Source organism: Sphingomonas sp. 28-62-11, assembly GCF_002278865.1.
Classification (GTDB): Bacteria; Pseudomonadota; Alphaproteobacteria; order Sphingomonadales; family Sphingomonadaceae; genus Sphingomonas.
The window spans coordinates 1-48,914 of sequence record NZ_NCGB01000016.1; the positions used below are offsets into that span (position 1 = coordinate 1).

Annotated in this window: 43 protein-coding genes and 3 tRNA genes; 32 read left to right on the forward strand and 14 right to left on the reverse strand. The window is 62.0% G+C overall.

Annotated features, from left to right (window positions below; genetic code table 11):
• The first annotated feature begins 236 nt into the window (after positions 1 to 236).
• Positions 237 to 313, forward strand: a tRNA-Met gene (locus tag B7Y49_RS06765).
• Positions 314 to 405: 92 nt separating this feature from the next.
• Here the strand turns inward: B7Y49_RS06765 and B7Y49_RS06770 are convergent.
• Together B7Y49_RS06770 and B7Y49_RS06775 are read right to left on the reverse strand one after the other, a co-directional pair.
• Entirely contained in the window at positions 406 to 1,464 is a 1,059-nt protein-coding gene (locus B7Y49_RS06770; RefSeq protein WP_374126820.1) for a glycosyltransferase family 2 protein, read from the reverse strand.
• Complete coding sequence (locus B7Y49_RS06775) at positions 1,461 to 3,947, reverse strand: DegT/DnrJ/EryC1/StrS family aminotransferase (protein ID WP_374126821.1); 2,487 nt, start codon at positions 3,945 to 3,947, stop codon at positions 1,461 to 1,463. The genes B7Y49_RS06770 and B7Y49_RS06775 overlap by 4 nt, the downstream gene beginning before the upstream one ends.
• A 98-nt stretch (positions 3,948 to 4,045) precedes the next feature.
• Here B7Y49_RS06775 and B7Y49_RS06780 point away from each other — a divergent pair, with 98 nt between their 5' ends.
• The gene (locus B7Y49_RS06780; protein WP_374126822.1) at positions 4,046 to 4,951 is read left to right on the forward strand and encodes a crotonase/enoyl-CoA hydratase family protein; all 906 of its coding nucleotides are present in this window, start codon (positions 4,046 to 4,048) and stop codon (positions 4,949 to 4,951) included.
• 3 nt (positions 4,952 to 4,954) lie between these two features.
• Here the strand turns inward: B7Y49_RS06780 and B7Y49_RS06785 are convergent, their stop codons facing one another.
• Positions 4,955 to 6,055: a DUF2332 domain-containing protein gene (locus B7Y49_RS06785; RefSeq protein WP_374126823.1), complete on the reverse strand. Its 1,101-nt coding sequence runs from the start codon at positions 6,053 to 6,055 to the stop codon at positions 4,955 to 4,957.
• A 67-nt stretch (positions 6,056 to 6,122) separates the two neighbouring features.
• On the opposite strand from B7Y49_RS06785, the gene hisG reads away from it, so the two are divergent.
• The 17 genes from hisG (at position 6,123) to B7Y49_RS06870 (ending at position 21,293) form a co-directional block, all read left to right on the forward strand.
• A complete protein-coding gene (hisG, locus tag B7Y49_RS06790) occupies positions 6,123 to 6,773 on the forward strand; it encodes an ATP phosphoribosyltransferase (RefSeq protein WP_374126824.1) in 651 nt (216 codons plus the stop codon).
• 103 nt (positions 6,774 to 6,876) lie between these two features.
• Positions 6,877 to 8,175, forward strand: a complete 1,299-nt coding sequence (hisD, locus tag B7Y49_RS06795) for a histidinol dehydrogenase (RefSeq protein WP_374126825.1) — start codon at positions 6,877 to 6,879, stop codon at positions 8,173 to 8,175.
• Between the two features lie 98 nt (positions 8,176 to 8,273).
• Positions 8,274 to 8,756, forward strand: coding sequence for a transcription antitermination protein NusB (gene nusB / locus B7Y49_RS06800; protein ID WP_374126826.1), 483 nt, complete (start codon positions 8,274 to 8,276; stop codon positions 8,754 to 8,756).
• A gap of 10 nt (positions 8,757 to 8,766) precedes the next feature.
• Positions 8,767 to 8,940, forward strand: a complete 174-nt coding sequence (locus tag B7Y49_RS06805; protein ID WP_374126827.1) for a DUF4169 family protein — start codon at positions 8,767 to 8,769, stop codon at positions 8,938 to 8,940.
• Positions 8,941 to 9,142: 202 nt separating this feature from the next.
• Positions 9,143 to 10,039: a thiamine-monophosphate kinase gene (thiL, locus tag B7Y49_RS06810; protein WP_374126828.1), complete on the forward strand. Its 897-nt coding sequence runs from the start codon at positions 9,143 to 9,145 to the stop codon at positions 10,037 to 10,039.
• A gap of 126 nt (positions 10,040 to 10,165) precedes the next feature.
• Positions 10,166 to 12,322, forward strand: coding sequence for a sodium/proton-translocating pyrophosphatase (locus tag B7Y49_RS06815; protein ID WP_374126829.1), 2,157 nt, complete (start codon positions 10,166 to 10,168; stop codon positions 12,320 to 12,322).
• Positions 12,323 to 12,434: 112 nt separating this feature from the next.
• Complete coding sequence (locus B7Y49_RS06820) at positions 12,435 to 14,426, forward strand: S9 family peptidase (RefSeq protein ID WP_374126830.1); 1,992 nt, start codon at positions 12,435 to 12,437, stop codon at positions 14,424 to 14,426.
• Positions 14,427 to 14,633: 207 nt separating this feature from the next.
• A complete protein-coding gene (locus tag B7Y49_RS06825) occupies positions 14,634 to 17,606 on the forward strand; it encodes a type ISP restriction/modification enzyme (protein WP_374126831.1) in 2,973 nt (990 codons plus the stop codon).
• A 50-nt stretch (positions 17,607 to 17,656) separates the two neighbouring features.
• The gene (locus B7Y49_RS06830; protein ID WP_374126832.1) at positions 17,657 to 17,845 is read left to right on the forward strand and encodes a type II toxin-antitoxin system HicA family toxin; all 189 of its coding nucleotides are present in this window, start codon (positions 17,657 to 17,659) and stop codon (positions 17,843 to 17,845) included.
• Positions 17,846 to 17,856: 11 nt separating this feature from the next.
• Complete coding sequence (locus B7Y49_RS06835) at positions 17,857 to 18,243, forward strand: type II toxin-antitoxin system HicB family antitoxin (RefSeq protein ID WP_374126833.1); 387 nt, start codon at positions 17,857 to 17,859, stop codon at positions 18,241 to 18,243.
• Positions 18,244 to 18,533: 290 nt separating this feature from the next.
• The gene (locus B7Y49_RS06840) at positions 18,534 to 18,707 is read left to right on the forward strand and encodes a hypothetical protein (protein WP_374126834.1); all 174 of its coding nucleotides are present in this window, start codon (positions 18,534 to 18,536) and stop codon (positions 18,705 to 18,707) included.
• Positions 18,704 to 18,916 carry a DUF2283 domain-containing protein gene (locus B7Y49_RS06845; protein WP_374126835.1) on the forward strand — a complete coding sequence of 71 codons (213 nt, stop codon included), beginning with the start codon at positions 18,704 to 18,706 and terminating at the stop codon, positions 18,914 to 18,916. The genes B7Y49_RS06840 and B7Y49_RS06845 overlap by 4 nt, the downstream gene beginning before the upstream one ends.
• 176 nt (positions 18,917 to 19,092) lie before the next feature.
• The gene (gene infA, locus B7Y49_RS06850; RefSeq protein WP_374126860.1) at positions 19,093 to 19,311 is read left to right on the forward strand and encodes a translation initiation factor IF-1; all 219 of its coding nucleotides are present in this window, start codon (positions 19,093 to 19,095) and stop codon (positions 19,309 to 19,311) included.
• A gap of 126 nt (positions 19,312 to 19,437) precedes the next feature.
• Positions 19,438 to 20,025: a nucleoside triphosphate pyrophosphatase gene (locus B7Y49_RS06855; protein WP_374126836.1), complete on the forward strand. Its 588-nt coding sequence runs from the start codon at positions 19,438 to 19,440 to the stop codon at positions 20,023 to 20,025.
• Positions 20,018 to 20,968 carry a ribonuclease gene (locus B7Y49_RS06860; RefSeq protein ID WP_374126837.1) on the forward strand — a complete coding sequence of 317 codons (951 nt, stop codon included), beginning with the start codon at positions 20,018 to 20,020 and terminating at the stop codon, positions 20,966 to 20,968. The genes B7Y49_RS06855 and B7Y49_RS06860 overlap by 8 nt, the downstream gene beginning before the upstream one ends.
• 3 nt (positions 20,969 to 20,971) lie before the next feature.
• Complete coding sequence (locus B7Y49_RS06865) at positions 20,972 to 21,184, forward strand: DNA gyrase inhibitor YacG (RefSeq protein ID WP_374126838.1); 213 nt, start codon at positions 20,972 to 20,974, stop codon at positions 21,182 to 21,184.
• Positions 21,185 to 21,217: 33 nt separating this feature from the next.
• A tRNA-Phe gene (locus tag B7Y49_RS06870) sits at positions 21,218 to 21,293 on the forward strand.
• Positions 21,294 to 21,306: 13 nt separating this feature from the next.
• On the opposite strand, the gene B7Y49_RS06875 is transcribed toward B7Y49_RS06870, so the two are convergent.
• The 4 genes from B7Y49_RS06875 to B7Y49_RS06890 are packed head-to-tail and all read right to left on the reverse strand — an operon-like array spanning position 21,307 to position 23,817.
• Positions 21,307 to 22,191, reverse strand: a complete 885-nt coding sequence (locus B7Y49_RS06875; RefSeq protein ID WP_374126839.1) for an alpha/beta fold hydrolase — start codon at positions 22,189 to 22,191, stop codon at positions 21,307 to 21,309.
• A complete protein-coding gene (locus B7Y49_RS06880; protein WP_374126840.1) occupies positions 22,188 to 23,087 on the reverse strand; it encodes a pirin family protein in 900 nt (299 codons plus the stop codon). The genes B7Y49_RS06875 and B7Y49_RS06880 overlap by 4 nt, the downstream gene beginning before the upstream one ends.
• Complete coding sequence (locus B7Y49_RS06885) at positions 23,084 to 23,533, reverse strand: NUDIX hydrolase (RefSeq protein WP_374126841.1); 450 nt, start codon at positions 23,531 to 23,533, stop codon at positions 23,084 to 23,086. The genes B7Y49_RS06880 and B7Y49_RS06885 overlap by 4 nt, the downstream gene beginning before the upstream one ends.
• Positions 23,530 to 23,817, reverse strand: coding sequence for a BolA family transcriptional regulator (locus B7Y49_RS06890; RefSeq protein ID WP_374126842.1), 288 nt, complete (start codon positions 23,815 to 23,817; stop codon positions 23,530 to 23,532). The genes B7Y49_RS06885 and B7Y49_RS06890 overlap by 4 nt, the downstream gene beginning before the upstream one ends.
• 132 nt (positions 23,818 to 23,949) lie before the next feature.
• Here B7Y49_RS06890 and B7Y49_RS06895 point away from each other — a divergent pair, with 132 nt between their 5' ends.
• Entirely contained in the window at positions 23,950 to 24,477 is a 528-nt protein-coding gene (locus B7Y49_RS06895) for a J domain-containing protein (RefSeq protein WP_374126861.1), read from the forward strand.
• A gap of 30 nt (positions 24,478 to 24,507) precedes the next feature.
• On the opposite strand, the gene B7Y49_RS06900 is transcribed toward B7Y49_RS06895, so the two are convergent.
• The 3 genes from B7Y49_RS06900 to B7Y49_RS06910 all read right to left on the reverse strand — a co-directional run bounded on the left by B7Y49_RS06900 (position 24,508) and on the right by B7Y49_RS06910 (position 26,015).
• Positions 24,508 to 25,356, reverse strand: a complete 849-nt coding sequence (locus B7Y49_RS06900) for a hypothetical protein (protein ID WP_374126843.1) — start codon at positions 25,354 to 25,356, stop codon at positions 24,508 to 24,510.
• 189 nt (positions 25,357 to 25,545) lie between these two features.
• Positions 25,546 to 25,926: an SRPBCC domain-containing protein gene (locus tag B7Y49_RS06905; RefSeq protein WP_374126862.1), complete on the reverse strand. Its 381-nt coding sequence runs from the start codon at positions 25,924 to 25,926 to the stop codon at positions 25,546 to 25,548.
• Positions 25,875 to 26,015: a hypothetical protein gene (locus B7Y49_RS06910; RefSeq protein WP_374126844.1), complete on the reverse strand. Its 141-nt coding sequence runs from the start codon at positions 26,013 to 26,015 to the stop codon at positions 25,875 to 25,877. Before B7Y49_RS06910 ends, B7Y49_RS06905 begins: the two co-directional genes overlap by 52 nt.
• Before the next feature lie 194 nt (positions 26,016 to 26,209).
• On the opposite strand from B7Y49_RS06910, the gene cobS reads away from it, so the two are divergent.
• The 5 genes from cobS to B7Y49_RS06935 all read left to right on the forward strand — a co-directional run bounded on the left by cobS (position 26,210) and on the right by B7Y49_RS06935 (position 32,420).
• The gene (gene cobS / locus B7Y49_RS06915) at positions 26,210 to 27,214 is read left to right on the forward strand and encodes a cobaltochelatase subunit CobS (protein ID WP_374126845.1); all 1,005 of its coding nucleotides are present in this window, start codon (positions 26,210 to 26,212) and stop codon (positions 27,212 to 27,214) included.
• A gap of 176 nt (positions 27,215 to 27,390) precedes the next feature.
• The gene (locus B7Y49_RS06920; protein ID WP_374126846.1) at positions 27,391 to 27,705 is read left to right on the forward strand and encodes a hypothetical protein; all 315 of its coding nucleotides are present in this window, start codon (positions 27,391 to 27,393) and stop codon (positions 27,703 to 27,705) included.
• Positions 27,706 to 28,097: 392 nt separating this feature from the next.
• A complete protein-coding gene (gene cobT, locus B7Y49_RS06925) occupies positions 28,098 to 29,927 on the forward strand; it encodes a cobaltochelatase subunit CobT (RefSeq protein WP_374126847.1) in 1,830 nt (609 codons plus the stop codon).
• A gap of 7 nt (positions 29,928 to 29,934) precedes the next feature.
• Positions 29,935 to 30,216: a ribbon-helix-helix domain-containing protein gene (locus B7Y49_RS06930; RefSeq protein ID WP_374126848.1), complete on the forward strand. Its 282-nt coding sequence runs from the start codon at positions 29,935 to 29,937 to the stop codon at positions 30,214 to 30,216.
• A gap of 65 nt (positions 30,217 to 30,281) precedes the next feature.
• Positions 30,282 to 32,420, forward strand: coding sequence for a TonB-dependent siderophore receptor (locus tag B7Y49_RS06935; RefSeq protein WP_374126849.1), 2,139 nt, complete (start codon positions 30,282 to 30,284; stop codon positions 32,418 to 32,420).
• A 27-nt stretch (positions 32,421 to 32,447) separates the two neighbouring features.
• Here the strand turns inward: B7Y49_RS06935 and B7Y49_RS06940 are convergent, their stop codons facing one another.
• Positions 32,448 to 37,073 carry an NAD-glutamate dehydrogenase gene (locus tag B7Y49_RS06940; RefSeq protein WP_374126850.1) on the reverse strand — a complete coding sequence of 1,542 codons (4,626 nt, stop codon included), beginning with the start codon at positions 37,071 to 37,073 and terminating at the stop codon, positions 32,448 to 32,450.
• Between the two features lie 92 nt (positions 37,074 to 37,165).
• Entirely contained in the window at positions 37,166 to 38,512 is a 1,347-nt protein-coding gene (locus B7Y49_RS06945) for a hypothetical protein (RefSeq protein WP_374126851.1), read from the reverse strand.
• A gap of 196 nt (positions 38,513 to 38,708) precedes the next feature.
• On the opposite strand from B7Y49_RS06945, the gene B7Y49_RS06950 reads away from it, so the two are divergent.
• From B7Y49_RS06950 to B7Y49_RS06975, 6 genes are all read left to right on the forward strand, one after another.
• Positions 38,709 to 38,784: transfer RNA gene (locus tag B7Y49_RS06950), tRNA-Thr, on the forward strand.
• Between the two features lie 760 nt (positions 38,785 to 39,544).
• Positions 39,545 to 39,946, forward strand: a complete 402-nt coding sequence (locus B7Y49_RS06955; RefSeq protein ID WP_374126852.1) for a hypothetical protein — start codon at positions 39,545 to 39,547, stop codon at positions 39,944 to 39,946.
• Positions 39,947 to 40,085: 139 nt separating this feature from the next.
• Positions 40,086 to 40,706 carry a hypothetical protein gene (locus tag B7Y49_RS06960; protein ID WP_374126853.1) on the forward strand — a complete coding sequence of 207 codons (621 nt, stop codon included), beginning with the start codon at positions 40,086 to 40,088 and terminating at the stop codon, positions 40,704 to 40,706.
• Positions 40,707 to 41,005: 299 nt separating this feature from the next.
• The gene (locus B7Y49_RS06965) at positions 41,006 to 41,599 is read left to right on the forward strand and encodes a hypothetical protein (RefSeq protein ID WP_374126854.1); all 594 of its coding nucleotides are present in this window, start codon (positions 41,006 to 41,008) and stop codon (positions 41,597 to 41,599) included.
• Positions 41,577 to 45,746, forward strand: coding sequence for a hypothetical protein (locus B7Y49_RS06970; RefSeq protein WP_374126855.1), 4,170 nt, complete (start codon positions 41,577 to 41,579; stop codon positions 45,744 to 45,746). Before B7Y49_RS06965 ends, B7Y49_RS06970 begins: the two co-directional genes overlap by 23 nt.
• A 98-nt stretch (positions 45,747 to 45,844) precedes the next feature.
• Positions 45,845 to 46,672 carry a hypothetical protein gene (locus B7Y49_RS06975; protein ID WP_374126856.1) on the forward strand — a complete coding sequence of 276 codons (828 nt, stop codon included), beginning with the start codon at positions 45,845 to 45,847 and terminating at the stop codon, positions 46,670 to 46,672.
• Between the two features lie 5 nt (positions 46,673 to 46,677).
• On the opposite strand, the gene B7Y49_RS06980 is transcribed toward B7Y49_RS06975, so the two are convergent.
• Together B7Y49_RS06980 and B7Y49_RS06985 are read right to left on the reverse strand one after the other, a co-directional pair.
• Entirely contained in the window at positions 46,678 to 47,076 is a 399-nt protein-coding gene (locus B7Y49_RS06980; protein ID WP_374126857.1) for a hypothetical protein, read from the reverse strand.
• A gap of 115 nt (positions 47,077 to 47,191) precedes the next feature.
• Positions 47,192 to 47,887, reverse strand: a complete 696-nt coding sequence (locus tag B7Y49_RS06985) for a helix-turn-helix transcriptional regulator (RefSeq protein ID WP_374126858.1) — start codon at positions 47,885 to 47,887, stop codon at positions 47,192 to 47,194.
• A gap of 321 nt (positions 47,888 to 48,208) precedes the next feature.
• On the opposite strand from B7Y49_RS06985, the gene B7Y49_RS06990 reads away from it, so the two are divergent.
• Positions 48,209 to 48,820: a TetR family transcriptional regulator gene (locus B7Y49_RS06990; protein WP_374126859.1), complete on the forward strand. Its 612-nt coding sequence runs from the start codon at positions 48,209 to 48,211 to the stop codon at positions 48,818 to 48,820.
• Positions 48,821 to 48,914 lie beyond the last annotated feature (94 nt).

A 48,914-nucleotide genomic window follows, 5' to 3' on the forward strand; every position in this document is an offset into this window, starting at 1 on the left:
CCGAACTCGGCCGTGAAACCTGACAGCGCCGATGGTACTACTGCCTAAGCAGTGGAAGAGTAGGTCGTCGCCAGGCATTGTAGCTGGTGCTGTACGGAAGAACGTTTCTACACGAACCCATTCACATGTTTCTGCCCGCGAGGGCGCGCGCGCCTCCGCAATGCGGAGGCGTTTGCGTCTCTGGCGGGTGAGATTTGGACCGGTTTGGCGTTAGCCAGATGGTGTCCAATGGTTGGCGCGGGGTGGAGCAGCCCGGTAGCTCGTCAGGCTCATAACCTGAAGGTCACAGGTTCAAATCCTGTCCCCGCAACCAACGTACATTCGCACCAAGCGTTTTGAAAAGCCCGCCAGACCGTCCGGTCGGCGGGCTTTTTCGCGTTCACTCTATCTAGGCCTGCTTTGCAGTCACGCTCGGCTAGCGCGCTGCGCTGCCCTGCGCACGCCACCCACGATGCGTGAACTGATCAGCCCGTCCAGCCGCGCATAGCCCAGGCCGAGGTGATCGGGGCGGACGGCAATCGTATCGGCCAGGCTGATTGCGCCCGACCGTAATGCGCGCCGCCCAATCCTGCCCCATAGTTGCGCGGTTTCCCATCGGATCAGCCGGATGTCCGCCTCGGTCGGCTGATCTGCGGCGATAAACGCGTTCTGCAACGTCATGATCGTGTTCGCCAGCAACGCCAACGTCTCACGATCGGGCACGGGGCGGTGGCCCATGACATAATGCACCAATAAAGTTGCCCGCTCGCCGGCTACTGCGCCGAAGATCCCGGCATGCCGCTCAGCGAGCACTTTGGTGGCGCTTGCCTCCATCGCTGTAATGAATCGCTGCGACGCACCGCCGACATGGCTGCGGTAATCGACGAGTTGGGTATCGAGCCGCGCGATCCGCCCAGAATGGGAAAGCCGATGATAGAGATCAAAATCCTCGGCATAAAGGCGATCGGGCCGCGTAAATGCACTAAATTGCTGCGCAGCATTTCGGCGCAGCATGACGGATGACCAGACGAGCGGATTGCAGATCCATAACATCCATTCAACCAGCGCCGGGCTGGTGATGGCCGGCAACGCCGATGGCCGGATCGCGCCGTTGCACAACTGGCGGGTGGCGGTGGCGAGCAGCACGGTATCGGCATGGGCATCGAGATAGGCAATCTGAGCGCCCAGTCGATCGGGATGGCACAGATCGTCTTGGTCCAATGCGGCGACATATCGCCCACGAGCCTCCTCGAAAGCGCGATTGCGGGCGAGGACCGGGCCCTGATTAGCCGATGCTTCAATAATCCGAAATCGGGGGTCTATAATGCTGTGCAGCATTTCGCGCGTGCTGTCCGTCGAACAATCATCGACGATGACCACCTCAAAATCGGTAAAGGTTTGCGCCATCAGCGTGGCGATGGTCTCGCGGATCACGCTGGCCCCGTTATAGGCAGCCATGATGACGCTGACGGCAGGCGTTGTCATGCGACCGCTCGCGCCCGTTCACCAAGCAGTTGATCGACAATCATCAACCCGACATCGTTCTGCCATTGCCACAGGCCATTGGCCTGGCCGCGAAAGCTCGGCTCACCGCCCATCGGACCCCAGGGGACAAAACCTGCCGCAAGGCCGATGCCATAAGCCCCGGCAAGGGCCTCGCCCTCGGCATCAGTGATCCGGCAATAGCGATCGACCATCGGCGCACCATGATCGGCCGCCAGCGCGATGCGGGTGCCGTCGGCGCGGAAAAGCGGCAGGGCATGCGGACGATAGCCAAGGGCGGCAATCACCAGATCGGCATTGGTGATGATGTCACGGGCGATATGGTCATTCTCACCATCAAGCTGGTGGAGCATAACGCGCGGTTCTGGCGCGCGTCCATCGATGCCGAGCATCCGCAACACCAGGTCACGCGCTTCCAGCCGGAAACCCGCGAGCCGATAAACGAAGCCGCTGACCGGGCAGATATCCTCTGGCCCAAAATCGGTGAAGCCTTCCGCCCGCGCAGCTTCGGCTGAATGGTAGAAGGGCCGTAGCGGCCGTCGATGCAACAACCTGATCGCCCCTGCGCCTAGGGGCAGCGCTGGCTGTGCCTTGAGCAGCAAGGCGATCGTCGCCAGCGCACTGGTCGATCCGCCGATCACGGCGATGCGCGGCGCCCGGATCACCTCCAGGCGTTGTGCAACCTGCGTGATGCCGCCCAGCGCAAGGACGTCATCGGATTGGACAAGCCGGTCACCGGCCAGTTCGACCAATGGCGATCCCGCAATATGTTGCGCAGCAATGCGATCGGTTGGCTGGTGCCCGCCGCTGGCAATCACGATGGCGCGCGTACGCTGGTTGATGGTCACGCCGTCCGCGTGGCGGTATACGCGCACGGTCCAGGTCCCATCGGCGCCAAGCACTGCATCAGTTGCCTCGTGGCGGGTCAGCACCGTACCGCCATTCGCCGTTACGATATCGCCCAGCCGCGCGCCCGCCGCCTGCAATAACGGCCCCACGCGCGTCAGCGGCACGCCCACGGTATCCGGATATGCACGGATTGCCTTGCCCACCGCATGGTCGGCCAGTGCGGCGAGATCGCCGTGCACATTATCCTTTATCGCCGTCAGAAAGGTCGTGGCGGTGCTGTCTGATGTGATCGCATAGCTGCCGAGCCGCCCGATCCCCAGGCCAGCGTCTCGTTCGATAATCACCAGCCCTGAACGCGCCAGATCAGGCAGGAGATTGCGCTTGGTCGCCGCCGTCAGCAGCGCCGTGCCCGCCGGGCCGCCGCCGATCACCACCGCAGAGGCAATTGGCGCCGGTTTATGGGCGACGGCGAAGGCGCGGCTCGCCTGGCGCGCGCAGACATCGGCAAAAATGCCGGCAATCTCGATGGCATCGCCGGGCACCATCGAATCGGTGATCGGTAAAGACATGATGCGCGCGCCGACTTTGTCGGCAACCGGGGTCGGCTCGATCAGGCCATCGGCCTTGAACAGTGGCTGTTCGGCCAGATGCGGGCTGAAATAGCTGCCTGCGCCCACGCCCTTGTCGGCCAAGGCGGCGATCACCGCGTTGCGTCGCCCGGCAATCGAGGGCGGCAGCAACACGGGCATGAATTGCGAAGCCCGCCGCTGGCCCGATACATGCTGCATCGTGAACTCGCGCAGCGCGGATCGGTAATGCGCTTCGATCGCGGCACGATTGGCGCAAACGGGCTCGATCTCGGCGAGCTTCAAGCGCGCCATCAGCGCGAGTATCTCGGGCAGCTTGGCATTGATGCCGGGCATGATTGCGCTGCGGCTGCCCTCAAACCCGAAATTCGCCATTGTTCGCAACCGCGCGATCAGCGCTTCATTGCCACTATGAATCAACCCGCCCTCGCCGACCGCGAAGGTTTTGGTTGCGTGCATCGAATGGACGATCGCGAAATCAGCGCGGGCGCCAAAGCCCTCGCCGCGCTGGTCAATCGTGCCGAGCGACGCGGCGGCATCGACCACCACGCCAACGCCGTAGCGATCGCGCAACGCCGCATAGCGATCCAGATCGATCGCATTGCCGAAGGTGGCATAGGGCACCATCACTGCGATCCGATCGCCATGGCGCTCTAACAGCGCTTCTTCGGCCTCGGCACTTGCCCCCCAATGATGTGGATCGATATCGCAGATCAGCGGAGTCAGCCCGGCCCAAATCGCCGCCTGTCCGGTCGCGGCAAAGGTGAAGCTGGGCATCAACGCCAGCGCGCCGGGGGCATGGCGGGCGCCCGCCGCCTCGCGGATCGCGATCATCAGCCCCAGCGTTGCGTTGGCCACCGCCAGACTGGCGCCGTGCCCGCCAAACAGCTGATCGGTAACGTCGCGTTCGAACGCCCGCACTTCGGGGCCGTTATTGCTGAACACGCCCGATTGCTCGATCCGGCGCAACGCATCGCCCTGCGCGCTCAACAGCGGCGGTCGTGGGGCGATCAGGGGAAACTGGGTCATGGGCTGCGGTCCGGGTGGGGATTTGATCCGCAACGCTACATGGCGGGACGCTAAAAACCCGTTACGGTGGCGCAAAGGTGCCGCAAGCGAGGATCAACATGGCCGATTTCGAGACGATCACTCTGGCGATCGATCCCCCCGAACAAGGTGGCATCGCCACCATGACGCTCAACCGGCCCGATCGGCTGAACGCGTTCACGGGCCAAATGATGGCGGATCTGATCGCGGCGTTCGACATCACCGATGCCGATGATGCTGTGCGCGCAGTGATTATTACCGGCGCCGGGCGCGGCTATTGTGCGGGGGCCGATCTGTCGGCGGGCGATGCGACATTCGATTATGCGCGGCTTGGCACTGACGGGCCGGTGGCAGCCGACGGCACGGTCGATTTCGCGCATCCGGCGGTGCGCGATTCCGGCGGGCGGTTTGCGCTGCGGATCTTCGCGTCGCTGAAGCCGGTGATCGGCGCGATCAACGGACCCGCGGTCGGCATTGGCGCGACGATGCTGCTGCCGATGGATTTCCGGCTGGCGAGCGATACCGCGCGGTTCGGCTTTGTCTTTGCGCGGCGCGGGATCGTGCCGGAGGCCGCATCGAGCTGGTTCTTGCCGCGGCTCGTGGGGATCGGGCAAGCGCTTGAGTGGTGCTATTCGGGCCGGGTGTTCGATGCGGATGAAGCGCTGAAGGGTGGATTGGTGCGCAGCGTGCACGCGCCGGACGATCTTTTGCCAGCCGCACGCGCGCTGGCGCTTGAGCTGACCGCGCACAGCGCGCCGGTGTCGGTCGCAATGACGCGGCGGATGATGTGGGCGATGATGGGCGCGGCACACCCAATGGACGCGCATCGCATCGACAGCCGCGGCGTCTGGGTGCGCGGAGGCGGCGCGGATGCGAAGGAGGGCGTGATGTCCTTCCTTGAAAAGCGCGAAGCGGTGTTTACCGATCGGGTAAGCGAACAATGGCCAGTTGCTGCGAACTGGTTCGACGATCCTGGTTATCGATAAACCTCACGCCTCGACAGACCCGCCGCCCCGCATCACATAATCGCGCGTTTCATAGGGCGGCTCCAAGCCCTCCACCCACGCGCCATGCGCATGGGTCAGCGCGACCAATTCCATCGGCGTCTCCCCCGGCCAGCCCTGCACGCGGACTTCGTGACGGTGGAGATCGCGGTTGGGTTCCATCATCACCCAGCCGAGCCGCTTGCCCGCCGTCGCCCGCGCGCCCGCCGATGCCATCGCGGTGCGGATCCGGTCGCGGCCTGACTTGGGAATATATTGCCACACCACCGAATGCATCAGCACCCGCGTGACCCCCGCCGCCTGCGGCTCAGCCAGCCGCGCCTCGACCCAGTCGGCGGCATCGCCCGACTCAAGCTGCACGCCGTACCGCCGCACCATCGCGATCGCGGTATCGATCCGCGCCTGCCGCTCGATCGCATCAACCCATACATAGGCCGCGAGCCGTTCGGCGGCGGCATCATCGACCAGGTCGACCGGCGCGATATCGACCCCGCGCACGCTGTCGATCTCGATCGGCACATCGGGCGGCGGCGGTCCGCGCCATTCGGGCGTGATCGACAGCTCGGCCGGGTCAGGCCCAGCGCGCACCCCGCCGAGATCAAAGCCGTATCGATCGATCAGCAAGTTCAGCCCAGCGCTCGATCCGATCTCGAGCAGTTCGATCTTCGGCCCGAACCGCTGCGCCAGATGGAGCAGCCCGGTCATCAGCCCCGCCGATCGCCCCGCCTCATTGGTCTGGGGCGGTCCGTCGAGCCAGGGCAGCAGCGCGGCGTCATGTGTCTGCAACGCCTCCTCGATCAGCAGATCGACCCCGGTCGGATCGATCAGCTCGCCGCGAAACACCCGCGATACGCCCCAATCGGCGCCCGATCGGTGCAACGCGTGGACTCCGCCCACCAGCCGCAGCACCACCGCATCCGCCACCGGGTCGCCCGGCCAGTCGAGCACCGCGCGGCCAGTGGCCGTCGTCCGGTCAATCACTCGCCCCAGCGACAGGCACACTCGCGTCACGATCGGTGCGTCCATCGCGGCGGAATATTCCGCCTGCACCTTGAATGCATCGCGATTGGTTGCTTCATCGGCCATGTCAAATCTCCCTACCGGCTAAGGTCTTGTTGCGCCGCCGCGACGCGCCACGTAAAGCGCGACGCCCATGTCTCAATCGCCCATCATCATCGCCGTCCCCAAGGGGCGCATCCTCGAAGAGGCACTGCCGCTGCTCGCGCGCGTCGGGATCGAGCCTGAGCCCGCCTTTGCCGACGAGTCCAGCCGCGCCCTGCGCTTCACGACGAACCAGCCCGGGATCGAGCTGATCCGCGTCCGCGCGTTCGATGTGGCGACCTTTGTGGCGCATGGGGCCGCGCAATTGGGGATCGTCGGGTCTGACGTGCTCGCCGAGTTCGCCTATTCGGAGCTGTACGCGCCGGTTGATCTCGGCATCGGCCATTGCCGCCTGTCGGTCGCCGAACCCGCCGAAATGGCCGCGACTGATGATCCGCGCGGGTGGAGCCATGTCCGCATCGCGACCAAATATCCGCACGTCACCAAGGCGCATTTCGCTGGCCGGGGCGTGCAGGCCGAATGCGTGAAGCTCAATGGCGCGATGGAACTGGCCCCTTTGCTTGGCCTCGCCCCGCGCATCGTCGATCTGGTGTCCTCTGGCCGCACGCTGAAGGAAAACGGCCTCGTTGAAGTTGAGGTGATTGCCGAGGTGACGAGCCGCCTTGTCGTCAACCGCGCCGCCTTCAAAACCCGCGCCGATGTCGTACCGCTGGTCGATGCGTTCCGAAGGGCGGTGGCGTGAACAGCTTAGCAATCCGTTCGTTTCGAGCGAAGTCGAGAAACAGGCCCCAAACGCTGCGTAAGGTGTCTCGACTCCGCTCGACACGAACGGGAACCTTATCGTCATGATCAGACTCTCCACCGCCGCCCCCGATTTCGCAAGTGCGTTCACCGCACTCGTCAATGCGCGCCGCGAAGCCGATGACGATGTCGCGCGCGATGTGACGGCGATCATCGGCCGCGTCCGCGATGAGGGCGATGCCGCCGTCGCTGCGCTGACGCTGCAATTCGATGGACATGATCTGGCAAGTTCGGGCTGGCAGATCGATCTTGCCGATTGCCGCGCCGCCTATGACGCGCTCGAACCCGACTTACGGGCCGCGCTCGATCTCGCGGCAGATCGCATCGCTACCTATCACCGCAAGCAGCGCCCGGAGGGCAGCGACACTACCGACAGCGCCGGCGTTCGGCTCGGCGCGCGCTGGTCGGCGGTCGAGGCGGCGGGGGTTTATGTTCCTGGCGGCCGCGCGGCCTATCCAAGTTCGGTGCTGATGAACGCGATCCCGGCCAAGGTTGCAGGCGTCGACCGGCTCGTCATGGTCACGCCGACCCCGAAGGGGGAGATCAACCCGCTCGTGCTCGCCGCCGCGCATCTGGCGGGTGTTGACGAAGTCTGGCGCATCGGCGGCGCGCAAGCCGTCGCGGCGCTGGCGTACGGCACGGACCGGATAAAGCCCGTCGACGTCATCACCGGCCCCGGCAATGCCTGGGTGGCAGAGGCCAAGCGCCAGCTTTACGGCGTGGTCGGGATCGACATGGTCGCTGGCCCCAGCGAGATCGTCGTCGTGGCGGACGGCGCGAATGATCCCGACTGGATCGCCGCCGATCTGCTCAGCCAGTCCGAACATGATCCCACCAGCCAGTCGATCCTCTTCACCGACGATGCGGGCTTTGCTGACAAGGTCGCGGCGTGCGTCGACGCGCAGATCGAAACGCTCGCCACCGCCAAGGTCGCCCGCGCAGCCTGGGATGCGAATGGCGCCATTATCGTGGTGCGCGATTTCGCCGAAGCGATGCCGCTGGTCGATCGCCTCGCCGCCGAACATCTCGAACTTGCAGTGGCGGACCCGCAGGCGCTGTTCGATCAAGTTCGTCATGCCGGATCGGTGTTTCTCGGCCGTCACACGCCAGAGGCGGTCGGCGATTATGTCGCTGGGCCGAACCATGTGCTGCCCACTGGCCGCCGTGCGCGTTTCTCGAGCGGGCTGTCGGTGCTTGATTTCATGAAGCGCACCAGCTTCCTTCAGCTCGATCCCGCGAGCCTCGCTGCCATCGGCCCTGCGGCGGTGGCGCTGGCGGGGGCGGAGGGCCTGCCAGCGCACGCCCGCTCGGTGGCGCTTCGGCTGACAAGCAACCAACACTAACCCCGAGCCCCGTGTGTCCCCGCGAAGGCGGGGACCCAGACTGGACCCCCGCCTTCGCGGGGGTACAATCTTGTTTTTCCGGGTATAGGACCTTTGATATGACCCGCCCCAACCCCCGATCCAATCCCCGCACCGCTGCCCGCAGCAAGGCGCGCGCCGCTTCCCGGCTCGGTGCCGTCCAGGCGCTGTACCAGCATGATATGGAGCAGACGCCGATCGCGCAGCTGCTGCATGAATTCCACAATCACCGCCTCGGTGCGGAGATTGAGGATGCGCAATATGCCGAACCCGATGTCGATTTCTTCGACGATGTCGTGAAGGGCGTGCTCGCGCGCGAGGGGGAGATTGACGCGGCCATCGCGGCGAAACTCGCGACTGGCTGGCACCTCGATCGGCTCGACAAACCGATGAAAGCGATCCTGCGTTGCGGCACCTATGAACTCCTCGCTCGCGCCGATGTGCCAACGGGCGCGGTCATCACCGAATATGTCGACGTCGCCCATGCGTTCTATGACAAGCGCGAGGCGGGGTTCGTGAACGGGTTGCTGGATGCGATCGGTAAGGTCGTGCGGGCAGGGTGAGGGTGGCGGCGTGACCGACATCATCAACCTGCGCACCGCGCGCAAGGCCAAAGCGCGCGCCGAGGCCGAAGCGAATGCCAGCGCCAACCGCGCGGCGTTCGGCCGGACCAAAGCAGAAAAATTCGCCGCCGCCATCGAAACCGCCCGAAACGATCGCGCGCTGGACGGTGCCAAGCGAGATTAGCTGCAACTGACGTTCCAGTATCTGTCGCGAATTCGCTCTCCCTCGTCATGCTGAACTTTTTTCAGGATCCAATTCTCCACGAACGCAGGCCACTCTTGCGGCGCGCTGGATTCTGAAACAAATTCAGCATGACGGTGGTAGGGCTGGCGCGCATGTCGACCTGAAAGCAGACACCGCCCCCAAGCCGCGCTACCATCTCCTTATGACCGAAGCTGATTTCCTTGCCGCGCTGCGCGCGTTACCGCTCCATCCCGGTGCGCAGGGACTGGCGGATGACGTTGCGCGGTTGGGTGGCTATGTCCTCACCACCGATACGCTGGTTGAGGGGGTGCATTTCCTCTCCACCGATCCCGCGCAGGATGTCGCGTGGAAATTGCTCGCGGTGAATCTGTCGGATCTTGCCGCCAAGGGGGCGGAGCCAGTCGGCGTGCTGCTCAACTATCCGTTGGGAGAAGACGCCTGGGATCGCGCTTTCCTTGCTGGGTTCGATGCGGCGCTGCGCCAGCTGGGCTGCCAGTTGCTCGGCGGCGATACCGTGTCGCTGCCGCCGGGCACGCCGCGCGTGCTGACCCTTACCGCAATTGGCCATGCGACCCACGCCCCCAGCCGCAGCGGTGCGCGGGCGGGGGACGGGTTGTTCGTCACCGGCACGATCGGCGATTCAGGCGCGGGGCTTGCCATTGCGCAAGGTGAACCCGGACTGGATGCATTACTGAACGCCTATCGCCGGCCGTTGCCCCGGCTTGGGGAGGGGCGCATCCTCGCCGCGCATGTGCACGCGATGATGGACGTGTCCGACGGGCTGTTGATCGATGCCGCGCGGATGGCCGCCGCAAGTGGTCTTGCCGTCACGATCGATCTCGCCGCGATCCCGCTGTCGGATGCCTATCGCGCGCATATCGGCGATGATCGCGCGGCCCGGCTCCGCGCGGCAACCGCCGGGGATGATTACCAGCTGCTGTTTGCCGCGCCCGCATCGCTCGCCGTCCCCGCCCGCCGCATCGGCCATTTCGCCGAGGGGCAGGGCCTGACGCTCACCGACGGGGCCGATCCCGTCGCGCTGCCCGCCCGGCTCGGCTTCGAACATGGCGGCGCATAACCACCGCCCTCGGCGCTTGCGCTCGTCTCTGTCACGCTTATAGGGTCGTCGCCATAAGACAGGCGCTAGGGGGCGGGCTATGTCGGCAGCCCCTGAAGCGACCGTATCAGGGAAGGACGTTTGCCGATGACGATTGTTTATGCCGCCATGATCTGCGGGATGCTTGCCGTGCTGTACGGCATCATCACCAGCCGCCAGGTGCTCGCCGCACCTGCGGGCAATGAAAAGATGCGCGATATCGCGGCCGCCATTCAGGAAGGCGCGCAGGCCTATCTCGGCCGTCAGTATCGCACGATCGGCATCGTCGGCGTCATCATGCTCGTGCTCGTCTGGGTGCTGATCGATGGCATGAGCTCGCCCGTCTCGGCGGCGAGCTTCGCGATCGGCGCGGTTCTTTCGGGCGTTGCTGGCTATATCGGCATGAACATTTCGGTGCGCGCGAATGTGCGCACGGCAGAAGCGGCGCGCACCTCGCTGCAGGGCGGGCTGACGATGGCGTTCCGCGCGGGCGCGATCACCGGCATGCTGGTGGCGGGGCTCGGCTTGCTCTCGATCTCGGGCGTGTTCTGGTTCCTCGCCGGCCCTGACGGCGCGGATGCCGGCGCGCAGATCGTCGTCAAGGCGCTCACCGGCCTTGCTTTCGGCTCCTCGCTCATCTCCATCTTCGCGCGCCTCGGCGGCGGTATCTTCACCAAGGCGGCAGACGTTGGCGCCGATCTGGTCGGCAAGGTCGAGGCCGGCATCCCAGAGGATGATCCCCGCAACCCCGCTACCATCGCCGATAACGTCGGTGACAATGTCGGCGATTGCGCGGGCATGGCCGCCGATCTGTTCGAAACCTATGTCGTTACCTTCGGTGTCACGATGATCTCGGTCGCGCTTGCGCTGAAGAATGCCGATCAGCTGCTTCAGGTGATGACGCTCCCGCTCATCGTCGGCGGCGTGTGCATCATCACCTCGATCATCGGCACCTATGCGGTCCGTCTGGGCAGCAGCAACAACATCATGGGCGCGCTTTACAAGGGCTTCTGGCTCAGCGTTGGCCTGTCCGTTCCCGCCATCTATTTCGCGACGCAGTATACGCTGGGTGACATGAACGCGGTGATCGGCGGCAACGCCTTCCTCGACGGCGGCGGCGCAACGGCAGAGGCGCTCGCGGGCGCGGCGGCCACCACCACCACCGGCATGGCGCTGTTCTGGTGCATGATGATCGGGCTGGCGGTGACTGGCCTGCTCGTCTGGATCACCGAATATTATACCGGCACCGGGTTCCGCCCCGTGCGCAGCATCGCCAAGGCATCGGAGACGGGCCATGGCACCAACGTGATTCAGGGTCTCGCGGTCAGCCTTGAATCGCCTGCGCTCCCCACCATCGTCATCGTGGTCGCGGTGATCGCGGCCTATCAGCTCGCGGGCGTTATCGGCATTGCCTTTGCCGCCACGTCGATGCTGGCGCAGGCCGGCATGGTCGTCGCGCTCGATGCGTATGGCCCGGTCACGGATAATGCGGGCGGCATCGCCGAAATGGCGGGGCTCCCCGATGATGTGCGCCACCGCACCGATGCGCTCGACGCGGTCGGCAACACGACCAAGGCCGTGACCAAGGGCTATGCAATCGGCTCGGCCGCGCTCGCCGCCCTCGTGCTGTTCAACGCCTATACGAGCGATCTCGCGCGCGATTTCCCGACGCTCGCGGTCAACTTCCAGCTCAGCAACCCCTATGTCATCGTCGGGCTGCTGCTCGGCGCGCTGCTGCCCTATCTGTTCGGGGCGATGGGGATGACGGCGGTCGGCCGGGCCGCCGGTTCGGTCGTGGAGGATGTCCGCGCCCAGTTCCGCGAGAATCCGGGCATCATGGCCGGCACCAGCCGCCCCAACTATGCCCGCACCGTCGATCTCGTCACCAAGGCGGCGATCGCGGAGATGATCGTCCCCAGCCTGCTGCCGGTGCTCAGCCCGGTCGCGGTCTATTTCATCATCACCGGCGTGGCGGGCCAGGCAGAGGGCTTTGCCGCGCTCGGCGCGATGCTGCTCGGCGTCATCGTCTCTGGCTTGTTCGTCGCGATTTCGATGACGAGCGGCGGCGGCGCGTGGGATAACGCCAAGAAATATATCGAAGACGGTCATCACGGCGGCAAGGGCAGTGAAGCCCATAAGGCCGCGGTGACGGGCGATACCGTGGGCGATCCGTATAAGGATACGGCAGGCCCGGCGGTGAACCCGATGATCAAGATTACCAACATCGTCGCGCTGTTGCTGCTCGCGGCGCTTGCGGGCGGTTGATCGAATTTCCGGCTGGCGATGCGGGTCGCCGGCCGGGATCGCTGTAGAATTGCAACAGCTTGATTTGAGTAACGCGCACGATAGACTTGCTCCCAAATGGGGAGTGCAGACGATGAAGAAACGCAATTTCGGTTTGGTTTTGGGGGCCTTGGCCACCACGGCACTGATCGGTTGGTCGGCGGCGCCTGCGCAGGTGAAGCCCGTTAGCGATTGGGACGGCAAGGTCGTTCCGATCGAGACATTCGCTCAGTTCCCCGTCATTCAGCGCCCGGTGCTGTCGCCCGATGGCAACTGGATGATCGCCAAGGTTCGGTCGGCCGGTGTTCAGGCGCTTGCCATCGTACCCGTCGGGACGCCCGGCAAGCCGGAAGTGATCGCTCGCGATGGCGAGGCCAGCGTCGACAAGCTCGGTGAGCGTCAGATCATCGATTATAGATGGCTGGACAACAATCTGCTGCTGATCGGCTTCAGCTCGCGGGATAACTATGCGGGCGAATGGTTCGATAACGTTCGTTACGCATCGTATAATCGTGAGACGAAGAAGACGACGCCACTCGGCTGGGATGATAGTTTTCTCGGTACGGATTTGCTCTGGGCCTCCAATTCCGGCGCGCCGCGCATTCTGCTTCAGCGCCGCAACCCGCGCAACGGCACCGAAAGCCTCAGTGCGCCCGAAGTGATTGAGGTGGATGCGGTTACCGGCAAGGCCAAGGTGGCGATGCGATCAAACCCGGTGGTGCGCGGATGGACCGCCGATCTGGCGGGCGTCGTGCGGATGGGCGCGCGCCGCGATGCCGATACCGGCAAGGTGACCGTGCTGTATCGCGATGGCCCGAACGACGCGATGCACACCGTTTACGACGGTGTGCCGGATCGGTTCGCCGGGGCCGCCCTGCCCGATTTCATGATGCCCGATGGCAAGGCCTATGCGGTCAGCGCAAAGGACGGGTACCGGGCGCTCTACACGTTTGACGTGGCGGGAATGAAGCTGGGCGAAAAGGTGTTCGGCGTCGACGGCTATGATATTGATGGCCCCCGCCTTTCCTATGATCGCACCCGGCTTGATGCGGTCGAAGTGACCAAGGATCGAGAGGTCCAGGTCTTCTTCGATTCGCGGTTGAAACAGATTCAGGCTGTGCTCGAAAATGGCTTCGGCAAGGGCAATGTCTATATCGCCAGTGGCGATGCCAAGCGGGAGAAGATCGTGTTCCGCGTCGCCGCGACGGGCCAGGCCGAAAGCTGGTTCATGTTCAACAGCGTATCGGGATCGGTGGCGCGGCTCGCTTTTGCCAATGAAACGCTCAAGAACGCGCAGCTGAACCCGGTTTCGATGGTCCGTTATACCGCCAGTGACGGTAAATCGATCGAAGCGGTACTGACGATGCCGCGCCACCGCGCGGGTAAGAAGAACCTGCCGCTGATCGTGCTGCCGCATGGCGGGCCCTGGGCCCGCGATTCCGCCGACTGGGATCCTTTTGGCTGGGCGCAGGCGCTGGCGGAAACCGGCTATGTCGTGATCCAGCCGAATTTCCGGGGCTCCACTGGCTATGGCACCGCCTGGGAAAAGGATGGTGACAAGAATTGGGGCTACCGCATGCAGGATGACCTGAATGATGCGGTCACCTGGCTCGCCGGGCAGGGCACCATCGATCCCAAGCGCGTTTGCATGATGGGCTGGTCGTACGGCGGCTATGCGGCCAGCCGCGCGGCCGAGCGCGATGGTGACAAATATCGCTGTGCCATCACGGGTGCGGGCGTGCATGATCTGCCCGCCATGGTCCGCTATGATAAGGGCTATCTGGGGCGCTATGGGGCGAAGACCTATCTGGGCCAGGCCGGTAATCTGATTGATGTGTCGCCCGGCCTCCACCCGGAAAACTACAAAATCCCTGTCCTGATCATCCACGGCGCCAAGGACGTGCGCGTCCCCGTTGCCCAGTCGCGCGATCTGGTGGCGCGGCTGAAAGCGGCCGGGAAGGTGGAAGGCAAGGATTTCGTCTATGTCGAACAGCCGCTCAACACGCATAATCTGCTGCGCGAAGAAGACCGGCTGCAGGTGCTGATCGAAACCAAGAAGTTCCTCGAAAAGCACAACCCGGCCTGATCAACCGCACCCGCCCTTCGCGGTGGCCTTCAAGAACGCCAAGCCCCGTCCGGCACCCGCCGGGCGGGGTTTTTTCTTGCCTAGCGTCAACCGCTTGCGCATCGTGCAGGCGCACGGGGGAGCGGACTCATCAGCAAGGCACTCATCAACGAATATCGCGCCGAGCTTGATCGACTGCGCGCGGTATCGGGTAGCCGCCGCGAAAGCGTGCTGCGAGAAGCGTTCAAGGATTTGCTCAAACGCTGGGGCCGATCACAGGATCTGCAATTCGTCCCCGAGCACACCATCACCACCGCGCAAAAGAACCGCATTTATCTCGACGGCGCGCTGCTTCACGCGTTGCGCGTTCCCTTCGGCTATTGGGAAGCCAAGGACGCCGATGATGATCTCGATGCCGAGATCGCCGCCAAGTCGCGCAAGGGCTATCCGCGCGACAACATCATCTATTCGGACGATCACACCGCCATTCTGATTCAGGACGGGCATGAAATGCTGCGCGTCGCGATGGACGATACCGACGCGCTCTACCCGCTGCTCATCCGCTTCTTTGCGCATGAACGGCAGGAGATCGCCGATTTCAACAAGGCGGTGAAGCAGTTCGGGCAGGATTTGCCTCAGGTGCTGACGGCATTGCGAGACCTGATCGCCGAAAAACGCGCTGCCAGCCGTGATTTCGCCGCCGCCGAGGCTGCCTTTCTGAAACACGCACAGGATGCCATCAATCCGGCGGTCAGCGAGGAAGATGTGCAGGAAATGCTGATCCAGCACATCCTGACTGAAGACATTTTCGCCAAGGTTTTCGACAACCCCGATTTCCACCGCCAGAACAATGTCGCCAGCGAACTCTACAAGCTGGAGGAAAAGCTGTTCGGCTATGGCGAAAAGCAGAAGCTGCTGCGCGCGCTGCAACCCTATTATGCCGGCATCAGCCAGGCCGCCGCCGTCATCCAGAGCCATTCCGAAAAACAGGGCTTCCTGAAGGGCCTCTACGAGAATTTCTACAAGGTCTATAATGCCAAGGCCGCCGACCGGCTGGGCGTGGTCTATACCCCCGGCGAGATCGTCCGCTTCATGATCCGCAGTGCCGATTGGCTATGCGAAAAGCATTTCGGCAAGAATCTGGTCGATCGCGGCGTCGAGATTCTCGATCCCGCCACCGGCACCGGCACTTTCATCGTCGAATTGCTCGAACATTTCCGGGGCGATCACGCCAAGCTGCGCCACAAATACAAGGAAGAGTTGCACGCCAACGAAGTCGCGATCCTGCCCTATTACGTCGCCAATCTGAACATCGAGGCGACCTATCAGGCGATCACCGGCCAGTTCGCCGAATTCGAAAATCTATGCTTCGTCGACACGCTCGACAATGTCGATGCGCTCGGCATCCATTCGGGCCACCAGTTCGATTTGCTGGGCGGAATGGCAGACGAGAATATGGAGCGCGTGAAGCGCCAGAACCGCCGCAAGATCAGCGTCATCATCGGCAACCCGCCCTACAACGCCAACCAGCAGAACGAAAACGACAACAACAAGAACCGCGCCTATGCGCACATCGATAAGCGCATCAAAAACACGTATATAAAGGCGAGCACGGCTCAGAAGACGAAGCTTTATGACATGTACGCCCGCTTCTATCGTTGGGCGAGCGATCGGCTGGGCGATGAGGGCGTGCTGGCTTTTGTCACGAACCGAAGCTTCATCGATAGCCGGACATTTGACGGTTTTCGCAAGCTGGTGGCGAGAGATTTCCAGGAAATTTGGCTTGTCGATTTGGGGGGTGATATTCGCGCCAATCCCCGGCTTTCGGGAACCACGCATAACGTGTTCGGAATTCAGACGGGTGTCTCCATCGCCATATTGGTACGCACCAAAGACACTTCAGATTGCAAAATTCGTTACGTCCGTAGGCCAGAAGATGAAAAAGCTGAGAGCAAATTAGCGTGGCTTAGCAGCATTCGCTTAGCCGAACTGACGACTACTTTAATCAAGCCGGATGAAAAAGGTCGCTGGCTAGACCAGACGGAGGATGGCGTTTGGACAGCTTTTATGCCGTTAGCCGACAAACAAACGAAAGCTTCAGTAACGAAGCGGGAAGAGCGCGCTATTATCAGAACATTTGCGAATGGCGTAAAAACTAATAGAGACGATTGGTTGTATGATTTTTCAGAAAAGACTTTAATAGAAAAAATCAAATATTTTTCTACGGTATTTAATAAAAGCATTAATCCAAATGGAAAAGGATTTATTAATTTTCCAAATGATATTAAGTGGAGTAGAGATCTTAAAAATAAGCCAACATCATTCGATTTGAATAGTAAATTAATTAGAAATTCTTTGTGGAGACCGTTTACAAGAAAAAAATATTATTCATTTAGGCAATTGAGCGATGTCCAAACAAATCTCCATAATGGAATTTATGGAGATGATCTATTTTCATTGAATAAATTGATCGCGGTTTCGGGCGGATCGGCATCGAAGCCTTTTCAATGTCTCGCCACTGATAACTTGGTAGATTACGAGGCTATCGAAAAGTCAAACTTGCTAGCCCGCTATCGCTACCTCAAATCCGGCGAGCGGATCGACAACATCACCGATTGGGCGCTCAACAAGTTCGTCGCGCATTATGGCAAGAAGGGCGTCACCAAGGACGCGATCTTCCATTATGTCTACGCCGTCCTGCACGATCCGATCTACCGCGAGACCTATGCGCTGAACCTCAAGCGCGAATTCCCGCGCATCCCCTTCTATCCCGATTTCGCGCGCTGGGCGGCGTGGGGCGAGGCGCTGATGGCGATGCATATCGGCTATGAAGACGTAGCCCCTTGGCCGGTCGAGCGGATCGATACGCCGAGCAAGCGCGCCGAGGGCACACATCCCAAGCCGATCCTCAAGTCGCAACCCGAAACCGGCGTCGTGATCATCGATGCCGACACGCAAATCACCGGCATCCCGCCCGAAGCCTGGAGCTACCGGCTCGGCAACCGATCGGCGATCGACTGGGTGCTCGACCAGCACAAGGAAAAGAAGCCGCGCGACCCGACCATCGCCGCCAAGTTCAACACCTATCGTTTCGCCGATTACAAGGAGAGCATGATCGCGCTGCTCGCCAAGGTGGTGCGCGTTAGTGTGGATACAGTGGCGATTACCGAAGCGATGAAGGCGGTGGAGCGCGACGGTTGATTCCGCTCACCCTTGTTAATCCTGTTATTGTGTATTAAATACACAACAAGATGCGCAGTCGGGAGGTCATCAAACGGATAGAGGCCGATGGCTGGCACGCGGTACGCCAGAATGGCAGCCACCGGCATTTTCGCCACCCGACCAAGCCCGGCACGGTGACCGTCCCGCATCCTAAGGCGCAAATCCCGATCGGGACGTTGCGCAGTATCGAGAAATTGAGCGGCGTTTCGCTGCGATGAAGGAATTGGGCATGGCCACTGTTTATTACCCCGCGATTATCGAGCGTGGCCCGGAGGGGTTTGGCGTCTTCTTCCCCGATTTGCCGGGGTGCGTTTCGGCGGGGGCAACGATTCAGGAAGCGGCAGTGAATGCCGAAGAAGCGCTGAGCGGCCATCTGGCGGTCGGCGTCGATTATGGCGACGCCATCCCCGAACCCTCCGATATCGATGTGATCGTCGTCGATTCCGATGTCGATGTGGCCGCCCGCCTGCTGGTGCGCGGTGAGCGTCCGGGGAGGTCAGTGCGGGTGCAGGTATCGATCGACGAAGGCTTGCTCGCCCGGATCGACAAGGTCGCGAAAAACCGCTCGGGCTTCCTCGCCGATGCCGCCCGCGCGGCGCTGGCAGCGCGGGGGTAAGGCGTTACGAAACTTTCCTACACACCCCCGCTTTGCTATGTTCCCGGCATGTTCTTTTCCACCCCACGCGCCCATGCCCCATCCGCCAATGGCGGAATCCCGCCATTTTTGCGAAGTTGCGCAAAAGCGATGGAGACCCGCAACTTCCGCAACTTCACCGGTCGGAACTGGGGCATCGGCGTCTCGCGCGAAGGGGCGAAAGACGGGTTGTCGTGAACCAAACGCGCTATTTCATCGAACAGGTACTGCGGAAGCGGCCATACCTAACGGTGGCGCTATGTCGGGGCGTCATGGCGGACCCCATCCGGATCACGGTGCAAACCGATGGCCGGATTCGTCAATGGGGCAGGGTGATCTTGCCGAATGAGAACGAAGCGCGCATCTTGCGTGTTGTGACCCTGGACGATGGCGTGACGATCCATAACGCCTTTATCGACCGTAACTTTCGTGAGGATGTGCCATGAAGCTGCACTATTATCCCGAAACCGACAGCCTTTACATCGAGCTGAAGGGCGATCCCGGTGTCGAAACACGAGAGATTGCCGATGGGCTGAACGCGGATTTCGATGCGCTGGGCGGGGTGGTCGGGATTGATATCGATCACGCCTCGGCCAAGCTCGATCTGTCGAGCATCGAGACCCTGTCGCTGCCCTTTCCGCTGAAAGCCGCCTGAGACTTTCCAGCCAACCTACGTTCACACCCCAACGCTCACGCCACGTTTCGCAACAACCCGCTCTTTCCCATCGTCCGCGCCCCCTTTTGCCGCTGTCGCCCCCGCGCTTTCCTTTTGGCCGCCCATCCGCTATGCGCCGCGCTTCACGAAATCCGTATCCGTTCCCAGAGGTTTGTTTGGCAAAAGAAGAACTGCTCGAAATGCGCGGCCAGGTTGTGGAGCTTCTCCCCAACGCCATGTTCCGCGTGAAGCTTGAAAATGATCACGAAGTCCTCGGCCACACCGCCGGCAAGATGCGCAAGAACCGCATCCGCGTGCTGGTGGGGGATGAGGTGCTGGTTGAGATGACCCCCTATGATCTCACCAAGGGGCGGATCACGTACCGCTTCAAGTAAAGCGGTGTTGCGGGTCGTTCTGCTGAGACCGGCTTCTCGACTTTGCTCGAAGCAAACGGGGTCGGTGAGGTTTGATATTCTCCCATCCGTTCGTTTCGAGCGCAGTCGAGAAACGCTGAGATACCGTTGACCCCTTCATCCGTCCCCTCCCTCGTCCTCGCGTCCAGCTCGCCGCGCCGCCTCTCGTTGCTCGCGCAGATCGGCGTCGTGCCCGCTCGCATCGCCGCGCCCGATATCGACGAGGATGCCCGCGCTGGCGAGTTGCCCCGCGATTATGTGCTGCGCATCGCCACCGAAAAGGCGCTGGCGGTGCCGCGTGCCCCGGGCGAGGTCGTGCTGGCGGGCGATACCACCGTCGCGGTCGGCCGCCGGATCCTCGCCAAGCCCGCCGACGAGGCCGATTTGCGGCGGATGCTCGGGCTGCTCTCCGGGCGGCGGCACCATTGCTTCTCCGCCATCTGCGTGATCGGCGACGATGCCCGGCCCCGCACCCGGATCAGCGACACCATCGTCACCTTCAAACGGCTGAGCGCGGCGGAAGTCGATGCCTATGTCGCCAGTGGCGAGGGGATGGGCAAGGCCGGCGGCTATGCGATCCAGGGCCGCGCCGAAGGGTTCGTTCGGTTCCTGTCGGGCAGCTATTCGGGCGTTGTCGGTCTGCCGCTGTTCGAAACCCGCGCGCTGCTGGAAGGTGCCGGGGTGCCCATTGGCTGAGTGGCTCTACGAAGCCGGGATCGGTGAGGCGCGGGCGGCGCTGGTGGATGGCGGCACGATCCTGAAGGCGCGGATCGCGCTCGAGGGCACGCTGGCGGTCGGCACCGTCGCCGAGGCGCGGCTGGTCGAGGCACTGGGCGGCGGGCAGGGTCGGGTGACTCTGCTCGACGGCAGCGGTGATGCGTTGCTCGCGGCAGTGCCCCGAGGGTTGAGCATTGGCCGCACATTGCTGGTGACGATCGTGCGGGAACCGATCCCCGAAACCGGCCGCGCCAAGATCGCCAAGGCGGTGCTCGCGGCGGAAGGGGCAGGGCCAGCGCGCGGCCCCGATCTGCTCGAACGGCTCCACGAAACCGGGCTGCCGGTCCGCGAATGCCGCGCCCATGAAGCGGATATGCTGGAAGCGGCGGGCTGGTCCGAAGTGCTTGACGAGGCGGTGACGGGGGAGATCGCCTTTGCCGCCGGCGTGCTGCGGATGAGCCCAACGCCCGCGATGACGTTGTTCGATGTCGATGGCTCCGGGCCGCTGGACGCGCTGGCCGTCGCAGCGGCAACCGCAGTGGGTCAGGCGATTATTCGGCACGGCATTGGCGGGTCGATCGGCGTCGATTTTCCCAGCGTCCAGGGCAAGGGGCCGCGCCGGGCGGTGGCGGCGGCAATTGATGCGGCGCTCGAACCGCCCTTCGAACGCACCGCGCTCAACGGCTTCGGTTTCCTCCAGATCGTGCGCCCCCGGCCCCGCGCCTCGCTCCCCGAACTGCTCCGCGCCGATCCGGTCGGGACCGCCGCCCGCGCTGCGCTCCGCCAGATCGAACGCACCCCGCCCGGCGCGTCCCGCCGTCACACGCTGCCCGCCGCCGTCAAGGCGCGGATCGAGGCACGGCCTGACTGGCTCGCCGAGCTCACCCGCCGCACTGGCGGCGCAATCGTTCTGGAGGACTGACCGATGGCCACATCCGGCACCTGCCCGATCTGCGGCAAGCCAACCGTCACCGCGCACAAGCCCTTTTGCAGCCGCGGCTGCGTCGACCGCGATCTGCTGCAATGGCTGGGGGAGGGCTATCGTCTGCCCGCTGGCCCCGCCACCGACGAGGAAGCCTCAAAGGACGACGCGGCTGGGCTGGGAACTGGGCTGGACAGCGCGGATAACGATGACTAAGAGGCCGCCTTCCCGGTAATCATCGGGCCGGTTGCCCGGGTAGCTCAGTTGGTAGAGCATGCGACTGAAAATCGCAGTGTCGGCGGTTCGATCCCGTCCCCGGGCACCATTTATATGTGCCCTTACAGCCAGGCGCGCATCGCCGCGTTGACGGCTTCGGGCGCTTCCCACGGCACGAAATGCCCGGCGTCCACCTTCACCAGCGTTATTTGCGGTACCAGGTCGCTCAGCCCGATCAGCTGACTCGGCTTCAACGCGGTATCGGCGATGCCCCAGATCACCAGCACTGGCATGGCGAGCGGTGGGAAGGGCTTGTCGAGAAAAGCGGGGCGTGGCGGTTCCTCGTCCATCTCGGGCACGATGATCGGGCTGGCGCGGTACCAATTGTACATCGCGGTCAGCGCGCCGGGTTGCGACCATTGATCGAGGTAAAAGGGTCGTTCTGCGGCGAGCTTTTCCTGATCGGCTTGGCCGACAAAGGTCTTGGCGAAATAGGCCTCGACGCCGATTTCGGCGATATGCGCTTCGAGCGCGGGGTTGCGAAAGGCGCGGATATACTGGCTGGCGGCGCGCTGATCGGGATCGTCGAACATCGTGCGTTGGAAGATCAGCGGGTGCGGCGCGTTGATGATGATCAGCCGTTCGACCCGGTCGGGCCGGTTCAGCGCGGCCATCCACGCCACCACCCCGCCCCAATCGTGGCCGACCAGCGTAAAGCGATCCACGCCGTAATGATCCGCCAGCGCGATCAGGTCGCCGAGCAGCTTGGCCGGCGCATAGTCGCTTACCTCGGGCGGCTTGGACGACCGCGCAAAGCCGCGCTGGTCAGGTGCGATCACGAAATGCGTCTTGGCGAGTTCCGGGATCTGGTGTCGCCAGGTGCGGTGCGATTCGGGCCAGCCATGAAGCAGAATAATTGCGGGCTTGGCCGGATCGCCCTCGACCGCGACGTCGAGCTCGACGCCGGTGGTCAGGGCAATACGCTGGAGGGAGAAGGGCGGGATCATGGATAACTCACCGTCTTGGGCACTGCCGGGATGGGGATGAACTCCACATCATCGCCCGGCACTTTGGGGAAATTGCCCGCGGTCCAGTCGGCCTTGGCCTGGTTGATCCGGTCTCTGCTCGAGCTGACGAAGTTCCACCAGACATGGCGCGGGGTGGTGAACGCCTCGCCACCGCAGAGCATCACCCGCCCGCCGCTTGCCGATCGCAATGTGGCGGTGGTGCCGGGGCGCAGCACATAAAGCGCCATCGGCTCGAGGGGCATCCCGTCGAGCGTCGCGTCACCGATCGCCACATACAGCGCGCGCTCGTCGGCACTGGCGTCGATCGGTACGCTGCCGCCGGCATCGAGCACGATATCGGCATAGATGGTCTGAGCATAGGTCGTGGTCGGCGCAGTCTGGCCCCATAAACTGCCCATGATGATCCGTGCGCGGGCGCCGGGCGTCTCGACCACCGGCAATTCGGCCTTGGCGACATGCTCGAACGCCGGATCGCGTTCTTCATCGGCTTCGGGCAGCGCAAGCCAGGTCTGGATACCCGACAATTCAGGCCCTACTGCGCGCTCGCTAGCGGGGGAGCGTTCCGAATGCGCGATGCCGTGCCCGGCGGTCATCAGGTTCACCGCACCCGGCTCGATCGTCGCGACGCTGCCGATTGAATCGCGGTGGTCGATTGCCCCGGCGAACAGATAGGTGACGGTCGCCAGGTTGATATGCGGGTGCGGGCGCACATCAATGCCGGTGCCGATATCGAGATGCGCTGGTCCCATCTGGTCGAAGAAGATGAACGGCCCCACCATTGTTCGCGGTCGCGACGGCAGCGTGCGGTGGACCTTGAAGCCGCCCAGATCATGGCTGACCGGTAGGATGGTCTGGAGAATCAGCTCATCGGTCATCGCGCGCGCTCCAGCAGGGCTTCGAGCAAGTCGACGATATCCTCAGGAAAAATCTTTTCGGGCCAGTCAGACAGCTCGGCGCGGGTGAACCAGCGCCAGCCTGCCATCACGCGCCGTTCAAGTTCGGTATGGCCGTGGATGGCGATCTCGGTCGTGGCGGTGCGGATCAGGAAATAGCGTTCATCGGCGTCGACCGGGTCGCCCTCCAGCGTAATGAATTGCACTTGCCGCCGCGCGACCTGCGGGCCGGGATCAAGATCGAAGCCGGTTTCCTCGATCAGCTCGCGCCGTGCCGCTGCCTCATAGCTTTCGCCGGGATCGCAGCCACCGCCCGCGGTAGCCCAAAAGGGCGGGCGATCATCGGCGGCGAAACGGAACATCAGCAGCCGATCCTGCGGATCGAGCAGCAACAACCGCGCCGCCGGGCGGGGCAGGCGCGTCGTCACGCGTCTTCCGGTGCCCGGGCCTTGATCGCGAGCGCATGGACGGTGCCGTCCATCAGATCGCCGAGCGCCTGGTTGACGAGCCGCTGCCGCCCGACACGCGACTGGCCGATAAAGGCCGCGCTTTCGATCACCACGGTGAAATGCGATTCGCCCGATCCATCATCGCCCATATGCCCTGAATGTTGGGCGCTATCGTTGATCACCTCGAGCAATGTGGGCTCGAGCGCGATGGCAAGGCGGCGGGCGATTTCGCTGGCAACAGGGCCGGTAGCAGTCTGGTTCATGCGTCCTATATAAGCGGTTTTCGGGTTTCGGGGAGCCACGTGTCGCACGACGGTGAAAACAATGGCAGGGACGGCAAAGGTCGCCCGCAGCCGCGCTTTCACGGGCGGGTCGAGGGCAGCGGCGTGCCGTGCATGGAACCGGGCTGTGAGGCTGCCGGTGAATTCCGTGCACCCCCAGCCGAAGGGGCCTCGTTCCGCGATCAGCCTGCACCCTATCGCTGGTTCTGCCTCGAGCATGTCCGTGCCTTCAACGCGCGCTACAATTTCTTTGCGGGAATGAGTGTCGACGAGATCAATGCGGCCCAGCGCCCTTATGCCGGATGGGAGCGCGAGACGCGGGCCTTTGCCACCGGCGGCGCAGATCGACCGCCGCCCTGGGCCGATTTTGCCGATCCGCTCGATGCGATTGGCGCACGGTTCCGCGCACGGGCGGCAACTGAACGCAAGGATGGTCGGCCCTTGTCGGAGGGGGACCGGCGCGCGCTCAAGGTGCTGGGGCTAGCTACCGATATCGATCGGCGGGCGCTGCGCGAACGCTATGCCGAACTCGTGCGGCGCTATCATCCTGATCGTAACGGCGGCGATCGCAGCTTTGAACGACAGTTGCAGGATGTGATTGCCGCGTATCAGCAACTTAAGGGCGCTGCCGCCTTTGCCTAAGGTGACGCAACGCCTAGCCGACCCCGACCCTCAGTAATTGCGACAGAATCTCGGCTTGTTGCTGCGCATCCCGCAACCGCGATCGGTCTGTGCGCGAATGCCGCCGCAGCTGTTATGCACGCTGCATTGCGAGCTTAGGCCCGGCGTCACCTGATCGCAGCGACCGGCAAGCTGGCTGGCCGCGGCAAAACCGATCTCACTTACACAACTGCGCGCCTCATGGCTTGGGCGGGGATGCCCGTCATGATGCTGCCCATAATCTTTGCCGATCCGTTGGCCATGATGGCCATGTCCGCGCTTTTGGACCCATTTGACGGCATGCTTGGGCGCGTAAGGGCGGGGGTGAGGCTTAATCCACGGCTTGGCAGGGAACGAACTGCCGTCGAGATAGCGGTAATAGGCATTCGCCACACAGCCAACATCTTCACACGCATTGCGCTCGCCAATAAAGGCATGCTGCTGCGCGATCAACACGTTGACCCGTTCAGGCGACGCCGTGCGCCGCGCCGCTTCCCATTGCAATGCCAATCGGCGGTGAAGCAGACCGAGCTGATCATTGTCGCACACCAGCCATTGTGCGCGACGTAACTCTCCCGAACAGGCATAATCGAGCGACAACCACGATGCTGGTGTATCGTACATGTCGTAAATGTCGCCATTGTCGCGTCGATCGCGCGAGATAGCGGCCTTTCGAGCACGGCGATCTTCCTCGCGTGCGAGCCGTTCTTCATAGGCACGGCGTTCATTATAAACGCGGCGGTCATATTCGGCCTGCGTTTCGCGACGTTGATAGGGAGATCGGTTGCTCCCCCAATCACAGGAGCCAAGGCCGACCAACAACCCGGTCAGCACAATCAGGAGAATCAGTCTTCTGATCATGACATTCTCCGATTCGCCTATTTGGCGGCATGACGTCACTTTCTCACGGAAGCAGCCCTTATCAAAGATTAAATGATCGATCCAGCGAGCAACCTGACTACAAACCTGTTGAACATCATCAGCACGCGCACGAGAATTGTTAGTTTAGAATAACATAGCATCCTTCCCGCCTTGATGAAAAAATTGACGTCAGCGCTTATCTCTCGCGACGGCATCAAGCTGTGCCGCGACGATAGCCCATCCGTCTCCAAACCCCATGGCGGCATGTTCGTGCATCGATGCTTCGTCCCAATGACGGGCGATGCCGGTAAAGCGCGTCTTCCCATCCTCATCGTTAAAGGTCATGATGCCCACCATGAAGGGGGTCTGCGGCACCCAGCCAGCGGTAAAGGCATTGGTACAGACCACACGCTCGCCCGGCACGACCTCGAGGAACACCCCTTCCATCGCTGATTCCTCGCCGTTCGGGCCGCGCATGATCATTGCCGATCGGCCGCCGGCGCGCATGTCATTCTCGATCACTTCGGTGCTCCAGGGGTTGGGACACCACCACTCGACAAGGCGATCGATCCATGCCCGCCAAACCAGGTCGCGGGTACGTCCACCATGCGCTTGACGCTCAGTTCAAACCAGGGCTGGGAGGCGGTCTCTGCTGACATTGATCTGCTCCTTGGTTCAATTGCGGTCTGGCTGAACGCTTCGTCACGCTGTTTCCGCTATCGTCAATGGTCGGTTCGGCTTGACGCGGACGCATTCCGTTTCCACTGGGTTTACACGAAGCGTCGTCTCATTATCGGCTCGCCGGGAGAGACCGGGCTTTGATCTGCCCTGACCGATTGGTACCGAGAGCCCCATGACCGATATTCCCAATACCCAGCCCGATAGCCGCGCCACGACAATCATGGACGCTCCTGATAAGGTGGTGAAGGTCCGCGAGATGTTCGGCATCGATTCGGACATGGAAGTGCCGGCATTCAGCGAAGCCGATGAGCGCGTGCCCGATCTCGACCCGGCCTATGTCTTCGATGCCGATACCACGCTCGCGATCTGCGCGGGCTTTGCGCATAACCGCCGGGTGATGGTGCAGGGCTATCACGGCACCGGCAAATCGACGCATATCGAACAGGTCGCCGCGCGGCTGAAATGGCCGTGCATCCGGATCAACCTCGACGCGCATATCAGCCGCATTGATCTCGTCGGGCGCGATGCGATCGTCCTGAAGGACGGCCAGCAGATCACCGAATTTCGCGAAGGCCTGTTGCCCTGGGCGCTGCAGACGCCGACCGCGCTTGTGTTCGACGAATATGATGCCGGGCGCCCAGACGTCATGTTCGTCATCCAGCGCGTGCTCGAAACCGAGGGCAAGCTGACCTTGCTCGATCAGAACCGCGTGATCCGCCCCAACCCTTATTTCCGCCTGTTCGCGACGGCCAACACGGTCGGGCTGGGCGATACCAGCGGGCTGTATCATGGCACCCAGCAGATCAACCAGGGGCAGATGGACCGCTGGAACATCGTCGTCACGCTCAACTATCTGCCCGCCGCGGTCGAGGCGCAGATCGTGCTCGCCAAATCGGGCGAGTATGACAAGCCGCACGGCAAGCAGGTGGTCGACAACATGGTCCGCGTGGCCGATCTGACGCGCAAGGGCTTCATCAACGGTGATATCTCGACCGTCATGAGCCCGCGTACCGTGATCACCTGGGCGCAGAACGCGCTGATCTTTGGCGATGTCGGGTTTGCGTTCCGCTTGAGCTTCCTCAACAAGTGCGATGAAGCTGAACGGGCGCTGGTCGCGGAATATTATCAGCGCGTCTTCGGTAAGGATTTGCCCGAAAGTGTCGTCGGAAAGCCATGACGCGCTAGAGCGATATTTGAACCGATCGCAGTGGTGGCGACAAAGACATGATAAACTGTTCTTTTATTAGGATAAAAAACCTTTTTGAGTAACGGCGGAGTCATGACGGGACCATAATGATCTGGTGCTGCGCATTCCCATGCGGGGTTAATGCGCAGCGCGAAAGGAGTACCCTCATGAAAACCTACCGCAAACTGCTCACATCGGCAGTTCTTCTCGCCGTTGCAGGCCTTACCCCGGGTGCTGCGATGGCACAGTCGTCGGCATCGGCGCAGTCATTCTCGTTCAGCTCAGGCAGTGCCCAAACCGTGGCTGTATCAACCAGCGCGTCCGGTGGCGGCCGCGCGTTTGCCTCTGCCTCCACCAAGAGCCTCTCGGTGTCGCTGAATCAGCCGGGTACCGTCGTTCTCAGCACTGCGCAGCCTGCGCCAACCTTTTGGGACCGTTTTGCCCTGCTGATCGACTATTATCTGTTTGGTGTCATTCGATAACACCCGATTGCCCGCCCGTTGATCAGTGATTGCGGGCGGGCTTTCATTGCTTGACCAGCCATCGCGCATAGATCCCGCTCCTAACTTTCCGTGGCACTTGTGTTGCCGCCTTGAACGATCACTCATGCTGGCAAGACTATGGATCACTACCATGGCCGCAGTATCGTGCCTGACGCTGTCCAGCGACGGCTACAAATTTTCTAATGGTATTCAGCATCGCGAAATGGCGCCGTCATAACGATCCCGGCGGTGCGCGCCTGTGGATGAGATTGCTCGTCGGGTGATAAAGCGCCAATGCACCGATTGATTGGGGTAGACGCACTGATCTATGGCCGGACGATGGCTGTAGATGATCGTGCATGTGGCGCGTTCCGAAGTAAGGTTGAGTGTAAATGGCTTCTGAAACTCCGCTCGATCGTTTCAAAACCGTCCTTGGCGGTGCAGCCCGCGTGCTGGCTGATGAGGCGGAGGTTGAGCTCGCCTATACGGCCGACGCGCCTACCCAGTCGGGCAAGCACATCAAGGTCCCGATGCCCGCACGTAATCTGCCCGCGGCCCAGGTTGCCGAAGCGCGTGGCTTTGCCGACGGCTTTGCGCTGCGGCTGAAGCATCATAATGCTGCGCTGCACCTGAAAGGTGCGCCCGTTGAAGCGGTGGCGCGCGCGGTGTTCGATGCGGTGGAGAGCGCACGGGTGGAAGCACTTGGCTCGCGCGGTTATCAGGGTATTAGCGACAATCTCGAAACCGCACTGGGTGTGCGGTTGCGTGCCGACCCGATCGTGCGTGCGCGCACGCGTGACGAAGTGCCGCTGTCCACCGCCGTTGCGCTGATGGTACGTGAGCGGCTGACCGGACTCGCCGCGCCGCAGGGCTGCGAAGACGGGCTGGCGATGGTCCGCGACTGGATCGAGGAGAAGGCGGGCGGCGATCTCGACGGGCTCGGCTTTGTCATCGATGATCAGGCGGCGTTTGCGCAACTGTCTATGAAGCTGCTTCAGGACCTTGATCTGGTCGAGGGTGATCTGCTGCCCGACGAAGCCGATGACGGCGGCAGCGACGACGAAGGTCAGGACGACCAGCAGCAGGACGAAGCCGACGAGGGCGAAGACGCTGGCAACCAGGGCGAAGGCCAGATCGAACAGCGGGGCGATAGCCGCGATGCCGACCAGGAAGAGGGCGAAGGCAGAGAGCAGCGCGAGGACTCGCCCGACGATGCCGATGGCGAGCCGGGTGACGAGGGCGATGATGGGATGATGCCCGTGCGGCCCAACCGGCCGATGGCCGATTTCGCGCCGCAGTTCGAGTATAAGGCATGGACTGGCCAGTTCGACGAAGTGATCGCGGCGACCGAGTTGTGCGATGCCGAGGAGCTCGCGCGGCTGCGCTCTTACCTCGATCAACAGCTCGTCCACCTGCAAAGCGCGGTCAGCAAGCTCGCCAACCGCCTGCAGCGCCGGCTGATGGCGCAGCAGAACCGCAGCTGGGATTTCGACCAAGACGAAGGGATGCTCGATGCGGCGCGGCTGGCGCGCGTCATCATCAACCCGATGCAGTCGCTCAGCTACAAGATTGAGCGTGAGACCGATTTCAAGGATACTGTCGTCACCTTGCTGATCGACAATTCGGGGTCGATGCGCGGCCGCCCCATTTCGATCGCGGCGATCAGCGCGGACATATTGGCGCGGACGCTCGAGCGGTGCGGGGTGAAGACCGAGATTCTTGGCTTTACCACCCGCGCCTGGAAGGGCGGCCAGAGCCGTGAAAACTGGCTGGCCGCAGGGCGACCGCCGCAGCCCGGCCGCTTGAACGATATTCGCCACATCGTCTACAAACAGGCAGACGAGCCGTGGCGACGCGCCAAGACAAACCTTGGCCTGATGATGCGCGAAGGGCTGCTGAAGGAAAATATCGATGGCGAGGCGCTGTTATGGGCGCACGCCCGGCTGATCGCGCGACCCGAGGATCGCAAGATCCTGATGGTGATTTCAGATGGTGCCCCGGTTGATGATTCGACGCTATCGGTCAATTCGGGCAGCTATCTGGAGCGGCATTTGCGTCAGGTGATCGGGTGGATCGAAGCGCGATCGCCCGTCGAGTTGTGCGCGATCGGCATAGGCCATGATGTGACTCGATATTATGCCCGTGCCGTGACGATCATGGATGCTGACCAGTTGGGCGGCACGATGATCGAGCAGCTGGCGGCATTGTTTGATACGAAATGATCGGGGGGTGACCCAGCGGATTGCGCTGCCGCCCGGCGGCTTTCGCGGCCCCGTCAAGCGATCGGTGACGATTGCCGGGCACCAGACCTCGATCAGCCTCGAACCTATATTCTGGTCGGCGCTCGAAGCGGCGGCGACGGGGCATGGCCTACCCCTTAATGCCTTGATTGCCCAAATAGATGTCCTGCGGATCAGCGCGGACGATCCCGCCAATCTTGCGAGCGCGATCAGAAGCTGGCTGCTCGCAGTGAATCTTTCTGTAAGTGAAAGTCAGTCGCAACAAGGTTGACGTTGCGAACGACTCTCAATAGAAAAGCCCTATCGCGAATCATTCGCAACTGGGGTTTCATGTTCATGCGTAAGTCGATCCTGCTCACCACGGCTGTCATGTTCTTGGCCGTGCCGGCTGATGCCCGTCCAAATGATGACGCCGATCTGGCGGCTGCGGCACAAAGCGGCACCGAGATTATCGTGACGGGCAAGGTCGAAGGCTATCGCACCGAGCAGACCAGCAGTGCCACCAAAACCAAGACGCTGCTACGCGATGTTCCCCAAGCAGTTACAGTGCTGACGCGCGAACAGATCGACGATCAGGCGATCCGTTCCGTGGCCGACCTGGTGCGCTATGTGCCCGGCGTTTCGGCTGGCCAAGGCGAGGGCAATCGAGATCAGATCACCTTGCGCGGCAATAACACCACGGCGGATTTCTTCGTCGATGGCCTGCGTGATGACGTCCAGTATTTTCGCAGCTTTTACAATGTCGACCGGGTCGAGGTACTGAAGGGGCCCAACGCGATGATCTTCGGGCGCGGCGGCGGTGGCGGTGTGGTCAACCGGGTCACCAAGAGCCCGATCATCGGCAGCAACAGCGCGACGGCTGATGTGACGGGCGACACGTTCGGCAGTTGGGCGGTAACAGGCGATCTGAATGTCGATCTGGGTAACGCGGCGTTCCGGCTCAATAGCTTTTACGAGGAACTCGATAACCACCGCGATTTTTTCGAAGGTGCCCGTTATGCCGTCAATCCGGTGATCGGAACCGAACTGGCTGGCGGTATCAAGCTGCAGCTTGGGTACGAACATGTGAGCGACAGCCGCGTTACCGATCGTGGCGTCCCGTCGCTGGCCGGGCGTCCGTTGACGGGGTTTCGTGACACTTTCTTCGGGGTGCCGGGTATTAATCGCACCCCGTTTGAAGCCAATGTCGTCCACGCCCGCGCCGAAGCGCCCCTCACCGATCGGCTGACGGTGAACGCACAACTGCTCTATGGCGATTACAACAAATCCTATGCCAATGCCTTTCCGGCAACCGCCGTCTCGGTCAATCCGATGACCGGTGCACGCACGCTGGGCGTCGAGGCCTATAATGACCTTACCCAACGCGAGAATTTTATCGCCCAGGGCAATGCCGAATGGCGCGCCTCGACCGGCGGGATCGACCATGTCGTGTTGTTTGGCGGTGAATATACCCGGCAGGATAGCGGCAATGAACGCCGCAACGGGTTCTTCAATCCGGCGGCTCCGCTGACCGCCGCCAATCGCCGCGCGACAGTGGCGCTGACCGATCCGTTTATCATCCCCCCGTTTGCGTTCATCGCCGGGCCAACTGGAAACGCTAACCGGCAGACGCGCAGCGAACTCAGCCAGGGTTCGGTTTATTTGCAGGATCAGATCAGCATTGGCGATCATGTCGATGTAATTGCCGGCATCCGCTATGATCGATTGGATCTTACCGTGATCGATGCAATCGCGGCGCGCACATTTCAGCGGAGCGATGATCTCTGGTCGCCGCGGTTCGGGCTGGTGCTCAAGCCGGTCAACAATGTGTCGGTCTATGGCAGCTATTCGCGATCCTACCTGCCGCAATCGGGCGATCAGTTCCTGTCGTTGACCGCAAGCGCCGCGGCGCTGGTTCCCGAGCGTTTCGACAATTACGAGCTGGGCGCGAAATGGGATGTGACGACGGCGCTTCAGGCGACCGTGGCGATCTATCAGCTCGATCGCAGCAACGCGCGCGCCACGGGCCCAACGCCGGGCACGATCGTGCTGACCGGCGAGCAGCGATCCAAGGGCGTAGAGCTTGGCTTGACCGGTAACGTGACCAAGCGGTGGCAGACCAGCCTCGGCTATGCCTATACCGACGCCGAGATCACCAGCACGACCGAAAGCGCACCGGCCGGGCGTCGGGTCGGGCAGGTCCCGCGCCACCAGTTTTCATTGTGGAATCGTTATCAGCTGCTCGATCGGCTGGGCGTTGGGGTCGGTGTCTATCACCAGGCCGATCAGTTCGCGACGATCAGCAACGCAGTGACATTGCCAGCCTATACCCGGCTTGATCTGGCGCTGTTCGCCAAGTTGACCGACCGGATCGACGCGCAAGTGAACATCGAGAATGTCACCAACACCACCTATTTCCCGGTCGCGCATAACGACGTGAACATCTCGACCGGCGCCCCGACCAGCGCCCGCTTCACGCTGCGCGCGCGGTTCTGATGCGGCGTGAGCGTGACTGGGGCGGCGTTACCGCCCCAGCAGCACCCGCGCCTGCCCGGCGATCTGCGCGAGCATCGCGGCATTGGGGGCAGGCGCGCGGCGGGCGCGGTCGACAAGTGCCTTGAACTGCCCGACGCGGGCGGCATTGTCGGCAAGCCACGTCTCCACCAGTGCCTGCGGATCACCGGCAGCGTTGCGGCTGAGGAATTCGAGCCGCAACTGCTGGAAATCGCGCGCGAGCCCGGCGATCAGCAGCCGTTCCCACGGGTCGCTCGAGGTGATCCATGCCGCATTGGTCTGTGCCCAATCGAGCCCCAGCGCCTGGCCAAGCCGGGTAAAGGCGCGCGTCAGCACGGTTTCGTCGATGCCGAGCCGCTGGCCCAGATCGGCCAGCCCGATCGCGCCGTCGAGCTCGAACAGGCGCAGGACCTTGTAGATGAGCTTTGACGGCGCACCAAAGCCTTCCAGCCGCGTCACGATCCGCTGGCTCTGCGTCTGTGCTTCCTCGAGCAACAGCACCTTCGTTTGCTTGTCGAGTGCATTGAACCCCTTGGCGACCCGTTCGAGCACCGGGCCGGGGCTCGCGCCCGGGCGGCTGATGCGCAGCAGATCGGCCATTTGTGATCGCACGCCGATCGCCACTTCATCGAACAGGATGATCCGGGCAACCTCAGGCATGTCGGCGGCTTCGATCTCCGCCCACAGCGCGGGCAGCCCGAACAATTGCTCCACCACGACGAACATCGCCGCGATATCGGCCATTGCCGCGCCTTCTTCCTCGGCGAGCTCGAACGGGTGCAGCACACCGAGCCGGTTGATCAGCCGGTTGGCGAGCTTGGTCGCGACGATTTCACCGCGCAGCTGGTGGCCATCAATCGCTTCGGCGAATTTTTGGCGCATCGCCTTGGGGAAAGCGGCGCGCAGATCGGCGAGCAGCAGGGGGTCCAGTGCAAGCGGGCTCTTCTCGATCGCGTCCTGCAACGCGAGCTTGGCGGTGGCGAGCAGCACGGCGAGCTCCGGCCGGGTGAGCCCCTGACCCTCCTGCGCACGCCGCAGCAAATCCTCGTTACCGCTCAGTCCCTCGACCGCGCGGTCGAGCCTGCCGCCGCTTTCGAAAATCTCGATCAGGCGAACATAGCTGGCGAGCGATTGTGCGCCGTCATGTTCCATGATCGACAGCGCAAGCGTTTGCAGGCGGTTGTCTTCAAGCACGATGTTGGCGACATCATCGGTCATCGAGACGAGCAGTTTGTTGCGTTTGTCGAATGACAGCCGCCCCTCGATCATCTCGCGGTTGAGCGCGATCTTGATGTTCACCTCGTTATCCGAGCAATCGACCCCGGCCGAATTGTCGATGAAATCGGTGTTGATCCGCCCACCGCGTGCCGCAAAGGCGATCCGCGCCGCCTGCGTCACGCCCAGATTGGCACCCTCGCCGATCGCGGTCGCGCGAAGCTCTTCGGCATTCACGCGCAGCCGATCATTGGCGGGATCGCCGACTTGAATGTTGTTCTCTGCCGCCGCCTTCACATAGGTGCCAATGCCGCCGAACCAGATGAGATCGACCTGTGCCTTCAGGATCGCGGAGATCAGCGCCACCGGATCGAGTTCGTTCACGTCCTGCCCGATTAGTTCGCGCATCTGCTTCGACAGCTTGATCGACTTTTCGGTGCGCGAGAAGATGCCGCCCCCTTTGGAGATCAGCTTCGCATCATAATCGGCCCAGCTCGACCGCGGCAGCGCGAAAAGCCGTGCGCGCTCCGCCCAGCTTGTTGCCGGATCGGGATCGGGATCGATGAAGATGTGGCGGTGATCAAAGGCGGCGACCAGCTTGACGGCCTTTGACAGCAGCAGTCCGTTACCGAACACGTCGCCCGACATGTCGCCACAGCCCGCAATGCGGATGGGTTGGGTCTGCACATCGACGCCGCGTTCGGCGAAGTGGCGCTGCACCGATACCCAGGCACCCTTGGCGGTGATCGCCATTGCCTTATGGTCATAGCCCTGGCTGCCGCCCGAGGCGAAGGCATCGCCCAGCCAGAAGCCGCGTTCGAGCGCGATGGCATTGGCGACGTCCGAAAAGGTCGCCGTGCCCTTGTCAGCGGCAACGACGAAATAGGGATCCTCGCCGTCATGGATGGCGACCTGGGCGGGGTGTACGACCTTGCCGTCGACGATATTGTCGGTGACCGACAACAAGGTGCGGATGAAGATGCGGTAGCTTTCGGTGCCCTCTGCCAGCCAGGCATCGCGGTTCGAAACCGGGGGCAATTGCTTGGGGTAGAATCCGCCCTTGGCGCCTGTTGGCACGATCACGGCGTTCTTCACGCGCTGCGCCTTCATCAGCCCCAAAATCTCGGTGCGGAAATCATCGCGCCGGTCGGACCAGCGCAAGCCACCGCGGGCGACTGGACCGGCGCGCAGATGGATGCCCTCAACGCGCGGGCTGTACACCCAGATTTCACGCCATGGCACAGGCGCGGGCAGGCCGGGCACCAGTTTGCTGTCGAGCTTGAAAGCGAGCGCTTCGGCAGCAGCAGGAGAAAAAGCATTGGTGCGCAGCGTGGCGGCGATAACGCCGTTGATCGCGCGCAGAATGCGGTCGTCATCGATCGCCGATACGGCTTCTAGTCCCGTTTCAATCGCCGCGATGGCAGCGTCGGTGCTGGCCTTCGATTTGGCGTTATGCGCCGCCTCGAACCGGGCGATCAGCGCCTTGGCGACCGCAGGCGCACGCCGCAGCGCGTCGACGACGGTGATCAGGCCATAGGTCATCCCGGCCTGGCGCAGATAGCGGAACCAGGCGCGGAACAGCACGACGGCGGCAGGGGCTAGCCCAACATCGGCGATCAGCCGGTTGAACGCATCATTCTCGGCTTGGCCCTCGAGCACGGCCGCAATCGCCTGCTCGAGTACCGGCGTGTCCCCGGCGAGCGGGCTGCGTGTTGACCCTTCGCCTGTGGCAATCGCGAAATCATGGACAAAACCTTGGGCCTCATCCGTCAATGCGGTCGGCACTTCCTCTATCACCCGGAAGCCGAAATTCTCTAGCACCGGCACCGCATCGGATAGCGCCAAGGCGCCACCCAACCGGTAAATTTTCAGGCGCTGGCCGCTTGCTGCCTGATAGAGCCGCACCGATCGCGCACTGCCATCGGCCAAGGTAGCAAGCCGCTCGATATCATGCGCTGCCTCCACAGCGCTATTGACCGTCCGGTAGCTCTCCGGGAACGACGCCGCATGGCGCAGCGCAAGGCGTGCCGCCCGGGTCGGCTCGAGCCGCTCGCCAAGCGCCGCTTCAACCGCGGGTACCCAGCCGCGCACCATATGGCGCAACCGGCTGTTCAGCGGTTCGACCTGAGGCATATGGCCATCGCCGCGCAGATCGAAGGTGTAGCGGATCATCGCGATCACACCGTCTTCCAGTGCGATCGACCAGTTGAGCAGCGATCCGTTCGATGCTTCGGCCAGCATGTCGCCAATGGCGATCCGTCGTGCAGTCGACAGGTCGTCGCGCGGCAGCCAGACGAACGCGAACATGTGCCGCCCCAGCATGCTGCGGACCAGTACCATTTCAGCGCGCGGGCGATCCGCCAGCGACATCGCGGTCAGCGACAATTGCTCGAGCGATGCCTGGTCGAATGCCGTCACCAGATCATGCGGCAACGCGCCGAGCGCATGGTTCAGCGCTTTGCCGGTATGGCCGCGCGGATCGAAGCCCAGCTTTTTCTCCAGCATCGCCAGCCGCGCCCGCAGCACGGGCACTTCCTGCGGCGGGGCGCCTAGCGCCGCACTCGTCCACAAACCGGCATGGATCGACAGGCCCGTGATCTTCTTTCCGTCGCGCACCGGCACGATCACCAGATCAAGCGGCACGTGCCGGTGAACACTCGAAATCAGGTTCGATTTGACGACGAGTGGGGGCGCATTGCCCTCTTCAAACCATTTCAGCGCCAGCGCGCGGGAACTATCGGCAAGCAACGGCACCGGCTGTTCCTGGCGGGTAATGCCCAGCCGCTCGACAATCGTGCCGTCGCGCAGCCATCGCTCATAGCCGAGCAGCGTCATCTTGCGATCGGCGAACCAATCGAGCAGCGCCGCCCCTTCGCGGATTTCTTCCACCGTTGTGCGGGCAAGCAACGCCGCGTCATCGGCCATCCGCGCCTGCATCGCCAGCCAATCGGCCACTGCAGCACGGACATTGGCGAGCCCGCGTTCCAGATCACTCAGCAGGGCACGGCGGATGCGCGCATCAGCGCGTTCCATCTCGATATAGATCATCGATTCGGGCTGGCCGACGCCAACCCGGACCAGCGCACCGTCATTATCGCGCTCGACCGGCACAACGGGGTGGATGATGCGATCGATCGCAATATCGTGCGCGCTGATGGCGGCGGCGATCGAATCGACCAGGAACGGCATATCATCGTTGACGATCGCCAGCCGCATCTTGCGGTGCGCGGCATCGCCGGCGATCGTTTCAAGATCGAGACGGGGTGTGCCGGGGGGGCGCTGGCCGGCGGTGGCGGCCATGAAGCGCGCGGCTTCGGCCCGCTCGGCCTTACCGAACCCCTCCAACTCGCCCGGCAGGGCCCCCTCGACGAGCCTGACGGCGAGCGCATCAGACAGCGATTTCAGCGTGGCTTTGACCATGGCCCGCTATGCGCCGAGCCGCGCTTCATCTCAAGAGTGCGCGCGGACCACCGTGCGCGATCTCTCTCATCGCGTGCACCGCCGCTCTGGAATCAGCGGTTGCGTGCAGCCTTGCCGATCAGGGTAGCGGCGCCGGGGGCGGTGGCGGCAATGCTGCCGAAAATCTCGGTCGAACCGGTATCGCTCGCCCGCGCGATTAGCAGCACGAATTCCCCAGCCTCAAGGCCCGTTGCGAAATCGATCGTCGCCAGCGGCGCGTGCTTGGCAAAGGTCGCGCGGGCGGCCTCGATCGGATCGGGCTTTGCAGCCGGACGACGTAGCGCGCGCTCGGCCGCAACGATGCCCTTGATCCCGCCTTCAGCCATGTCGAGGAAATCGGCGAGTGCGCCGGTCGGCACATTGCAACGACGGGCATGCGCCAGGACCGATGCAAATTCGGTAATGCGTGTCTTGTCATAATCGGTGCCGAACACGAGCTTGATGATCGGCGTCATCGGCGCGCGGGCCTGTTCGGCAATGCCCGCCTTGGCCAGCAGGACGGTATAGCCCGCCGGATCGTTATTCGTCGCCATCGCGAAATCAAAGGCGCGGCCAAGCGCCCGATACAGCGCGGCCCGGCTGCGCGTGTCGGATGCGCGTGCGACGGCTGCAGTTTGTTGCGCCAGCATCAATTGGTCGGCCAGCGGGGTCGCCGTGCCTTGATCGCCATTATGGTCAAAAGCGGCAGCATGCTGATCATTGATATGGTCGGCAGGCGCATCGCCAAGTGCATCGTCCAGATCATCGCCAATGTCTGCGCTGGGGCCACTCGCCCAAGCAGGCGCGGTGACGGCGGTCCGTGTCGCGTTGCGGACCGACTCGGCCACTTCTGCGGTTAGCTTGGCCTGGGTCTGTTCGTCGACCAGCTCCTTCCAGTTGATCACGCCGTAAATGAAGTCGATTGTGTCGTCGTCGGACGAAAACGGCATCAGGATGCCGCGGTACATAGTGTTGTGCCCGCGCGTGCCGACAAACTCGGCTTCAAACCCGATGGGCGCCCGATTGGCGATGATTTGCAGGTAATGATCCGTCAGGCGGGAAAGCAGCGAACGACTCGGCACCTGATTGATATGGGTGACGCTCGAATCGAGCGCGCATTCGGCGCGGAGCGCGCTGCCCAGAAACTGGATCGCCGGATTATCGATGCCGCCCGTAAAATCGAGCAACACGCTGTGCGGCCCGAAATCGGCGATGTTTTCAGGATCGAGATCCTCAATCGATGGATAAGCCCGCCCGTTCAGCAGCGATACCCAGTGGTTATAGGCGCGCACATGCATGCGGCGCTCATCGGTACCGATATCCATCTGGGCATTGTCGTCCACGCGCAGATCAGCCTGGTCATGGTTGTCATGATCGGCGCGTTCGGTGCGGTCGTCTTCGAACCCGCGAAGCGTGTCCATGCGTTTATCCTTATTGGGCTGATGCCCGGTTTCACCCCTGTTCTGCCTGATTGTGGTAAATCTTGTGTAAAGCGGTGCACGATGGTTGGAGGGGCCGTCGGCACCAGCACCCGGGCTTGCGGACGACTTGCCAGCCCAGTGCCGCTCTGTTAGTGGCCGCCTCCTCGACGAGCCGCCTTCGCCCGTCGCACCAGGCGCCGCTTTAGCTCAGCTGGTAGAGCATCGCATTCGTAATGCGGGGGTCACAGGTTCGAGTCCTGTAAGCGGCACCAGCCCTTTCATAAGGCAATCTTAGACAGATAAGGCGGAAGTGCCTTTCGACTGGGTGGCCGTTTGGGTCCTGCTTGGGGCGTTTTGGGTAGGAAGATGGGCTCGGTCCACACTGCTCGTCGCCGATTCAGGCCGGGGCCGGGTCACCGCTCGCTTGAGAGCCCTCGGGTTTGGGCTTCCCAACAAGGTCTTGTCTTGGACCGATTGCTGACTGGCGGGTTTCAGCAGCAAAAGTCGGATAGCTGCCCCTCCTAAGGGCAACGCATCGTTGACCGCTTCCGACCCAGTTTTGGTCGGTCAGCGCAGAATTTCAGTATCCTGAAACCCGTCGTTCGCTGGGCAACCGCCTTTCGATATAAGCTGGCCCACAAGAAACTCGCGCCTTCTGATAATCGGTCCCGTACAGGAGGCACGCGAGCAGCATTACCGAGGGGCCTGATTTTGTTGAGACCCTAGCCGATTGCATCTCCTTGGGGAGAAAATGTTGGCGCACAAGCTAAGCGAATCGCGCATCTCAGCATATCGCGCTGGCGTTCAGATTTGGGACCTCATCATAATTGGTGATGCGACTCGGTCATGGGTCCGTTTACCCAAAATTAACGAGCAATTCCGATTCGTTGTGGGGGACGAGTAGTGCGGAAGCGCAATGCGGCTACAATCTTGTCAGCGCTCATCGCGTTACCGCTGCCGGCGATGGCAGGCGGTAGCGATAGTGCCTCTATTACCATAACCGGGACGATTGAGCGAAGTTGCTCAATTGCAATGGCCGTGTCGTCGCTCGAACTGGGTGATGTCCGGCTGGCAGGCACGATCGGCGCCAATGTGGCGTTCAACTGCAACAGCCCGTTCGTTGTTCACCTTATGTCGGACAGCGGTGCCTTGGTGCACAGCGGCGGGCGAGACGTAGCCGGTTTCGAAACGACCATTCCCTATACTGCATCGCTCAACGTCCCGTTCGATGGTGGTGGTGCGGGCGCTATCTATGCCTGCGCGAGCGCTGCGTTGCTAGCCGCGGCGAGCTGCGCATCGCTGGATTCGGCAACACATACTGCCATTCGCCAAACAGCGGAGCTATCGCTGCACTGGCTGGGTGAAGCCGCGAGACCGCGGCTGGCGGGCGCTTATCAAGATGTTATTCGGATTTCTGTCGAGTTCGCACCGTGATGGGGCGGCTCTGGCTGAAAGCGCATGCCGAAGGCGGCGTGCGATGCCCGGGGGCTAGTGCCATTGGCGTTGCCCCAAAACCGCCTCGACATGCCGGACCATCGTCCGGCTTGTCCAAACACCAAACAAAGGACGCAACATGAAGACTTTCATAAAGATTGTCGCGCTTAGCGCGACGATTGCCACGGCCATAGGCACCGCACACGCGCAGGATACCGCAAACAGTGTCGTAACCGCCAACGCAACGGTGCCCAATACCTGCTACATCCGCTCGATCGATGGAATTACCGGCACTGGGTCGCTGGTGAATGGCACTGCGGGCACAACGTCGAGCGCTACACTTAGCTATGCAAACGGGCTGGTGGATACGGCCACTGCGCTGAGCACCTCGAAGACCACTGCGCTCAACGTCAGTGCCTATTGCAATTATGCGCTGGCTCCCGTGAAATTGACTTCTGATAACAATGGTATGGTCAATACGGCGACCACACCAACCTCCGGCACCTTCAACAAGCGCGTCAATTATACCGCTTCGCTCTCCGGCTGGGGAACCGCGTCCAACGCAACGCTAACGACGACTGGTACCGCGACGAGCAACACTGCTGGGGCTGCACTGGTTGGGACCCCGGTCACCGCAGCCGAAGCGGTGAATACGACTAACGCTGTGTTGCAGATCGTGACCACCGGCAGCGGCACGACGCCGATGCTTGCAGGCACCTATTCGGACGTTCTGCGCGTGACTTTTGGACCGGCAAGCTGATTCAAAGCCACCAGGCTACGTGCCTGCTTGGCCTTGAGGACACTGGTTGCGGGCGGATTGGAACCCCGGCCCGCAGCCAGTGATCCAATTGCAGACCCCGGCGACCGATCATCTCCCCAATTTCTAAATGGGAAATGCCAATCATGCGCAGAGCGCTCATATTTCTTATGGCAGTGCTATTTTTGGGAATTGGCACCGCGTGGGCGATGTCGGTCTCGCCGGTCTTTCTTGAGCTCGAAGAAGGAACCAGATCCTCGGGGACGATTACCGTTACAAATCCGACAGAGAGCCGACTGCCAGTGACGATTAACATCGCCGCGATGTCGCTGGATCAGAATGGTCGTGCCGGTAAGCTGACGGCGGCGAACAACGACTTCGTAACCATCCCCGTCCAGGCATCGATTGCCCCCGGCGCGACGCAGAATTTCCGCGTTCAATATGTGGGGGCCGCCACCCTCTCAAGCAGCCGCCTGTTTCAATATTCGATCGATCAGTTGCCGATCCAGCCAGCGCCGGGTGCCGCCTCTCAGATCCAGATTGTCTATAGCGTTAGCGGCTTCATGGCTGTCGCGCCGATCGAGGGACGATCTGCGATGGCCGTGACAGGGACAGGGGTCACGACCGACCGCGCGGGCAAGCGCCATGCGACAGTGACGTTTGCCAACCGGGGGACGCGCCACGCGCTAATCAGCCGTGGTTCCCTGACGGTCCGCCAGGTTGGCCCTTCGGGCGAGACGGTGTGGCGGCAATCGCTAAATGCGGCGCGGATCGATAAGGAAGTCGGGCTCGGCATCGTACCGGCCAATGGGTCGCGCACCATAACGCTTCCCTACGACTTGCCGGCCGCTGGCGGCGCCATCAAGGCGGAATATGATAACGGCCGCCAAAAATAGGCTCAAGCTCGGTACGGCGCTGCTTGGCACGCCGATCGTCGCTGGGGGCGTTGTTGCGGGCTGGTTGGCATATCAGCCTGCGGCGACACACTATGCGGCAATGCCGGGGCCTCCGCAGGTGCCTTCAAAGACGACGGCGCAGTCCGAGCGCAAAGTGCCCCGGGTTCCGTTCCACAGCACATCGACCGAGAAACGCGACCCTAAGCCGATTGATCGGGCGATCAATCGTGCCATCGACAATCTTATCCAGCAGATCGACGATTTTCACCAATCGCCGGTGCCTGATCAGACGGCGCTGGCTGTTGAACCGGCAGCGGCGTCACCCAGGCCGTTAACCACTAGCCCTCCGCCCGCCCCAGCGGCGACCGCGACATCGGCGGCTGCACTAGATGGCGCTATGGTAGCTGCCGAGCTGCCATTGGCCATCGGAGCGTCACCAACACCCGAGATGCCGATGATCGACACTCAGTCGATCGGATCAGATCGGATGATCGATATCGGACCGATTGCCCAACGGATTGATCTGGGCCCGGTCGCGGCATCTAAAGAGCGGGCGTCATCAAGAGAAAGAAATAAGCCGCTCGATCTGCAAGATGATCAGGTGTTACCCAAAACCGTCGCCGACAGCGCTGATCAACGGTGGCGCAATGGACTGGCTGCCTCCGCATGGAAGGAGCCGGTCAACCGCGCCGACGATGCGGATGAGAATGCCGGCGTTGCGGCCACGGAAAATCGCCCCGCAAGTGTTACAGCCAGGCAACCCTTGCGCGCCGTGGTTCCGCCAGCGGCCAATGACAGCGCGCCGCCAGCCGATCGCTCGCCGGACGAGCAGTCGGGCAGGCCGCTGCCAATGGGATCAGCGGTGGCGATACAGGATCAGGCCGATCCAATCGATATCGCGATCCCCAATCCCGCTACAGCAATTCCGATAACTCCCAATCCTTCGCTCGCGCGGCTGATGGCGGCAACCACGGCATTGACTGAAAAGCTGTCGATGATCGACGGCCCCGTTGGGCACAACGCGGCATCGTCGCAGCCCCTTGAGCTTAGCGCTGATATGCGGCTGCCGAGCCCGGCCAATGATGTGGCGGCCGCGCCGTTACCGATAAAGCGCGTGCCGATCACCCCGAAGATTGCCCTTGGGACTGATCTAGATCAGCCGTTCGCAAAGCCGCTGGCGACGGGCGACGCTTCGCTTGTAAGTCCGGTCGCGCCGGCCGTCGCCGCGACCGGGGATCAAGCTGTAGCTTTGCCCGACAATTTCATCATCATTGATTTTGCCTCTAGCGACATCCGCCGCTCGCTGGCCGAGGCACGTGCCACACTCACTGCGCCGATGGTAACGCCCCCAGTTGCCAACACGTCATCACCAGCCGGCACGGAGCCTTCGTGGGTCCTTCCGGGTGCCGGGCTGGATCTGTCGCCTGGGTCAACGAACAAGCAAGCGCCTCAAGCAACCCCTAACCCAGGCGCTGCGCAGCCAGCACAGCGGACCAGCAGTCGAGCAAAGGCGATTTCGGCGGGCCCATCTCTAGGGATCGTAGCACCCTTGCCCGTCAAGCCGATTATCCGTTCGGCAATCGATGACGAGCTGCCACCTCAACCCGACGCGATCCCAATCTCGGTCGAACCGGCCGTCTTATTTCAGCGTTCGATCTCGGCTGCACGCACGGCATTGGGTGAACCGCCGCGCGGTTTGACGCCAGCCGCTGCATTATCTCCGCTAGGGGAGGGCAATCCCGGCATTTTGGCGCCAAAACCGATTTCGACTGATGAGTTTATCACGCCGCGCATCAATACCTATGGTCGCGAGGTCACGCTGGATTTCCCACTTGAGGTCAACGGCAAGATGTTGGGCGATCTCCCGTTGCGGATCGGTCTGGACGACACCCTATCGGTATCGCCAAGTGCGCTAGAGACCCTGCTCGACAACGTCGTCGATCCCGGCATCTTGCAGGCGATACGATCGCTCCCGACAACCAACGCAATGATTCGGCTCGATGATATCCGCGCAGCCGGCCTGGATATCCGCTTCGATGTTCCAGCGGCCAAGATCACCGCCCGCACCGCCATGCAGCCAGGAGACGCAACCGCGATCCGGCTTACCCCAGGCCGAGACCGCCCGGACAGTGGCAGCTTTACAGCCCCCGCCGGCGTTTCGGCGTTTCTGAACGTCGCAACAGGCGTAGGCTATGAGGCGGTCGGCCAAAATTCAGGTGTCGTTCTGCCGATTGTAACGGCGTCGGCGGGCGCACGGTTGGGCGGCGTAGTTCTGGAAAGCGATCTGACCTATGACATGACGACAAATCGGCGGTTTACGCGGGGCTTTAGCCGGTTGGTATTCGATCAGCCCGAGCATGACCGGCGCATTGTCGCAGGCGATATCTTCTCGAGCTCAAACGGGCTTCTCAGCGCGCCGTCGCTGCTGGGGATCGGCGTCGAGCGCCAGTCACGCCTGTTCGATCCGGCGCGTAACATACGCACCCAGAATTTCGAGAGCTTCGCGCTCAACAACCAGTCGCAGGTCGATGTTTTGATCAATGGCGTCACCGTGCGCCGCTTGAGCCTATCTCCCGGCAGTTACCGGCTGAGCGATTTTCCCTTCGTGGCGGGCGCTAACAATGTTCAGATCGTTGCGACCGATTCCTTTGGGCGACGCGACGTTGCCGATTTCAGCCGCTATTATGATTTTGCACTGCTGGGGCGCGGGCTGGATGAATTCAGCTTTGCCGTCGGGTTGCTCGCCAATCAGAACAGCCTGGGCCGTGATTATGATTTCAAGCGGCCAGTCGGCAATTTTTTCTACCGACGCGGGTTGACCGACACGTTCACGCTGGGCGGCGGGATGCAAGCTGATCGCGATACCCAGGCAGCCTCTTTTCAGGGTAATATGTCATCAAGCTTTGGCCGGTTGCTGGGCGAGGCATCCGCTAGCCGGAACAGCCAGCTCGGCTTTGGTTATTCTGGCCGCCTTACCTATCAATGGGGCGGATCCAATCGCACCGGCATCGGTTTTTCAGGCTTTGGCATTGCGATCGATTACACCAGCCGCAACTACACCAATGTTACGCCTGCCGCGGCGCAGCCAGCGACAAATGCGCTGCGGGCCTCCGCCACCAGCGCCTTTCGGTTGACTCCAACCAGTTATGTCACGGTTGGCGGCTCTTATGCCACACGACGCGACAATCGCCGCGACAGTTATGAAGGGTCAATTCGGCTCTCCCAAAGGCTCGACCGATCGACCTATCTAAGCGGAAGCGCTGGCTATGAGCGATCGGACGCCAATGGGCGCGGGGTATTTTTCTTAGTCGGGCTAACGCGCCGCTTCGGATCGCGCGGCTATGGCACTGCCGATTATGACAGCCGGACGCAGCGCGGCCGATTAACGTATAGCAATACAGGAAACGGCACTGCGGGCGACCTGAGTTTGGACGGTGCACTTGATGTTGGTGAGGCTGGTGTTTCGGGCAATGCCAATGTGTTGTTGCGCACCAGCCATGCTGATCTTGGGGTAAACCAGGGCACGGCCTTTGACATCGCCTCGCGTCGGGTGACCAGCGCGCGTACCAACGCCACCGTCGCCGCGTCATTCCTGTTCGCCGACGGCGCGGTTGCCATTGGCCGGCCGGTGACCGACTCGTTTGCGATCGTGCGTCCCCACAAGACTTTGGACGGGGCAACGCTGTTCGTTGATCGCCGCGATGCCAAATATGTTGCGCGCAGCGGAACCCTGGGACCAGCCGCGGTTACCGAGCTGGGATCTTATAGCGACCGAACGGTCACTGTCGACGTCCCAAATGCGCCCATCGCCTATGATCTGGGGGCCACGTCCTTCAGGCTGCGACCGCCCTACAAGGCAGGGTATCGGCTGACGGTGGGGTCAGAATACACGCTCACGGCCATGGGCTATCTAAAGGAGAATGGGACGCCAGTTGTGCTCGCATCGGGACGAGCGACGCTGACCGACGACCCCAAGGCCCCCGTGGTGGAGATTTTCACCGATCGTGCCGGACGGTTTGGCGCATCGGGCTTAAAGCCGGGGAAATATCGGATTAGCCTGGCAAGTACGCCGCCCCTAACGTTTGAAATGGTGATCCCCGCCAACACACAAGGGCTGGTTCGCGTAGGGGATCTTGAACCATTATGAACGACCGCCCCCTCTTTGTGCGCTTTCTCTCTCGCGTATGCGTCGTGCTTCTGATTGCGTTCGGTATTGCCCCGCAATCCGCCTTCGCGTGCGTTAACGTGACCACAGCAGGCCCGGGTACCCGTCCCTATGACGCGACCGCGACGACCGCCGTCTATAACGGGTTTCGCGTTTCCTTTACCGATGTCTGCCCAGGCGTGCCCGGCACCCGCAGCGTGTCGGTCTGGTTCGTCGATGACGTCGATACCGCGACTCCAACCGTCATCGGCAACGTGCCGTTCCGAATCCAAAGCAACAACGGCATCCGCTATTCCTTCGGCCCCGGCGAAATCGTGTCACAAACACTGGACAGGACATTTTCGGGCAGCGACTTCGTAAACTTCAACTTTTGGCTGTCGCCTGGGCGTGATGCAATGGCCGCGACGCGGCAGATCCATATGTATTGGCGCACTACCGATACCGCCGGGGCGCCGATCGAGGGCGAGCAGTTGGTGACGATCGGGCTGTCGATTGTTCCGGTTTTTTCGCTCACGTTGAGCGCTGGTGGAACTGGGGGATTGCTCGATTTCGGCAGTCTGTACGGTGGCGCGCAATTGACCACGAACGTTGATATTCGATCATCGAACGCCTTTTCCATTCGTGCGACGTCGCAATATTCGGGCGTCATGCGCCGCGTCACGACATGTGGTGAAACATTGGCGCAGACCGGCGATTCAGCCGAGATGGTTGGCTATTCGGCGACACTCAACGGGATCCCGATATCGATCACAACGGCATTTATCGATACCCGCGGTGATGGCGCGAGCGTTCGGTCACTCAATAACGTGCCTTTTGCTGTCAGGGTCGATCCCGCGCTTGATTCGTCCACGAAACGGGCCGGTACTTATTGCGACGTCATTACCTTGCGGATCGAGCCGTTCAATTGACCGGGTTAGCGCGCCCCCATCCGCAGCTGGACCCGCGACTGTTCGCGTTCGACGCCATCGCGTTCGATCACAAGAGTGGAGACGCGGGAGACCGCGTAATTTGCGTCGAGCAGCACCGCCTCGCCCGATCCATCGAGCACGACGCGCTGATCGGCAAACGTCGCCGTCGCACCCACCAGCGTACCCGGCGTATAATCCAGCATAATGACATAGCCGTCGCCGTTGCAGAATTCGCGCACGTTGCTGAGCTGGACATAGCCCGCACCGCTCTTGAACCCGCCCGTCGGGGCCAAATAGCAGATGCGGGGAACGGTCATGCCGAGCGTTATCGAGGCGTCACTCGCGAGCGTCGGGGAGGGCGCGATGATGGCAAACGCCGCAAATAAACGTGCAATAGGTTTCATGGAATATCTCGATCCCGTGGCAGGAGTTCGAGAATACGGGCTCGGCAATTACCAGCCGGTTAAAGGCAAGGGCTTGCCGGTCTTGCAACGCTCGACAGAATTGGCGCGCCTGTCTCTAATCGATACAATAGGCGCGGAGCCGATGGAACAATGCCTCACGACTATTGATGCCGATCTTGGCGTAAATCTGGCGGATGTGCGAGCGCGCGGTATCGACGGTGATATCAAGGTCAGCCGCGACCATCGCGGCTGTCCGGCCATCGAGCAGTTTCTGGACGAACCTTTCCTCGGCAACAGTCAGGCCGAACGCCTCCCGGATACCCGCATAGAGGGCGCTTGCCGCAGCGCGTTCGGTCACCAGCTCGATCCCCAGAACGAGGGTACCGCCAAGGTTGAGTTGTCGCCCCCGCATCACGATGCAGCAGTCTTGATGGTTCCGGTCGCGAAAGGTTGCGACACTCATGTTGCCATCGATTTCGTTGATGAACATCGCAAGGGTGAAATGCGCGGGTGGGTGCGTCGCGGCAAGCTTTCCGCGTCCGATCGAAAGGCCGAAATCGTTGAGCGCAATCGTATTGATCCGCTGGTCGCACCACAGAATGGTGCAATCATCGGCAAGCACCAATCGCGGGCGGCCCTCGCTCATTGCCCAGGCCGCCATGATTTGCGCAACGTCGACCTGCACTGGTCGTGGTGAGGCTGGAGCACTGCCAAGTGCAGCCGAGGCCAGCTTGCTCCCAACCGGACCATTGCGCGAATGGGCAGACCCGAAAGGAACTCTACCGCCGGATCGCTCCTCCCGTCCCGACATGCCTTGCTCAGCAACGAGTCTGGGAAGCTTGTTCGAAATGACGGTGCCTCATAACCAGAAATGGGAGTACCCCATATTTAGCACAGGAATTGCTCGAACAATACAGTCTTTCGTCACCCAACGTTGGTACGGGCATGAAATGGCCGATCCATGCAGCAGTGCAATCATCGACGAGTCCGAGGGAGTCATCTCTGGACTATAGATGACCGCCGGGGGCTGTTCCCGGAACCGGGCAACGCATAAACTGGGCCAGATGCAGAGTGGTTTTCACATTCAAACCAACTGAGTTTTGAGAAAATGCTATTACCGGATAGACCAGAAATGCCGTCCCCCGTCGAAACGCCGCAGCGTAAAGCCGGCCTGATCAAGGCCGAGCGAACCCGTAAATCGATCATCGACGCCGCGCGTATCGTCTTTTCGGAACGGCCCTATGACAGCGTTTCGGTCTCGCGGATCGTCGAACAGGCTGGCGTCGCAAACGGCACCTTTTATCTCTATTTTGAAAACAAAGAGGCCGTCTTACGGGATGTCACTGTCTCGATCGTGGCCGACTATGCTCAATTCATGAACGAGCGCATGAAATCTATCGATGATCCAATCGACCGGGTTTCGATCGCAACCCGATCAGTTTTGGAATTTGCAAGCGCGGACTCCGATCTTGGAAAAGTATTGGTTCAAGCCGCTATAAACCTCCCAGAAACTCGAGCGCGATATCAGCGGATGCTGCGCCTCGATCTTGAACAGGGTGTCGCCAAGGGGGTGTTCAAGGTCGTTGTGGACGACATTCTGCTCAATATTGTGACGGTGGGTAATGCAACCGTGCTCGATGCGGTACTGCGGGGCGCAAAAGATCCAGAGGTAATTGATCGCTATATTGAATATCTGCTGCGCTTGCTCGGCGTGCCCCATGACATCGCCACCCTTTATGTGTGAAGGGCGGTGACAAACCAGGCCACAGGACCGCCGGCGCAGTGCCGTCGGGGGCGGAGTAAAATCCGGCCAGTTGGTAAGCTGCTCCCTTTGCGGA

What these genes read in the sequence shown, in the direction of transcription:
- B7Y49_RS06935 (WP_374126849.1), top strand. Translation starts at nt 30,282, where the DNA reads ATGCGTAAGTCGATCCTGCTCACCACGGCTGTCATGTTCTTGGCCGTG.
- nusB (WP_374126826.1), top strand. Translation starts at nt 8,274, where the DNA reads ATGACCCGCCCCAACCCCCGATCCAATCCCCGCACCGCTGCCCGCAGC.
- B7Y49_RS06890 (WP_374126842.1), bottom strand. Translation starts at nt 23,817, where the DNA reads ATGAACCAGACTGCTACCGGCCCTGTTGCCAGCGAAATCGCCCGCCGC.
- B7Y49_RS06875 (WP_374126839.1), bottom strand. Translation starts at nt 22,191, where the DNA reads ATGATCCCGCCCTTCTCCCTCCAGCGTATTGCCCTGACCACCGGCGTC.
- B7Y49_RS06945 (WP_374126851.1), bottom strand. Translation starts at nt 38,512, where the DNA reads ATGGACACGCTTCGCGGGTTCGAAGACGACCGCACCGAACGCGCCGAT.
- B7Y49_RS06865 (WP_374126838.1), top strand. Translation starts at nt 20,972, where the DNA reads ATGGCCACATCCGGCACCTGCCCGATCTGCGGCAAGCCAACCGTCACC.
- B7Y49_RS06835 (WP_374126833.1), top strand. Translation starts at nt 17,857, where the DNA reads ATGGCCACTGTTTATTACCCCGCGATTATCGAGCGTGGCCCGGAGGGG.
- B7Y49_RS06955 (WP_374126852.1), top strand. Translation starts at nt 39,545, where the DNA reads ATGGCCGTGTCGTCGCTCGAACTGGGTGATGTCCGGCTGGCAGGCACG.
- B7Y49_RS06840 (WP_374126834.1), top strand. Translation starts at nt 18,534, where the DNA reads ATGGCGGACCCCATCCGGATCACGGTGCAAACCGATGGCCGGATTCGT.
- B7Y49_RS06830 (WP_374126832.1), top strand. Translation starts at nt 17,657, where the DNA reads ATGCGCAGTCGGGAGGTCATCAAACGGATAGAGGCCGATGGCTGGCAC.
- thiL (WP_374126828.1), top strand. Translation starts at nt 9,143, where the DNA reads ATGACCGAAGCTGATTTCCTTGCCGCGCTGCGCGCGTTACCGCTCCAT.
- B7Y49_RS06960 (WP_374126853.1), top strand. Translation starts at nt 40,086, where the DNA reads ATGAAGACTTTCATAAAGATTGTCGCGCTTAGCGCGACGATTGCCACG.
- hisD (WP_374126825.1), top strand. Translation starts at nt 6,877, where the DNA reads ATGATCAGACTCTCCACCGCCGCCCCCGATTTCGCAAGTGCGTTCACC.
- B7Y49_RS06990 (WP_374126859.1), top strand. Translation starts at nt 48,209, where the DNA reads ATGCCGTCCCCCGTCGAAACGCCGCAGCGTAAAGCCGGCCTGATCAAG.
- cobS (WP_374126845.1), top strand. Translation starts at nt 26,210, where the DNA reads ATGACCGATATTCCCAATACCCAGCCCGATAGCCGCGCCACGACAATC.
- hisG (WP_374126824.1), top strand. Translation starts at nt 6,123, where the DNA reads ATGTCTCAATCGCCCATCATCATCGCCGTCCCCAAGGGGCGCATCCTC.
- B7Y49_RS06880 (WP_374126840.1), bottom strand. Translation starts at nt 23,087, where the DNA reads ATGACCGATGAGCTGATTCTCCAGACCATCCTACCGGTCAGCCATGAT.
- B7Y49_RS06900 (WP_374126843.1), bottom strand. Translation starts at nt 25,356, where the DNA reads ATGATCAGAAGACTGATTCTCCTGATTGTGCTGACCGGGTTGTTGGTC.
- B7Y49_RS06910 (WP_374126844.1), bottom strand. Translation starts at nt 26,015, where the DNA reads ATGTCAGCAGAGACCGCCTCCCAGCCCTGGTTTGAACTGAGCGTCAAG.
- B7Y49_RS06785 (WP_374126823.1), bottom strand. Translation starts at nt 6,055, where the DNA reads ATGGCCGATGAAGCAACCAATCGCGATGCATTCAAGGTGCAGGCGGAA.
- B7Y49_RS06980 (WP_374126857.1), bottom strand. Translation starts at nt 47,076, where the DNA reads ATGAAACCTATTGCACGTTTATTTGCGGCGTTTGCCATCATCGCGCCC.
- cobT (WP_374126847.1), top strand. Translation starts at nt 28,098, where the DNA reads ATGGCTTCTGAAACTCCGCTCGATCGTTTCAAAACCGTCCTTGGCGGT.
- B7Y49_RS06820 (WP_374126830.1), top strand. Translation starts at nt 12,435, where the DNA reads ATGAAGAAACGCAATTTCGGTTTGGTTTTGGGGGCCTTGGCCACCACG.
- B7Y49_RS06920 (WP_374126846.1), top strand. Translation starts at nt 27,391, where the DNA reads ATGAAAACCTACCGCAAACTGCTCACATCGGCAGTTCTTCTCGCCGTT.
- B7Y49_RS06895 (WP_374126861.1), top strand. Translation starts at nt 23,950, where the DNA reads ATGGAACCGGGCTGTGAGGCTGCCGGTGAATTCCGTGCACCCCCAGCC.
- B7Y49_RS06940 (WP_374126850.1), bottom strand. Translation starts at nt 37,073, where the DNA reads ATGGTCAAAGCCACGCTGAAATCGCTGTCTGATGCGCTCGCCGTCAGG.
- B7Y49_RS06845 (WP_374126835.1), top strand. Translation starts at nt 18,704, where the DNA reads ATGAAGCTGCACTATTATCCCGAAACCGACAGCCTTTACATCGAGCTG.
- B7Y49_RS06770 (WP_374126820.1), bottom strand. Translation starts at nt 1,464, where the DNA reads ATGACAACGCCTGCCGTCAGCGTCATCATGGCTGCCTATAACGGGGCC.
- B7Y49_RS06780 (WP_374126822.1), top strand. Translation starts at nt 4,046, where the DNA reads ATGGCCGATTTCGAGACGATCACTCTGGCGATCGATCCCCCCGAACAA.
- B7Y49_RS06985 (WP_374126858.1), bottom strand. Translation starts at nt 47,887, where the DNA reads ATGTCGGGACGGGAGGAGCGATCCGGCGGTAGAGTTCCTTTCGGGTCT.
- B7Y49_RS06815 (WP_374126829.1), top strand. Translation starts at nt 10,166, where the DNA reads ATGACGATTGTTTATGCCGCCATGATCTGCGGGATGCTTGCCGTGCTG.
- B7Y49_RS06970 (WP_374126855.1), top strand. Translation starts at nt 41,577, where the DNA reads ATGATAACGGCCGCCAAAAATAGGCTCAAGCTCGGTACGGCGCTGCTT.
- B7Y49_RS06775 (WP_374126821.1), bottom strand. Translation starts at nt 3,947, where the DNA reads ATGACCCAGTTTCCCCTGATCGCCCCACGACCGCCGCTGTTGAGCGCG.